Annotated in this window: 52 protein-coding genes (2 of these 52 running past the window's edge); 13 read left to right on the top strand and 39 right to left on the bottom strand. The window is 70.7% G+C overall.

Annotated features, from left to right (window positions below; genetic code table 11):
* From AB0M02_RS08245 to AB0M02_RS08215, 7 genes are all read right to left on the bottom strand, one after another.
* A protein-coding gene (locus AB0M02_RS08245; RefSeq protein ID WP_364223485.1) for a dipeptide ABC transporter ATP-binding protein crosses the window boundary here: on the bottom strand, window positions 1-176 show its start. Its footprint begins 832 nt before the window's first position; only the first 176 of its 1,008 coding nucleotides appear in the window; its start codon is at window positions 174-176; its stop codon lies off the left edge, out of view.
* On the bottom strand, window positions 169-1,179 hold the full coding sequence (locus AB0M02_RS08240) for an ABC transporter ATP-binding protein (RefSeq protein ID WP_364223483.1): 1,011 nt from the start codon (window positions 1,177-1,179) through the stop codon (window positions 169-171). Before AB0M02_RS08240 ends, AB0M02_RS08245 begins: the two co-directional genes overlap by 8 nt.
* A gap of 25 nt (window positions 1,180-1,204) precedes the next feature.
* The gene (locus AB0M02_RS08235; protein WP_364223481.1) at window positions 1,205-2,143 is read right to left on the bottom strand and encodes an ABC transporter permease; all 939 of its coding nucleotides are present in this window, start codon (window positions 2,141-2,143) and stop codon (window positions 1,205-1,207) included.
* Entirely contained in the window at window positions 2,136-3,062 is a 927-nt protein-coding gene (locus tag AB0M02_RS08230) for an ABC transporter permease (protein ID WP_364223479.1), read from the bottom strand. The genes AB0M02_RS08235 and AB0M02_RS08230 overlap by 8 nt, the downstream gene beginning before the upstream one ends.
* A gap of 127 nt (window positions 3,063-3,189) precedes the next feature.
* Window positions 3,190-4,827: an ABC transporter substrate-binding protein gene (locus AB0M02_RS08225; protein ID WP_364223477.1), complete on the bottom strand. Its 1,638-nt coding sequence runs from the start codon at window positions 4,825-4,827 to the stop codon at window positions 3,190-3,192.
* Window positions 4,828-5,069: 242 nt separating this feature from the next.
* Window positions 5,070-5,738 carry a response regulator transcription factor gene (locus AB0M02_RS08220; RefSeq protein ID WP_364223475.1) on the bottom strand — a complete coding sequence of 223 codons (669 nt, stop codon included), beginning with the start codon at window positions 5,736-5,738 and terminating at the stop codon, window positions 5,070-5,072.
* Complete coding sequence (locus AB0M02_RS08215; protein ID WP_364223473.1) at window positions 5,735-6,964, bottom strand: PspC domain-containing protein; 1,230 nt, start codon at window positions 6,962-6,964, stop codon at window positions 5,735-5,737. The genes AB0M02_RS08220 and AB0M02_RS08215 overlap by 4 nt, the downstream gene beginning before the upstream one ends.
* Window positions 6,965-7,150: 186 nt before the next feature.
* Here AB0M02_RS08215 and AB0M02_RS08210 point away from each other — a divergent pair, with 186 nt between their 5' ends.
* From AB0M02_RS08210 to AB0M02_RS08200, 3 genes are read left to right on the top strand one after another with little or no spacing between them, the layout of a single operon-like run.
* Window positions 7,151-8,533, top strand: a complete 1,383-nt coding sequence (locus AB0M02_RS08210) for a PspC domain-containing protein (protein WP_364223471.1) — start codon at window positions 7,151-7,153, stop codon at window positions 8,531-8,533.
* Window positions 8,530-8,853, top strand: a complete 324-nt coding sequence (locus tag AB0M02_RS08205) for a hypothetical protein (RefSeq protein WP_364223469.1) — start codon at window positions 8,530-8,532, stop codon at window positions 8,851-8,853. Before AB0M02_RS08210 ends, AB0M02_RS08205 begins: the two co-directional genes overlap by 4 nt.
* 60 nt (window positions 8,854-8,913) lie before the next feature.
* Window positions 8,914-10,149, top strand: coding sequence for a phosphatidylserine decarboxylase (locus AB0M02_RS08200; protein WP_364223467.1), 1,236 nt, complete (start codon window positions 8,914-8,916; stop codon window positions 10,147-10,149).
* A 58-nt stretch (window positions 10,150-10,207) separates the two neighbouring features.
* Here AB0M02_RS08200 and AB0M02_RS08195 read toward each other — a convergent pair whose 3' ends face one another.
* From AB0M02_RS08195 to AB0M02_RS08175, 5 genes are all read right to left on the bottom strand, one after another.
* On the bottom strand, window positions 10,208-11,095 hold the full coding sequence (locus tag AB0M02_RS08195) for a CDP-alcohol phosphatidyltransferase family protein (protein WP_364224495.1): 888 nt from the start codon (window positions 11,093-11,095) through the stop codon (window positions 10,208-10,210).
* 267 nt (window positions 11,096-11,362) lie between these two features.
* The gene (locus AB0M02_RS08190) at window positions 11,363-12,265 is read right to left on the bottom strand and encodes an NUDIX domain-containing protein (protein WP_364223465.1); all 903 of its coding nucleotides are present in this window, start codon (window positions 12,263-12,265) and stop codon (window positions 11,363-11,365) included.
* A gap of 5 nt (window positions 12,266-12,270) precedes the next feature.
* Window positions 12,271-13,218: an NUDIX hydrolase gene (locus AB0M02_RS08185; protein WP_364223463.1), complete on the bottom strand. Its 948-nt coding sequence runs from the start codon at window positions 13,216-13,218 to the stop codon at window positions 12,271-12,273.
* 130 nt (window positions 13,219-13,348) lie between these two features.
* Complete coding sequence (gene guaA, locus AB0M02_RS08180) at window positions 13,349-14,896, bottom strand: glutamine-hydrolyzing GMP synthase (protein WP_364223461.1); 1,548 nt, start codon at window positions 14,894-14,896, stop codon at window positions 13,349-13,351.
* A gap of 32 nt (window positions 14,897-14,928) precedes the next feature.
* Window positions 14,929-16,740: a S8 family serine peptidase gene (locus AB0M02_RS08175; RefSeq protein ID WP_364223459.1), complete on the bottom strand. Its 1,812-nt coding sequence runs from the start codon at window positions 16,738-16,740 to the stop codon at window positions 14,929-14,931.
* A 126-nt stretch (window positions 16,741-16,866) separates the two neighbouring features.
* Between AB0M02_RS08175 and AB0M02_RS08170 the strand changes: the two genes are divergently transcribed.
* On the top strand, window positions 16,867-17,973 hold the full coding sequence (locus AB0M02_RS08170) for an LCP family protein (RefSeq protein ID WP_364223457.1): 1,107 nt from the start codon (window positions 16,867-16,869) through the stop codon (window positions 17,971-17,973).
* 15 nt (window positions 17,974-17,988) lie between these two features.
* A complete protein-coding gene (locus tag AB0M02_RS08165) occupies window positions 17,989-19,410 on the top strand; it encodes a M1 family metallopeptidase (protein WP_364223455.1) in 1,422 nt (473 codons plus the stop codon).
* Window positions 19,411-19,412: 2 nt separating this feature from the next.
* Here the strand turns inward: AB0M02_RS08165 and AB0M02_RS08160 are convergent, their stop codons facing one another.
* Together AB0M02_RS08160 and guaB are read right to left on the bottom strand one after the other, a co-directional pair.
* Entirely contained in the window at window positions 19,413-20,531 is a 1,119-nt protein-coding gene (locus tag AB0M02_RS08160) for a GuaB3 family IMP dehydrogenase-related protein (protein WP_364223453.1), read from the bottom strand.
* A gap of 19 nt (window positions 20,532-20,550) precedes the next feature.
* Window positions 20,551-22,038, bottom strand: a complete 1,488-nt coding sequence (gene guaB, locus AB0M02_RS08155) for an IMP dehydrogenase (RefSeq protein WP_364223451.1) — start codon at window positions 22,036-22,038, stop codon at window positions 20,551-20,553.
* Between the two features lie 119 nt (window positions 22,039-22,157).
* Here guaB and AB0M02_RS08150 point away from each other — a divergent pair, with 119 nt between their 5' ends.
* Complete coding sequence (locus AB0M02_RS08150; protein ID WP_364224493.1) at window positions 22,158-22,553, top strand: DUF5319 domain-containing protein; 396 nt, start codon at window positions 22,158-22,160, stop codon at window positions 22,551-22,553.
* Between the two features lie 29 nt (window positions 22,554-22,582).
* Here AB0M02_RS08150 and AB0M02_RS08145 read toward each other — a convergent pair whose 3' ends face one another.
* Complete coding sequence (locus AB0M02_RS08145) at window positions 22,583-23,431, bottom strand: helix-turn-helix transcriptional regulator (RefSeq protein WP_364223449.1); 849 nt, start codon at window positions 23,429-23,431, stop codon at window positions 22,583-22,585.
* A 231-nt stretch (window positions 23,432-23,662) separates the two neighbouring features.
* Here AB0M02_RS08145 and AB0M02_RS08140 point away from each other — a divergent pair, with 231 nt between their 5' ends.
* A complete protein-coding gene (locus AB0M02_RS08140) occupies window positions 23,663-24,049 on the top strand; it encodes a WhiB family transcriptional regulator (protein ID WP_364223447.1) in 387 nt (128 codons plus the stop codon).
* Between the two features lie 159 nt (window positions 24,050-24,208).
* Here AB0M02_RS08140 and AB0M02_RS08135 read toward each other — a convergent pair whose 3' ends face one another.
* The 11 genes from AB0M02_RS08135 to AB0M02_RS08085 all read right to left on the bottom strand — a co-directional run bounded on the left by AB0M02_RS08135 (window position 24,209) and on the right by AB0M02_RS08085 (window position 37,488).
* Window positions 24,209-25,714: a molybdopterin-dependent oxidoreductase gene (locus AB0M02_RS08135; RefSeq protein ID WP_364223445.1), complete on the bottom strand. Its 1,506-nt coding sequence runs from the start codon at window positions 25,712-25,714 to the stop codon at window positions 24,209-24,211.
* A 57-nt stretch (window positions 25,715-25,771) separates the two neighbouring features.
* On the bottom strand, window positions 25,772-27,502 hold the full coding sequence (locus tag AB0M02_RS08130) for an insulinase family protein (protein ID WP_364223443.1): 1,731 nt from the start codon (window positions 27,500-27,502) through the stop codon (window positions 25,772-25,774).
* Window positions 27,499-28,440, bottom strand: coding sequence for a hypothetical protein (locus AB0M02_RS08125; protein WP_364223441.1), 942 nt, complete (start codon window positions 28,438-28,440; stop codon window positions 27,499-27,501). The genes AB0M02_RS08130 and AB0M02_RS08125 overlap by 4 nt, the downstream gene beginning before the upstream one ends.
* 25 nt (window positions 28,441-28,465) lie before the next feature.
* A complete protein-coding gene (locus tag AB0M02_RS08120; RefSeq protein WP_364223439.1) occupies window positions 28,466-29,875 on the bottom strand; it encodes an insulinase family protein in 1,410 nt (469 codons plus the stop codon).
* Complete coding sequence (locus AB0M02_RS08115) at window positions 29,872-30,819, bottom strand: hypothetical protein (RefSeq protein WP_364223437.1); 948 nt, start codon at window positions 30,817-30,819, stop codon at window positions 29,872-29,874. Before AB0M02_RS08115 ends, AB0M02_RS08120 begins: the two co-directional genes overlap by 4 nt.
* 49 nt (window positions 30,820-30,868) lie before the next feature.
* A complete protein-coding gene (locus AB0M02_RS08110; RefSeq protein WP_364223435.1) occupies window positions 30,869-32,047 on the bottom strand; it encodes an ROK family transcriptional regulator in 1,179 nt (392 codons plus the stop codon).
* A gap of 31 nt (window positions 32,048-32,078) precedes the next feature.
* Entirely contained in the window at window positions 32,079-33,338 is a 1,260-nt protein-coding gene (locus tag AB0M02_RS08105) for an ABC transporter permease (protein WP_364223433.1), read from the bottom strand.
* Complete coding sequence (locus tag AB0M02_RS08100) at window positions 33,335-34,138, bottom strand: ATP-binding cassette domain-containing protein (RefSeq protein WP_364223431.1); 804 nt, start codon at window positions 34,136-34,138, stop codon at window positions 33,335-33,337. The genes AB0M02_RS08105 and AB0M02_RS08100 overlap by 4 nt, the downstream gene beginning before the upstream one ends.
* 165 nt (window positions 34,139-34,303) lie before the next feature.
* Complete coding sequence (locus tag AB0M02_RS08095) at window positions 34,304-35,407, bottom strand: substrate-binding domain-containing protein (RefSeq protein WP_364223429.1); 1,104 nt, start codon at window positions 35,405-35,407, stop codon at window positions 34,304-34,306.
* 355 nt (window positions 35,408-35,762) lie between these two features.
* A complete protein-coding gene (gene ybaK / locus AB0M02_RS08090; protein WP_364223427.1) occupies window positions 35,763-36,245 on the bottom strand; it encodes a Cys-tRNA(Pro) deacylase in 483 nt (160 codons plus the stop codon).
* A gap of 52 nt (window positions 36,246-36,297) precedes the next feature.
* Complete coding sequence (locus AB0M02_RS08085) at window positions 36,298-37,488, bottom strand: class I SAM-dependent methyltransferase (protein WP_364223425.1); 1,191 nt, start codon at window positions 37,486-37,488, stop codon at window positions 36,298-36,300.
* Window positions 37,489-37,868: 380 nt separating this feature from the next.
* On the opposite strand from AB0M02_RS08085, the gene groES reads away from it, so the two are divergent.
* Window positions 37,869-38,183, top strand: a complete 315-nt coding sequence (gene groES / locus AB0M02_RS08080; RefSeq protein ID WP_014440794.1) for a co-chaperone GroES — start codon at window positions 37,869-37,871, stop codon at window positions 38,181-38,183.
* 72 nt (window positions 38,184-38,255) lie between these two features.
* Window positions 38,256-39,908, top strand: a complete 1,653-nt coding sequence (gene groL / locus AB0M02_RS08075; protein WP_364223423.1) for a chaperonin GroEL — start codon at window positions 38,256-38,258, stop codon at window positions 39,906-39,908.
* Window positions 39,909-39,954: 46 nt separating this feature from the next.
* Here the strand turns inward: groL and AB0M02_RS08070 are convergent, their stop codons facing one another.
* The 12 genes from AB0M02_RS08070 to AB0M02_RS08015 form a co-directional block, all read right to left on the bottom strand.
* Window positions 39,955-41,721, bottom strand: a complete 1,767-nt coding sequence (locus tag AB0M02_RS08070; protein WP_364223421.1) for an ABC transporter ATP-binding protein — start codon at window positions 41,719-41,721, stop codon at window positions 39,955-39,957.
* Complete coding sequence (locus tag AB0M02_RS08065; protein WP_364223419.1) at window positions 41,718-43,403, bottom strand: ABC transporter ATP-binding protein; 1,686 nt, start codon at window positions 43,401-43,403, stop codon at window positions 41,718-41,720. The genes AB0M02_RS08070 and AB0M02_RS08065 overlap by 4 nt, the downstream gene beginning before the upstream one ends.
* Before the next feature lie 42 nt (window positions 43,404-43,445).
* The gene (locus AB0M02_RS08060; protein ID WP_364223417.1) at window positions 43,446-43,700 is read right to left on the bottom strand and encodes a hypothetical protein; all 255 of its coding nucleotides are present in this window, start codon (window positions 43,698-43,700) and stop codon (window positions 43,446-43,448) included.
* 9 nt (window positions 43,701-43,709) lie between these two features.
* Window positions 43,710-44,762 (bottom strand): tRNA (adenosine(37)-N6)-threonylcarbamoyltransferase complex transferase subunit TsaD, encoded by a 1,053-nt coding sequence (gene tsaD, locus AB0M02_RS08055; RefSeq protein WP_364223415.1) that lies wholly within the window; start codon window positions 44,760-44,762, stop codon window positions 43,710-43,712.
* Window positions 44,755-45,198, bottom strand: coding sequence for a ribosomal protein S18-alanine N-acetyltransferase (gene rimI, locus AB0M02_RS08050; RefSeq protein ID WP_364223413.1), 444 nt, complete (start codon window positions 45,196-45,198; stop codon window positions 44,755-44,757). The genes tsaD and rimI overlap by 8 nt, the downstream gene beginning before the upstream one ends.
* Complete coding sequence (gene tsaB, locus AB0M02_RS08045) at window positions 45,198-45,896, bottom strand: tRNA (adenosine(37)-N6)-threonylcarbamoyltransferase complex dimerization subunit type 1 TsaB (RefSeq protein WP_364223411.1); 699 nt, start codon at window positions 45,894-45,896, stop codon at window positions 45,198-45,200. The genes rimI and tsaB overlap by 1 nt, the downstream gene beginning before the upstream one ends.
* Before the next feature lie 9 nt (window positions 45,897-45,905).
* A complete protein-coding gene (ung, locus tag AB0M02_RS08040) occupies window positions 45,906-46,589 on the bottom strand; it encodes a uracil-DNA glycosylase (protein WP_364223409.1) in 684 nt (227 codons plus the stop codon).
* The gene (tsaE, locus tag AB0M02_RS08035) at window positions 46,586-47,035 is read right to left on the bottom strand and encodes a tRNA (adenosine(37)-N6)-threonylcarbamoyltransferase complex ATPase subunit type 1 TsaE (RefSeq protein ID WP_364223407.1); all 450 of its coding nucleotides are present in this window, start codon (window positions 47,033-47,035) and stop codon (window positions 46,586-46,588) included. The genes ung and tsaE overlap by 4 nt, the downstream gene beginning before the upstream one ends.
* Window positions 47,032-48,102, bottom strand: a complete 1,071-nt coding sequence (locus AB0M02_RS08030; protein ID WP_364223405.1) for an alpha/beta hydrolase — start codon at window positions 48,100-48,102, stop codon at window positions 47,032-47,034. The genes tsaE and AB0M02_RS08030 overlap by 4 nt, the downstream gene beginning before the upstream one ends.
* The gene (gene alr, locus AB0M02_RS08025; protein ID WP_364223403.1) at window positions 48,096-49,217 is read right to left on the bottom strand and encodes an alanine racemase; all 1,122 of its coding nucleotides are present in this window, start codon (window positions 49,215-49,217) and stop codon (window positions 48,096-48,098) included. The genes AB0M02_RS08030 and alr overlap by 7 nt, the downstream gene beginning before the upstream one ends.
* An 86-nt stretch (window positions 49,218-49,303) precedes the next feature.
* On the bottom strand, window positions 49,304-50,755 hold the full coding sequence (locus AB0M02_RS08020; RefSeq protein ID WP_364223401.1) for an NAD(P)H-hydrate dehydratase: 1,452 nt from the start codon (window positions 50,753-50,755) through the stop codon (window positions 49,304-49,306).
* A 19-nt stretch (window positions 50,756-50,774) separates the two neighbouring features.
* Entirely contained in the window at window positions 50,775-51,143 is a 369-nt protein-coding gene (locus tag AB0M02_RS08015) for a holo-ACP synthase (RefSeq protein ID WP_364223399.1), read from the bottom strand.
* A 161-nt stretch (window positions 51,144-51,304) separates the two neighbouring features.
* Between AB0M02_RS08015 and AB0M02_RS08010 the strand changes: the two genes are divergently transcribed.
* Both AB0M02_RS08010 and AB0M02_RS08005 read left to right on the top strand, forming a co-directional pair.
* Window positions 51,305-51,592, top strand: a complete 288-nt coding sequence (locus tag AB0M02_RS08010) for a hypothetical protein (protein ID WP_364223397.1) — start codon at window positions 51,305-51,307, stop codon at window positions 51,590-51,592.
* Complete coding sequence (locus tag AB0M02_RS08005; RefSeq protein WP_364223395.1) at window positions 51,589-52,977, top strand: alpha/beta hydrolase; 1,389 nt, start codon at window positions 51,589-51,591, stop codon at window positions 52,975-52,977. Before AB0M02_RS08010 ends, AB0M02_RS08005 begins: the two co-directional genes overlap by 4 nt.
* Here AB0M02_RS08005 and glmS read toward each other — a convergent pair.
* Complete coding sequence (gene glmS / locus AB0M02_RS08000) at window positions 52,964-54,847, bottom strand: glutamine--fructose-6-phosphate transaminase (isomerizing) (RefSeq protein WP_364223393.1); 1,884 nt, start codon at window positions 54,845-54,847, stop codon at window positions 52,964-52,966. The genes AB0M02_RS08005 and glmS overlap by 14 nt on opposite strands.
* Window positions 54,848-55,007: 160 nt before the next feature.
* Here glmS and AB0M02_RS07995 point away from each other — a divergent pair, with 160 nt between their 5' ends.
* Together AB0M02_RS07995 and AB0M02_RS07990 are read left to right on the top strand one after the other, a co-directional pair.
* On the top strand, window positions 55,008-55,769 hold the full coding sequence (locus AB0M02_RS07995) for an MmpS family transport accessory protein (protein WP_364223391.1): 762 nt from the start codon (window positions 55,008-55,010) through the stop codon (window positions 55,767-55,769).
* A gap of 9 nt (window positions 55,770-55,778) precedes the next feature.
* Window positions 55,779-56,851, top strand: partial view of a pyridoxal phosphate-dependent aminotransferase gene (locus tag AB0M02_RS07990; RefSeq protein ID WP_364223389.1) — the 5' portion only. The gene runs 100 nt beyond the window's last position; the window shows 1,073 of its 1,173 coding nt (coding positions 1-1,073); its start codon is at window positions 55,779-55,781; its stop codon lies beyond the right edge, outside the window.

Here is a 56,851-nt window from a genome sequence, read left to right as displayed (position 1 = left end):
AGCGTCGACTTGCCGCAACCGGACTCGCCGACCACACCGAGGGTCTCGCCCCGGCGCAGCTGGAGGTCGACACCGTCGACCGCCTGGACGGCACCGACCTTGGTCTTGAAGACGATGCCCTGAGTGATCGGGAAGTGCTTGACGAGACCCTTGGTCTCCAGGACTACGTCACTCACCGAGGACCTCCCGGAAGAAGTGGCAACGGGCGGTACGGTGCGGCGCGACGGCATAGGCCGGCGGCGCCGGATCCTGACGGCACGGATCCTTCGCGTACCGGCAGCGAGGGTTGAACGCGCAACCCTTCGGGATGTCGGTCAGCGCCGGCGGCAGGCCGCGGATGACGTTGAGCTCCTGGCCCTTCTGGTCGAGCCGGGGAATCGACTCGAGCAGCGCCTTGGTGTACGGGTGCGCCGGCCGCGCGTAGATGTCGTAGACCGGCGCCTCCTCGACGACCTTGCCCGCGTACATCACGGAGATCCGGTCGGCGACGTCCGCGACCACGCCCATGTCGTGCGTGATCAGGATGAGGCCCATGTTCCGCTGCCGCTGGAGCTCCGCCAGCAGGCCCATGATCTGCGCCTGCACGGTGACGTCGAGCGCCGTGGTGGGCTCGTCCGCGATCAGCACCTCGGGGTCGAGCGCCAGCGCCATGGCGATCATGACGCGCTGACGCATACCGCCGGAGAACTGGTGCGGGTAGTCGTTCACCCGGGTCTTGGCGGCCGGGATCTTGACCTGCTCCAGGAGGTCGACGGACCGCTTGCGCGCGTCCGCCCGGGACATGCCGCGGTGGATCCGGAAGAGCTCGCCGAGCTGGAACCCGACGGTGTAGACCGGGTTCAGCGCGGAGAGCGCGTCCTGGAAGATCATCGCGATCCGGTTGGCCCGCACCTTGCGGCGCTGCTGTTCCGAAAGACCGAGCAGGTCGACACCGCGGTACTTGACCTGGCCCTTGGTGATGAACCCGGGAGGGCTGTCCAGGATGCCCATGATGGCCTGGGCGGTGACTGACTTGCCGCAGCCCGACTCGCCCAGGATGGCGAGGGTCTCGCCGGGGGTGAGCCAGAAGTTCGCGCCGTTGACGGCCTTGGCGACGCCGTACTGGGTGCGGAACTCGACGTGCAGGTCGTTGACCTCGAGCAATGGCGCGCGGGGATCGACGCCGGGTAGGACGTCCATTTCCGCCTTGATATCAGTCACAGGTTCACCGCAACTTCGGGTCGAAGGCGTCGCGGATGGCGTCGCCCAACATGATGAAGGCCAGCACCGTCAGGCCGAGGAAGGTCGCCGGCCAGACCAGCGGGGCGGCCGCCACGCGCGCGTACGGCGTGGCCTCGGAGATCGCGATACCCCAGCTGATGGCGTCGCCCTTGAGGCCGACACCGAGGAACGACAGCGTCGCCTCGACACCGATGTTGATGCCCAGCAGGATCGTCAGCACGACGATGAACGACGCGATCGAGTTCGGGAGGATGTGCCGCAGCATGAGCCGGCCGGGGCCGGCGCCGAGCATGCGGCCGGCGGCCACGTAGTCCTGGTTCTTCGCCGAGATCACCGCGGACCGCATGACACGGGCACCGGAGGTCCAGGTCAGCAGGCCCAGGGTCAGGATCACCGCGAGGACGCCGTTGTCGTTCGGGTCCGCGGAGAGCCGGGTGGAGAGCACGATGCCGCCGAGCAGGAACGGGATCGCCAGCATCACGTCGATGAAGCGGGACAGCAGCGCGTCCACCCAACCGCCGAAGAAGCCGGAGGAGAGGCCGACGATGATGCCGATGAGGCCCGCGATCACGGTCGACACGACACCCACGATGATCGAGTTGCGAGCACCGTAGATGGTCCTCGCGAACACGTCACAGCCCTGGAAGTCGTATCCGAAGTACGCCTCGCCGGTAGCGCCCTTGTGCTGGTTGGACAGCGAGCAGGCCCGCGGGTCGGCCGAGGTGAACAGCGTCGGCCAGACCGCCATCAGCACGACGATCGCCACGAGAACGACCGCGACCCAGAAGATCTTGCTCTTGCGCAGGTCGATCCAGGCGTCGCCGGCCAGGCTGCGTGGCTTGTCCTGCTTGCGGCCGGGCCGGGGCTGCACCTGTACCGGCTCGGGCACCTCAGCGGCGGCGATCGAATTCAAGTCACTCATAGCGGATCCTGGGGTCAAGGGCGGCGTACAGGAGGTCGACGATCAGGTTGACGACCAGGAAGACGATCACCAGCGCGCTGACGAAGCCGACCACGAGTGGGCCGTCCTCCGTACGGATGCCCTTGGCGAGGTTGTAGCCGACACCGGGGATGTTGAAGACGCCCTCGGTCACGATCGCGCCCGACATCAGGTTGCCCAGGTCGACGCCGATCAGCGTGATGACCGGGATCAGCGAGTTGCGGAGCACGTGCACCGAGGTGACCCGCCGGGAGGAGAGGCCCTTGGCCCGGGCGGTGCGGACGTAGTCGGCACGAAGGTTCTCGGCGACCGAGGTCCGGGTGACCCGTAGCTGCGTGGCGAGCACCGATGTCGCCAGCACGATCGCCGGCAGCAACAGCTGATAGAACGTCGCCTTCGCGCTGGCCGTCGGCGGGAACCAGCCCAGCTGGATACCGAAGAGCAGCTGGGCCAGCGGCGCGATGACCACGATCGGCATCGACAGCAGGACCAGGGTGACGATCAGGGTGGTGTTGTCGAAGATGCCGCCACGCTTGATGGCCGAGTAGACGCCGGCGCTGATCGCGATGATCGCGGCGATCACGATCGCCATGGTGGCGAGCTTCAGAGTGATGGGCCAGGCCGTCTCGAGCGTGTCGGCGATCTTGCGTCCGGTGAGGGACGTGCCGAAATCGCCGGTGAGAAGGCCCTTCATGTAGTACCAGTACTGGGTGAGGAAAGGCTCATCCAGGTGGTAACGCTCGGTCAGCGCGATGCGCTGACTCTCAGTGATGGGTCGTTCGCCCGCCAACGCCTGGAGGGGGTCGTCCTGGTTGGCGAACATCAGCGCGAAAACTACGAAGGTGGCCCCGAAGAACGTCAGGACCATCTGTAGTAGGCGCCGCACGATGTAGCGGAACATACGGCTTTACTTCTTCCGCGGAAGAGCGCCGGCCTCGTGAGCACGGCGACGAGGAGGTTGGGTCAACAAAGTGGTGGCGCCACGGTCGCACAATCTCCGTGACGCCACCACCGTTCGAGCGGTTAGATCAGCTCACTACTTCGATCTCGTAGAGGTTGACCTTCTGGAAGAGGTCCACCGTCACGTTGGTGACCTTCTCCGAGTAGCCGAACACGTTCTGGCCGACACGCAGCGGGATGACCGGCATGTCCTTGGCCAGGATGTCCTCAGCCTCCTGCCACTTCTTGATCGACTCCTCCGGCGTCGCGGCCGAGGAGCCCTCCTTCACCAGGTTGTCGAAGGTGGTGTTGGAGTACCCGTAGTAGTTGGAGGAACCGCCGGTCGCGTACAGCGGGCCGAGGTAGTTCTCCATCAGCGGGTAGTCCATGATCCAGCCGAGGCGGATCAGACCGACGTTCTCCTTCTTCTCGACCTTGGTGAGAAGGTCGGCGAACTTCGGCTCACCAACACCGGTGCAGTTGACGCCCAGCGAGGCCTTGATCTGGTTACAGGTCGCGTCGACCCACGCCTTGTGCGGGCCGTCAGCGTTGTAGGTGATCTTCAGCTCGGACGGGCCCTTGGCCGCGTCGTACAGCTTCTTCGCCTCGGTCGGGTTGTACTCGCAGTTGGCACCACAGGTGTTCTCGCGGTAACCGGCCACCACCGGGGAGACGAACGACGTCGCCGGGGTCTGCGAACCGAGGAAGATCTGGTCGGTGATCTCCTGGCGGTTGATCGCCATCGAGATCGCCCGGCGGACGTCGACGTTCTGGAACTCCTTCAGGAACGTCGGGAAACCGACGAACTGGAAGACCGAGTTCGGGCTCTTCTGGAAGCGGTCGCCCAGGTCGGCCGAGGCCTTCGCGAGGCTCTCGATCGGGATCTGGGTCTGCACGTCAAGGTTGCCGGCGACCAGGTCCGCGTACTGCGCCGCGTCCTCCTGGTAGATCTTCCAGTTGATGCCGTCGATCTTCGGGACCTGGCCCTTGAAGTCGGCGACCTTCTCCACGACGATCTGCGAGTCGTGCTCCCACTTGCCCTTCATCTTGAAGGGGCCGTTGCCGATGACGGCGTCCTCGAAGCCCTCGGCGAGCACGCCGTCGGACGAGAACGCGGCCTTGGGCAGCGGGTAGAAGACGGTGTAGCCGAGCAGCGACTTGAAGGACGCGAACGGCGCCGACAGCTTGATGGTGAACGTGCTGTCGTCGACCACCACGAGACCGGTCAGCTTCTTGGCCTTGGGCTCGGGGGCCTTCTTCGGGCCTTCTTCGCCGTCCGGGTCCTCGGACTGAAGGGCCTCGTAGCCGTCGATCCGCGAGTAGAAGTAGGAGCCACCATTGCCGTTCGGGCCGTAGGCGCCGTGGTTCCAAGCGTCGACGTAGTTCTGCGCGACGACCGGCTCGCCGTTGTGGAAGGTGAAGCCGGGCTTCAACTTCACGGTCCAGGTGGTGTTGGTAGCGTCCGGCGTGATCGACTCCGCGGCGACCTCGACGGGCTGGTTCTGAGCGTCGAAGTCGACGAGCGGGTAGAAGAGCGACGCCAGGACCTCAGCACCGTTCGACTCCGTCGTGTTCGACGGAATCAGGTGCTGCGGCTCAGCGATACCGATAACCACAGTATTGGAAGTAGCTTCCGAGTCGTCTGACCCGCTGCTACCGCAACCGGCGGCCAACAAGACGATGGCGGTCGCACCGACCGCCATCTTCCATGGGCTTTTCCCAGGCATGGGAGTGCCTCCTTCAGGGGCGCTCACGAGGGGTTGTGTGAGTAGCTGACACTGTGACACAGGGGCACGGAAACCGATGAGCGCCGTTATCAAGAAGATATTAGCCGTTTACGTCCTGACGCAGACCCAAAGATCGTTCTTTCGACGGATCTGACCGGCCTGAGCTGCGAGTACTCCGGCTCGTGGCCCTTCGGACACTCTTCGCAGCCGAACGTACCACCGGGAAAGTCGCTTGACGGATGCTAGACCAGCCGTCGGTCAGCGGCCCATCGTGACAGCTCGTAACGGTTGCTCATCTGGAGCTTGCGCAGCACGTTGGAGACGTGCGTCTCGACCGTCTTGATCGAGATGAACAGCTCCTTCGCGATCTCCTTGTACGCGTAACCCCGCGCGAGCAGGCGCAGGACCTCGCGCTCGCGGTTGGTCAGCTGGTCCAGCTCCGGATCGGCGACCGGCACGTCCGGACGGGAGGCGAAGGCGTCCAGCACGAAGCCGGCGAGCCGTGGGCTGAACACCGCGTCGCCGTCGGCCACCCGGCGCACGGCCGCGGCCAGCTCGTCCGGCGAGATCGTCTTGGTCACGTAGCCCCGGGCCCCGGCGCGGATCAGGCCGATCACGTCCTCGGCCGCGTCCGAGACGGAGAGCGCCAGGAACTTGACCTGTGGATGGCTGCGCCGGATCGACTCCAGCACGGCCCGGCCGCCGCCGTCGGGCATGTGCACGTCGAGCAGGACCACGTCGGGCTGCCCCGAGGCGATCTTGCTGATCGCCTCGGCGACCGTGCTGGCCTCGCCCACGACGTCGACGTGCGCGCCGAGCTCGGCGCGGACACCGGCGCGGAACATCGCGTGGTCGTCGACGAGGAAGACGGTCAGCCGCCGGGGGTCGGCGTCCGTCACGGGCTCGGTCATCGTGCTGTCTCCTTACCGGCGGTCACGCTCTCCCGGTAGAGGGGGAGCATTAGGCGCACCTCAGTACCGTCGCCGGGCGCGCTGCGGATCTCGGCTCGCCCTCCATGGCGCTGCATCCGCCCGATGATCGAGCCTCGGACGCCGTGCCGCGTCTCCGCCACGCCGCCGAGCTCGAAGCCCGCGCCGCGATCTCGCACGAAGACGCTGAGCTCATCCTCCTCCACCTCGGCATAGAGCGAAACCGTCTGCACGCCCGCGTGCCGGGCGGCGTTGACGAGCGCCTCACGGGCGGCGGCGACCAGCGCGGCCACGCGCTCGTCGCTCTGCGTGTCGCCGACCACGACCGTCTCCACGGTGATCGCGTAGGTGTCCTCCACCTCGGCGGCGACCTGCTCCAGCGCGGCGGCGAACCGCTCGGTCGGCGAACCCGTCGGCTTGTAGAGCCAGTTGCGCAGGCTGCGCTCCTGTCCCCGGGCGAGCCGCTGCACCTCTTTGATGTCGGCGGAGTTGCGCTGGATGAGTGCCAGCGTGTGCAGAACCTGGTCATGGATCATGGCGGCCAGCTCGGCGCGCTCCTGCTCCCGGATCCGGCCCTCGCGCTCGGCGCGCAGCTGCCCGAACGTGCGCCAGACCAGCGGCGCCACCACGACGCCGACGCCGAGCAGGCCGACGAAGGCGAAGATCACGCCGTTGAAGACCGCGGAGAGTGACTCGGTCGGGGTGTAGACGGCGATCACGCCGATGATCCCGACGGCCACCAGGATGCCGCCGCCGATGAAGCGGAAGACAAAGGAACGGCGATCGTTCTCGGACACGAATGCGGCGAACCACGGCGCCGCGGCGATGTTGTTGTCGGCGCCCTGGTCCCGGCGGCTCGGATCGGACTGGTGCCAGATCACGCCGGCGCCGACCGCGATCACCGCGATCATCCAGCCGGCCGTCGTGGCCACCTGGTCGTCGAAGACCAGCGCCTGGAGCAGGATCACGCCGAGACCGATGGCGGCGAACGGCATCAGGGCGGCGAAGTCGCGCCGGGGCGTCGGCTCGTCGCCGCGGGCCTCCTGCGGCAGCACGGCCCAGTAGGCGGCGTAGAGGAGCAGGCCCAGCGCGTTGAAGCCGAGCAGGACGACGAGTGCGATGCGCACCGCCAGCACCGGCACGCCCAGATGGCGGGCCAGACCGACGGCGACGCCCGCGACGATGCGATGATCGCGCGGCCGGTACAACCGGCGCGGCTGCGGCGGTGCGGCAGTGGTAGTGATCGCTGTTCCCCTTTCCTGCCCTCCGATCGTCACACGGCGCGCCGTGCCGGGCCACGGGGACTTCCCCGGTAATCCGGGCCAGGATCTCAGGGTGGGCTCAGGGTCGGCTCCGGAAGCGAATGGGGTACGCCGAGCCGCACGATCGAAGCTATGAACGACGAAGCTGCCGAACCCCGCGGCGCTGACACGCCCCCGAGTGGGCCGGCGCCGTCAACTCCGGGCGACAAGACCGACTCCGGATATCCGCCGAACGTCCCGCCGTGGCTCGCGAACGCGGGCGCGGCTTTCGCCCGCCAGCAACTGGTGCGCCCCCGCCACGGCCGGTACGTGGCCGGCGTCTGCGGCGCGCTGGCCCGGGCCACCAACACCGACCCGGTTCTCTGGCGGGTCCTGCTCGCCGTGCTCGGCCTGCTCGGCGGCACCGGCGTGCTGCTCTATCTGATCGGTTGGCTGATCATCCCGTCCGAGGGTGACACCGCCTCACCGATCGAGTCGCTGCTCGGCAAGGGCCAGTCCGGGATGCAGCCCATCTCGGTGGTGCTGCTCGGCGGCGCCGCGCTGCTGACCTTCGCCTTCATCGTGAACAGCGGCGCGCGGGCCAGCATGCTCGCCGCCGCGGTGATCATCGGCGCCTTCCTGCTGATCAAGCGGGGCGGCTCGGCCGGGAGGGACGCTGCCTCGTTTCCCCCCGCCGCGGCACCGCCCACGGCGCCGCCGCCTCCCCCGCCTACCGCCGAGGAGCCGACCATGGCGTTCACCACGCCGCCCGCGGCCGCACCGGCCGCGGAACCGCTGACCACACCGCCCCCGCCGCCGCCCTACGAGCCGCCGGCCACGGGGTACCGCCCGCCGTTCGCGCCGCACGGCCCGTTCGCGAGCGCGCCGCCCATGCCGCCGCAGCCGCCGGCGCCCAAGCCTCCGAAGGCTCCGAAGCCGCCGAAGGAGCGCTCGATCCTGGGCCGCCTGACCTTCTTCGCGCTCTTGCTGATGATGGGTCTGCTGGCCGTGCTGGACATGGCCGGTGTGAACGTCGCGGTCTCCGCCTACTTCGCCGCCGCGCTGGTCACCATCGCGCTCGGGCTGATCGTCGGCACCTGGTTCGGCCGGGCGCGCGGCCTGATCGCGCTCGCCCTGCTGGTCACGTTCGGCCTGGCCGTCTCGACCGGCGTCGAGCGCTTCGGCGAGGACTTCACGCCCAGCGTCTACCGCCCGGCCAGCATCGCCGAGGTTCCCGACCGGTACGACTTCACGTTCGGCAACGTCACGCTGGACCTGCGCCAGGTGGACTTCTCCCGGCAGGAGCAGAGCACCACGGTCACCATGAAGCTGGGCCAGCTGCGGGTGCTGCTCCCGCCGAACGTGGACACCACCACCGACGTACGGATCGACGGCGGGCGGGCCATGCTCTTCGGTGACGAGTACAACGACCCCGGCGACATCTCGGTGACCGACCAGGGCACCGACGGCGCCGGCGGCGGGACCCTGCTGCTCGACCTCAACCTGGAGGCCGGAAACCTGGAGGTGGCGCGATGAAGCCGCACCGCATGGACGCCGTCTCGCTCAGCTTCGGGCTGCTCTTCCTGGCGGTCGTGTTCTGGTGGGCGATCTCCCGGGTGGTCACGCTGCACCTGCCGGCCATCGGCTGGGTCGTGGCCGGCGGACTGATCTTCTTCGGGATGGTGGGGCTGCTCGGGGCGATCCGCTCCGGACGCCGCGAGGTGCCCGCGCCGGTCACCGCCCAGGCCGTGGTGGAGACTCCGGGCGACCTGCCGCCGGAGATGCACGCCTCGATCGTCCAGGAGCTTCTCGAGGACCCGGCGACGCGGTTCGACAAGGACCGGGAGAAGGACTGACCGCTCATATTGCCCCGCCCACAGGTCAGCGGCCTGTGTGCGGGGCAATATGCTCGCTGAATGACCCCGTATCCGACCACACCCGTACCCGGCGTGGGCGCTCGGGCCGCCCGTGCCCTGACCGCCGAGTTCGCCCGCCAGAACGCGGCCTCGTCCGCGCTGGTGGTCGGCGCCGACCACGCCTCGGCCGTGGTGGCGGCCGCCGTCGAGGCGCTGCTGCCCGGCGACACACTGACCCTGGTTCCCGGCCGTAACAGCAGCACCGACGTGCTGCGCGACCACATCACCGGGCTGGGCAGCTGGGTCGCCGACCGGGTCAAGGTCGTCGAGTCGCTCGACGAGGCGCAGCCCGCCGACGTCGTGATCGCCGGCGAGCCGCTGACCGGCACGGCCGACGAGACCCGCGCCCTGCTGGACCGGCTCGGCAAGTACCTGGCCGACGGGGCGGTGCTCGTCGTCGCCGTCCCGGCCGCGCCCGGCCGCACCGGCGGCGCCGCGGCGGAACTGTTCCGCCAGGCCGCGCTCTTCGGTGTCGGCTCCGACCTGGTGGTCCGCAACCAGCCGCCGCTGCGCGTGCACAAGCTGCGCTACAGCCCGGCCGACGTGGCGAGCGCCGCCACCCTCGCCCCGGCGTACCGGACGTCGAGCGTCCCGGTCACCCGGACCATGCACCTCGACTCCAACGGCGTCGCGGCCGCCGGCATCGCGCTCGGCCTGGCCGTGCTCGCTCGCCGGGCCCGGCCGAAGTCGAAGCTCTGGCTGCTGCCGGCGATCGCCGCCGCGCCGGTGGCCGCGTTCTTCCGCGACCCGGAGCGCGACGTGCCCGGCGACCCGTCGGCCGTGGTGGCCGCCGCGGACGGCAAGGTCCTCTCGATCGAGCGGATGCACGACGAGCGCTTCGGGCCCGGCGAGTTCCTCCGGATCGCGGTCTTCCTCTCGGTGCTCGACGTGCATGTCAACCGCTCGCCGGTGGCCGGCCGGGTGGCGGACTACTTCGTCGAGGAGGGCGGCTACGCGAACGCGATGACCGCGGCGGCCGAGCACAACGTCGCGGCCTACACGGTCCTCGACACCGAGCACGGGACCGTCGCGATCGCGCAGCGGACCGGCCTGATCGCCCGGCGCATCGTGCAGCGGACCCCGGTCGGCACGCTGCTGGCCAAGGGCGAGCGCTTCGGCCTGATCCGCTTCGGCTCGCGGACCGACGTCTACCTGCCCGCCGACAAGGCGGAGGCCCTGGTGAGCGTCAACGAGAAGGTTGTCGGCGGCAGCACGGTGATCGCCCGCTGGAAGTAGAGCTTCACGAAAAGGGCCGCCTCCCGAGGGAGGCGGCCCTTTTGTTGTCCGTTCGGGATCAGGCCCGCTTGGTGCGCATCCAGAGGATCGGCCCGCTCACCAGGTAGGTGGCGACGATCAGGACGAACGTCATCCGCGGCTGCAGCAGCGCGCCGACGACCGGGAGCAGCCAGAGCCACGGCGGCAGGCGCAGCAGGCGGGCCAGCTTCGCGTACGGGAAGCTGGAGACCATCGCGAACGCGAGCAGGGTCACACCGCCCAGCAGGGCCATGCCGGGCAGCGGCAGCCCGATCAGCACGGTGAGCGCCAGCACCGCGGCGGCCATGGTGGTGGGCACGCCGCAGAAGAAGCGGCCGTCCTTGGGCGAGACGTTGAACCGGGCCAGCCGGATGGCGGCACAGCCGGCGACGAGCGCGCAGGCGATCGCGGCGGCGGCCTGCGGGACCGAGTCGGCCAGCGAGGCGTAGACGACAACGGGCGCGGCAAGACCGAAAGAGCACATGTCGGCGAGCGAGTCCATCTGGGCGCCGAACGGGCTCGCCACACCGAGCTTGCGCGCCAACGCGCCGTCCAGGCCGTCGAAGATCACGCAGGCGACCAGGCAGGCGGCCGCGGTGCGCGGGCTGCCGTCCATGGCCAGGAAGATCGCCAGCAGGCCGAGGCCGAGGCTGGCCAGCGTGCACGCGTTGACCAGGGCGAAGCTGACACGGCGGGACATGGTGCGCTCACCCGGAAGCAGAGGGATCGAGGCCGGGACCGTCTCCTCGGCGGGAACGGACACGTCCACGGGCACACCCGGAGCGGGGATCATCAGCGTCCGCGCCGGCTCGGGGCCGGTGTAGAGCACCTCGGCGCGGGTCGCGGTGGCAGCCCGCCCGGCCTCGGCGGAACGGCGGCCCACCCGAACCAACAGGGCCTGCCGGGCGAGAGTCCCGCCGCGGCGCAGCCGGCCAGCCCAACGACGCCCGGCGGGACGGGGACTATCCGTCGTACGACGCCGGCGCCAAGGGGTACTCGGCACGTGCTTCCTCCATGGAGTTCGGTTGTCCCGCCGGTAACTGCAAAGAGACCGGCGAAATTGCGGGTTACACCATCGCACAGCCGGACGGCCTTGGCGAGAGGGCGAACGATCCTGGAGTGCAACGACGCGAACCGACGGTTTCATCCCTCGGGCGGACCGATGGACGCTCACTCAGCCTTCCGGATACCGATTTTAGCCCGTCCGGCCCAACGCTTCCCGTGACAGCTCGGTGAGGGGCAGGTTGCCGGCCTCGTCAGGGGTGAACCAGGCCGCCTCAGCGGTCGAGCCGCCGGCCGCCTCGGTGACCGCCGCGACGGTCGGTTCATCGACCTTGACCTGGTACAACACCCGGATCACGTGCCAGTCGAGCGGCACTCCCTCGGGACCCATCGCGGCCGGGTCGTACCGGTGGCCGACGCCGAGCAGGCCGACGATCCGGCCGCGTTGTGACGTCTCTTCGTGCAGCTCACGGGCCAGGGCGCGCTCCGGTGTCTCGCCGAAGTCGGTGCCGCCGCCGGGAAGGTGCCACCGGCCGCCGCCCGGGTAGCCGTCCGAGATCAGGGTCAGCAGCACCCGCCCGGACGGGTCGGTGGCCAGCGCGTACGCACCGAAACGCTGCACCTTTGCGGGCGGCGGGACGAGCCCGTCCTCCGGCAGGTCGGCGGCGAGGTCGGCCGGGTCGTCGAACCGGGCGCCGAGGACACGGGCCGTGAACGGCAGCAACGGGCGTGCCGCCACGTCGGCGGGTTCGACCCATTCGGCCAGGTCGGAGGTGCCGGAGACCTCCGGGCGGAGTGTTCCGCCGGTGTGCTCGACGTCGTAGACGATGCGGTCGGTGTGCTCGAGGGTGCCGTCGGGGAGGCGGGCGAGGTCGGCGAGCACGGTTCGCGGGGCGGTCACGCGTACGGTCAAGCCGGTCTCCTCGGCGAACTCCCGGACGATCGTGTCGTCCGGGTGCTCACCGTGATCAATGCCACCACCGGGCAGGGACCAGACTCCGGGGAACGCGCCGAGGTCGGAGCCACGGGTCAGCAGCACCCGGCCGCCGGCCGAGCGGCACACCCCATACGCCGCGGCCCTTCTCCTGATCTTCACCGCCTCTAGATTAGCCGGGCCGCCCGCAGCGCCTCGGCCGTCACCTCGGTCAGCCGGTCGGCGGCCAGCTCGGCGACCTCCTTGAGCGGCATCCACCGGGCCTCGTCGGTCGAGCCGCCCACGTCGTGGATGGTGACCTCGGTCGGCTCGTCGACGACCACCCGGTAGAAGGCGCGCACGCCGTGCCAGTCGATCGGGTAGCCCTCCGGCCCGAGCGAGGCGGCGTCGCGGTGGCTGGCCACGCCGAGCAGTTCGATCAGCCGGCCCGCCTGCCCGGTCTCCTCGACCAGTTCCCGGATCAGCGCGGTGCCCGGCTGCTCGCCGTAGTCGGTGCCGCCGCCCGGCAGATGCCAGCAGCCCGCGCCCGGATATCCGGGCGAGATGCGCGTGAGCAGCAGGTTCTCGTAAGGGTCGGTCGCGATCGCGTACGCCGCGAACCGCTGTGCCCGGTGCAGCCCGTCCGGCCCCCGGTACGCGTAGAACGACGGGAACTCCGGGACGCCCTCCGGCCGCAGGTCGGCGGTCGCGTCCGGCAACCCGAGGGCGGCCGCGGTGAACGGGCGCAGCCGCAGCCGCTGCGCCTCCTCGAGGGTGTGCCAGCGGGCCAGGTCGGTGGGATGCCCGACGCGGTCCAGCAGGGTTCCGCCACGGATCGACACCGAGTAGATGAGCCGGTCGGTGTGGATGGTGACACCGCGGTGCGGCAGTGCACGCATGTCGGCGAGCACGTCACGCAGCCCGGAGACGGCCACGGAGAGGCCGGTCTCGGCCGCGGTCTCGCGGACGACGGTGTGATTGGGATCTTCGCCGTGGTCGACGGCGCCGCCGGGCAGCGACCAGACTCCGGGAGTGCCGGAGCGGGACGATGCCCGGACCAGAAGAACGCGGCCGGCGTCGTCGCGGGCGACGGCGTAGGCGGCGATCTTGCGGAGCGGTTCCAGTGCGGGGGTCACGGGCGGCATTCTGCCCGGATTATGTTACCTCTCAAGAACTTCTGTCGGGTTCCTGACAGTGGGATCGCACTGAGTAACCGCAGCTCAGGGCGATTTTGCCCGCCCTGAGCTATTGATCCACTACTGAGAGTCACTCCCACTCGATGGTGCCCGGGGGCTTGCTCGTGACGTCCAGCACGACCCGGTTGATCTCCCGGACCTCGTTGGTGATGCGGTTAGAGATCTTGGCAATCACGTCGTACGGCAGGCGGGACCAGTCGGCGGTCATCGCGTCCTCGCTGGAGACCGGCCGCAGCACCACCGGGTGGCCGTAGGTGCGGCCGTCGCCCTGCACACCGACGCTGCGCACGTCGGCGAGCAGCACCACCGGGAACTGCCAGACGTCGCGGTCCAGCCCGGCGGCGGTGAGCTCCTCGCGGGCGATCAGGTCGGCCTGGCGCAGGATGTCCAGCCGGTCCCGGTCCACCGCGCCGATGATCCGGATCGCCAGGCCGGGGCCCGGGAACGGGTGACGCTGCACCATCGCCTCGGGCAGGCCGAGCTCGGCGCCGAGCGCGCGGACCTCGTCCTTGAACAGCGTGCGCAGCGGCTCGATCAGCGCGAACTGGAGGTCGTCGGGCAGCCCGCCGACGTTGTGGTGCGACTTGATGTTCGCCGTGCCGGTGCCGCCGCCCGACTCCACCACGTCCGGGTAGAGCGTGCCCTGCACCAGGAACTCGATGTGCCGCTCGGCGTCCAGCTTGCGGGCGGTCGCCTCGAACGTCCGGATGAACTCCCGGCCGATGATCTTCCGCTTCTGCTCCGGGTCGGTGACGCCGGCCAGGTGACCGAGGAACTGCTCCTCGGCGTCGACCACGACGAGCCGGATGCCGGTGGCCGCCACGTAGTCCTTCTCCACCTGCTCGGCCTCGCCGGAGCGCAGCAGACCGTGGTCGACGAACACGCAGGTGAGCTGATCGCCGATGGCCCTGTGCACCAGCGCCGCGGCGACCGCCGAGTCGACGCCGCCGGAGAGCGCGCAGAGCACCTGCTTGTCGCCGACCTGCGCGCGGATCGCGGCGACCTGGTCCTCGATGATGTTGCCGGGGGTCCAGGTCGGCTCGATGCCGGCGATCTCGTAGAGGAAGCGCTTGAGCATCTCCTGGCCCTGCTCGGTGTGCGCCACCTCGGGGTGGAACTGCACACCGGCCCGCTTGGCGGTGAGGTCCTCGAACGCGGCGACCGGCGCACCCGGCGTGGAGGCGGTGACCGCGAAGCCCTCGGGCGCGACCGCGACGCTGTCGCCGTGGCTCATCCAGACCGGCAGGTCGGCGGGGAGGTCGCGGAGCAGGCTGCCACCCTGTGCGGCGAGCAGCGTCCGCCCGTATTCCCTGGAGCCGGTGTGTGCGACGGTGCCGCCGAGTGCCTGCGCCATCGCCTGGAAGCCGTAGCAGATGCCGAAGACCGGCACGTCGCTGTCGAAGAGACCGGCGTCGAGCACCGGTGCGCCCGGCTCGTAGACGCTGGACGGCCCTCCGGACAGGATGATCGCTGCCGGGTTCTTCGCCAGCATCTCGGCCACCGGCATCGAGTGCGGGACGATCTCGGAGTAGACACGGGCCTCACGGACCCGGCGGGCGATCAACTGGGCGTACTGTGCGCCGAAGTCGACGACGAGGACGGGTCGCGGGGTACTCACCCGGCGAGTTTACCGGCGGCCGCCGACGAGGCTCAGGCGCGGTAGTAGACCCTCGTCGTCAGGTAACGGACGTTGCCCGCTTTGTCGTACACCCGGATTCTGACCTTCATGGTCTTCTTCTGTTTCGCCACCTTGAAGCCGAGCTTGTAGGCCGCGGTGGTGTCGGTGGCCACCACCTTGCCGTTGACCAGCAGCTGGACCTTGGCGATCCCGGACCTGTCGGAGGCCTTGACCGCGACGTTGACCGTGCCGCTCACCCGCGCCTTGTTCTTCGGCGCGCTGGTGATGCTCGCGGTGGGCAGGATGTTGTCGGCGACCAGCGTGCGAACAGCGGTCCAGCGGAAGTTGCCGGCCTTGTCGACGATCTTCATCTGCACCTTCACGGTGCCGTTGCGGCCCCGGGTGTAGAGCGTGGGGCCCCAGGGGTACGTGTAGTCCCAGCTGTGCCACTTGCCGTCGACGTAGAGGTCGATCGCGCGGATCGAGGACCAGTCGTCGCTCAGGCCGGTCGGGGTGATCGTCACGTTGCCGCGCACCTTGGCGTTCTGCGCCGGGGAGATGCCGGACGCGGACGGCGCGACGGTGTCGGTACCCTTGGTCAGCGCCGCGTTCGCGTCGACCAGGCCCTTCTCCACCCACCACAGCTTGCTCGCCGACGCCCGGATCGCGTTGCCGATGCTCCACCCGCTGTAGCCGGGGTGCTTCGACGCGACCAGCGCGGCGACACCGGCGACCAGCGGCGCGGCGAACGACGTGCCCTCGACCTCGTATCCGTAGTCGTCGTCCCAGCAGGCGTCACCGCCGTCCCAGCAGTAGTCGCCGTTGTTGCGCATGCCGGCGGTGATGCCGGGCGCGGCCACGTCGACCCAGCTGCCGTACGAGGAGAACTCGGCACGCTCGGTGCCCTCGAGACGGGTGTCGGTCGCGCCGACGGCGAGCACGTCGCCGTACGCCGCCGGGTAGTGCTTCGCGGTGTCGCCCTCGTTGCCCGCGGCGGCGACGACCAGCGCGCCACGACCGGCCGCGTAGGCGACAGCGTTCTGCAGGACCGGCGACGGCTCGAGACCGCCGAGCGACATGTTGATGATCTTCGCGCCCTGCTGGACGGCGTAGATGATGCCTTCCGCGATCGTGGTGTACGGGCCCAAGCCGTTGCGGTCGAGGACCTTGACCGGCAGGATCTCGCACTCGGCGCAGACACCGGCCATGCCGGTCCCGTTGTCCGGGGTGGCGGCGATCAGCGACGCGACGATCGTGCCGTGCGGGAAGACGCCGTCGTCGGACGGGTCGTTGTCGGCGTTGACGAAGTCGTATCCGGAGAGCACCCGGCCGGAGAGGTCGCCGACCGCCGAGACGCCGGTGTCCAGCACCGCCACCTTGACCGGACCGCCACGGGTCGTCTCCCAGGCCGCCGGCACCCTGATCTGCTCCAGCTCGGGCTGGTCTCCGGCCGTGAAGACCGGGTCGTTCGGCGCCACGTCGTACGCCTTAGCCAGCGGGTCGACCTGGACGTACGCGACATCCGGGTCCCGGCGCAGCGCGGCGATCGTGGCGGACCTGCGGTCGGCGGGGACGTCCAGCGCCTTCGCACCCACCTCGGCGAGCAGCCCGCGCGCGTGGTGCGCGCCCCGGCCCTCGGCGTCGGACATGCCCAGCGCGGACAGGCTGCTCAGTCGCCCCTTGGCGTCGACACCGGCCTTGAGCCCGACGATCAGCCGGACCGCTCCGGCGGACGACTTCGGCTCCGGCTTGTCCCCCGCGTACGCCACACCGAGCGCGCCCAGTCCGGCGGTCAGCGTGACGGCGAGGAGGCCGGCGGCGGCCCGCCGATGGGACGACTTCATGCGGGCTCCAGACCTCCCCGTAGCGACGATCGCGTATCGACGCGTCGCGCGGGCAAGCGTACTGGTGATCTTGCTAGATATCCACCGCCATTGAGCAGCACACCGATGTCCTCTACGGTTCCGGGTATGCGGAACAGCAAGATCACCTGGGCGGTGGTAGCGGGTGTCCTGGTGGCGCTGCTCGCCGGCGTGGGCGTGGCCATCGCCGTCAGCCGCAACTCCTCGAAGCCCGACGCCGCCCCGGCGAACCCCGCTGCGGCCTCCGCCGGCCCGACGTCCGCGGCACCGTCCGCCTCGCCGTCGCCCTCGCCCGGCGCCGACATCGAGGGCCCGCTGGACCTGGTGCTGGTCGGGGTCGACACCCGGGTGTCCATTCCGGACTGGGAGCCGCACGCCGACGCGATCATGCTGTTGCACGTGGACGCCGGGCTGGAATCGGCGTACCTGTACTCGCTCCCCCGCGACCTGCGCGTCGAGATGCCCGCCTACAAGAAGGCCGGCTTCGGCGGCGGGCGCCACAAGATCACCGAGGCGATGAGCCGCGGATCGCGGATCCCCGGCTCGAACAAGCACAGCGTCGAGCAGGGATACGAGCTGCTCACCAAGACGCTCAGCCAGTACACCGGGATCAAGACGTTCCAGGGCGGCGCGATCCTCAACTTCGGCGGCCTCGACAAGCTCGTCGACCAGCTCGGCGGCATCGACATGACGATCGACCAGAAGGTCAAGTCACGGCACCGCAAGCCGGACGGCACGATGCGGCCGCTCGCCTCCGGCGGCGGCGACTACGTCGGGCCGCAGAAGGTCTACAACCCGGGAAAGCAGCGGCTCATCGGCTGGGAGGCGATCGACTACGCCCGCCAGCGGTACGGCCTGCCCAACGGCGACTACGACCGGCAGCGGCACCAGCGGCAACTGGTCGAGGCGATCCTCGCGAAAGGACTGTCGCAGGGTCTCACCGACCCGGACAGGCTGGGCGGCCTGATCAACGCGCTCGGGGAGTCGCTGATCTACGTGGGCGGGCGTACCCCGTTCGAGTACGCGTACGCCCTTCGTGACCTCACCCCCAACCGGATCACCACGGTGAGCCTGCCCGGCGCCGGCATCGGCCGCGGTGGCGGTTACCTGGGCGAACAGCTCAAGACCGAGGGAACCGGCTTCCTCAAGGCGCTCGCCAAGAATCAGCACAAGGCGTATCTGGCGCAACACCCCAAGCTCGTCGACAAGGGGTAGACGTAACCTCGTTCCATGATGCGACGGGGCGCCGGTTCGCTGGCTGTGGTGATGCTGCTCGCCGGATGTTCCGGCTCCTCGGACCCGGAACCGGCACCCTCCTCCGCGAGCCCGCCTGTTTTCAAGCCGGGCGCGGACGGTGCCGGCGACCCCTACTTCCCGAAGTACGGCAACGGCGGCTACGACGTGGCCGGATACGACCTGAACCTGAAGTACGAGCCGGACAGCGGCCGTCTCAGCGGCACCGCAACGATCACCGCGACCGCCACCCAGGACCTGTCCCGGTTCAACCTCGACCTGGCACACCTGAAGGCGAGTCAGGTCACTGTGGACGGTGCCGCCGCTACCAGCGCGGCGCAGGGCAACGAGCTCGTGATCACGCCGGCGGCGGGCATCTCCACCGGGCGCGAGTTCACGGTCGTGGTCACGTACGCGGGTGTGCCCGGTCAGCTGGAGAACGAGACGCTCGGTGAGGGCGGCTGGTTGCGTACCGCGGACGGCGCGATCGCACTGGGCCAGCCGGAATCGGCCAGCACGTGGTACCCGGTGAACGACCACCCGTCCGACAAGGCCGTCTTCAAGCTCGCGATGACCGTCCCGGACGGTGTCGAGGCGATCAGCAACGGGGTGCCCGGAGAACGGGAGACCGCCGGCGGCTGGACCACGTGGCGGTGGTCGGAGAACTCGCCGATGGCCAGCTATCTGTCCACCGTGGTGATCGGGCAGTACCGGATCACCACCGGCACCCACGCCGGCAAGCCGATGATCACGGCGGTGCCGGACTCGCTGCCCGCCGACGGCCCGGCCGCCAAGTCGATGGCCATGACCGGGGAGGTCACCGACTTCCTGGTGAGCCAGTTCGGGCCGTACCCGTTCGGCGCGAACGGCGGTGTCGTGGTCGACGAGGACAAGGTCCGGTACGCACTGGAGACGCAGGCTCGCCCGGTGTACGGCAACACGTTCTTCGGTGGTGGCGTCAACCCGTCGGTGGTGGCGCACGAACTCGCGCACCAGTGGTTCGGCGACAGCCTGGCTCTGGACCGCTGGCAGGACATCTGGCTCAACGAGGGCTTCGCGACGTACGCCGAGTGGCTCTGGTCCGAGCACGAGGGCGACGCGACCGCGCAGCAGATCTTCGACCGTACGTATCGGGCGTTCGACTGGTCGGAGCCGCCCGGCGACCCCGGACCCAACCGGATCTTCGGAACCGCCGTTTACCAGCGCGGCGGGATGACGGTGCACGCGCTGCGCCGGACGATCGGCGACGACGCGTTCTTCAAGCTGGTCAAATCCTGGGCCGCCGAACACCGCGACGGCAACGTCACCACCGACCAGTTCATCGCCGCCGCCGAGTCAGCCTCCGGCAAGAACCTCGACAAGTTCTTCCAGGACTGGCTCTTCGGGACCAAGCGTCCCCCGATCCCGAAGAGCGCCTGACATCACCTGTCGAGGACGAGGCCGACCTTCTGGAACTCCTTGACGTCGCGGTAGCCGCACTTGGCCATCGCGCGCCGGAGGCCGCCGAAGAGGTTGAGCTGGCCGTCCGGGCGGTCGGCCGGGCCGTACAGCACCTCCTCGAGGGTGCCGTCGGGCTCGCCGGCGATGCAGAAGCCGCCGCGCGGCAGGGCCGGGTGGCTGGCCGCGGAGTGCCACCACGCGCCGCCGGCCGGTGCGCCCTCGGCGAGCGAGAGCGGCTCGCCGAGCATCACCGCGTCGGCGCCGCAGCCGATCGCCTTGGCGATGTCGCCGGAGGTGGCGATGCCGCCGTCGGCGATCAGGTGCACGTAACGTCCGCCGGTCTCGTCCAGGTAGTCCCGGCGGGCGGCCGCGGCGTCGGCGATGGCGGTGGCCATCGGGACCCGGATGCCGAGCACGGTGTCCGTCGTGGACCACTCGTCGGCGCCGACACCGACGATCACACCGGCCGCGCCGGTCCGCATGAGGTGCAGGGCGGTCTTGTAGTCCGTGCAGCCGCCGACGATGACCGGCAGGTCGAGGTCGGCGATGAACTCCTTGAGGTTCAGCGGCTCGTCGGTGGTCGAGACGTGCTCGGCCGACACCAGGGTGCCCTGGATGACCAGCAGGTCGACGCCGGCATCCAGTATCACCGGGGCGAGCGCCAGGGTGTGCTGCGGCGACACCCGGACGGCCGCGGTCACGCCGCCCTCGCGGATCTGCCGGACCCGCTCGGCGATCAACTCGGGCCTGATCGGCTCCGCGTACACCTCCTGCAGCCGCTTGGTGGCGTCCGCGTCCTCGTCGAGCGAGGCGAGCTCTTCGAGGATCTTGGTGGGGTTCTCGTACCGGGTCCAGAGACCCTCGGCGTTGAGCACGCCCAGGCCGCCGAGGCGGCCCAGGGCGATCGCCGACTCCGGGCTCATGGTGGCGTCCGACGGGTGCGCGACGCAGGGGATCTTGAAGGGGTACGCGTCGAGCCGCCACTCGGTCGACACGTCGTCCACGTCGCGAGTACGGCGACTCGGAACGACCGCGATGTCATCCAGGTGGTACCCGCGCTGAGCGGTCTTGCCTAGGCCGATCTCCACGACGTCACGCATGGCCGGAAAGTCCTCTAATTTAGCGGGAGTGGTAGTTCGGAGCCTCGACAGTCATCTGGATGTCGTGCGGGTGGCTCTCCTTGAGCCCGGCCGCGGTGATCCTGATCAGCTGTCCCCGCTCCTGCAGGTCGGGGATGGTCTCCGCGCCCACGTAGCCCATGGCCGCGCGCAACCCGCCGATGAGCTGGTGCGCCACCCTGGACAGAGGACCACGATAGGGCACCTGACCCTCGACGCCCTCGGGGACCAGCTTGTCCTCGTTCACATCCTGCTGGAAATAGCGGTCCTTGGAGTAGGACTTGGCCTGACCGCGTGACTGCATCGCGCCGAGCGAACCCATCCCCCGGTACGACTTGTACTGCTTGCCGTTCACGAAGATCAGCTCGCCGGGGCTCTCCTCGGAGCCCGCCAGCAGGCTGCCCAGCATCACCGTGCTGGCGCCGGCCACGATCGCCTTGGCGATGTCACCGCTGTATTGAATACCGCCGTCGGCGATCACCGGCACGCCGGCCGGGGCGCACGCCCGGGACGCCTCCATGATCGCGGTGATCTGCGGCACGCCCACGCCCGCGACGATCCGGGTGGTGCAGATCGCGCCCGGCCCGACACCGACCTTGACCGCGTCCGCGCCCGCCTCGACCAGCGCCCGCGCACCGGCGAACGTGGCGACGTTTCCGCCGACGATGTCGATCGAGACGTCCTTCTTCAGCCGGGCGACCATCTCCAGCACCGCGCGCTGGTGCCCGTGCGCGGTGTCGACGATGACCACGTCGACACCCGCGTCGACCAGCTCGCGCGCCCGCTTGTAGGAGTCGTCGCCGACACCGACCGCGGCCGCCACCCGGAGCCGGCCCTGCGGGTCCTTGGCGGCGTTCGGGTACTGCTCCGACTTGGTGAAGTCCTTGACCGTGATCAGCCCGCGCAGGTGACCCGCCTCGTCCACCAGCGGCAGCTTCTCCACCTTGTGCCGGCTCAGCAGGGTCAGCGCGTCGTCCTTGCTCACGCCGACCGGCGCGGTGATCAGCGGCGCCTTGGTCATCACGTCGCGGACCTTGACGTCGAAGTCGCTGACGAACCGCATGTCCCGGTTGGTCACGATGCCGACCAGCACGCCCTCACTGTCCACCACCGGGGCGCCGGAGATCCGATACCGCCCGCAGAGGGCGTCGACCTGGCGCAGGGTGTCGTCCGGTGAACAGGTGACCGGGTTGGTGATCATGCCGGACTCGGACCGCTTCACCAGATCGACCTGGGTTGCCTGGTCCTCGACGGAGAGATTGCGGTGCAGCACACCGATGCCGCCCTGCCGCGCCATGGCGATCGCCATGCGCGCCTCGGTCACCGTGTCCATCGCGCTGGACAGCAACGGGATGGAGAGCTCGACGTTGCGAGTCAGTCTGGTGATCGTGTTGACCCGGCTGGGGACGACGTCCGACTCACCGGGCTGCAGCAGCACGTCGTCGAAGGTCAGACCGAGAGGAACGGTGCGGGCGCTGTCTGTTTCCACAAATCATCCCTAGAGAAGAGGCGGAGTCCATCATCCTACCCATCCCGGACGGGGCACCCGGGCGGCGGACAGAACGTGCGGGCCAGCACACAAGCGCGGGAGGTGAGTACGGTATGAGGGTGCAAGATGAGCCGATCGACCCGTTCAACGGCGACCCGACCGACCCGGCCGCCGGTCTCGACGACCTCAACGAGGACGCCGAGGCCGATCCGCTGTCCGAGGACGAGCGCCAGGACGTCCTGGAGGACCTCTCCGACCTGGAGATCTACCAGGCACTTCTGAGTCCGACGGGCATTCGCGGGCTGGTCATCGAGTGCGAGGACTGCCACGAGCCGCACTACTTCGACTGGGATCTGCTCCGGGGCAATCTGCGCCACCTGCTGAGCAGCGGGCGTCCGAGGGTGCACGAGCCGGCCTACGACCCGGACCCGGACCACTACGTCACGTGGGAGTACGCCCGCGGTTACGCGGACGGTGTGCACGACACGCTCACAGAGGGCACCGACGACGAATAGGAAGTCGGTGCCCTCTGCCAGAGCTGGTTCTAGGCCACCAGCCCTGCGCGGAAGCCAGCGGCCACCGCGTGAGCGCGGTCTCGGGCGCCCAGCTTGCGGAACAAGCGGCGGGCGTGGGTCTTGACGGTGTCCTCGGATACGAACAGTTCGCGGCCGATTTCCGCGTTGCTCTTGCCGTCGGCCATTCCCCTCAGCACCTGCAACTCCCGCTCGGTGAGCGTGAGCCGGCGCCCGGCCGGCGCCGCGTCGGCCATTCCCACCCCGGCCTCGTTGCCGGGCCACGCAACCATCGGTCGCCCGGTCGCCGGGTCGATCGGTGCGTCACCGCGCTGCGCCGGGACCATCGGCGAGTTGGGCAGCATCGCCGGCACCGCGGCCGCGTTCGGCACGCCCATGCCGGGGCCGGCGTGATACTGGCCACGAGCCGCCGGTGAGTTGTTGTTCCGGGCGCCGCCGGCCACCGTGGCCGGTTGCGCGTTGGCGCCGTTGATCGGCATGCCCTGCGGGCGTACCGGCAACAGGAGCAGGAGCAGCGCCTTGGCGACGACGCTCACGAGGTCGTGCTCCACGCCGCGGATCACGCCACGGGCGCCGGCTGCCACCGCCGCCGCGGCCACCCGCGGATCTTCAGCTCCGAAGAGCACCACTTGTGCCTGAGGCGCGCGGGCCAGTACGCGCCGGGTGAAGCCGACGCTGTCGGGTCGGGTCACGGCGGTGTCGGCCAGTACGACTTCGGCAGGCCGTTCCGCCAGTCGGATCATGGCCTCGGTCTCGCTGACCGCGGTCCTGACGACGCCGGTCATGCCGAGCCGGGCCGCGGTGGACGCGACGGTCTGGGCCGCCAGCGGGGTTCGGACGCACACGAGGACGGTACGCACAGTGATCCTCCTTCTCTCTCAGAGGAGATCACGCGAGGGCCGCAGCATTACGCGCTTTAGATGGAAAAAACGGGAAAGAAAGGTATGACTTGCCACCCCTTTGCCATACCGCTCACGAAGACATCGACATGTTGCGTGTGAGCCGGGGTTAGCCGGGGTACACCCGCGAAAGGCCTGAGCCAGGCCCCTCACGACGAACACTCCGCGGTGCCGCGCGGGAGGAGGGTGTTGATGTCGAACGTTCGCAGGTTGCCCGGGCCCATCGCCGATCTCTGGGATTGGCAGCGCCTGGGACTGTGCCGGGGCCGGGACAGTGCGCAGTTCTTCCACCCCGACGGCGAGCGCGGGTCGTCCCGCAATCGCCGCGAGGCCAAGGCCAAGTCGATGTGCGGCGCCTGCCCGGTTCGGGCCGAGTGCGCCGCGCACGCCCTGGCGGTCCGCGAGCCGTACGGCGTCTGGGGAGGTTTCAGCGAATCGGAGCGGCTGCGGCTGCTCGCGGTCGGCTGGGAGGATCTGGCCGATCGTCACGGACGGGTCGACCTTGTCCGGCTCGAGGCACGCCTCGGCCGGCCCCACAAGTCGGCAGTGCCCGCACAACGGCAGGCACCGGCGGCCTGAGGCCGCCCGGCGCGCGGCATCACCACACGGCTGGCGACACGGTCCTCGCGCGAGGGCCGTGTCGAGTGGTTCAGCGGTTCTTCAACCGCATCGGTGGACATGCAACCCACCGTATGAGCGACTTGCGTTTCCGAGTCGGACCAAAAGTGCGGCTTCGACCTACTCGACGTCGACCGTGACGGCGTGCCATCCGGTTGCGCCGTCGGGCTCCGGCGGCGCACCCACGGAGGTCTGAGTCACCCCATCGAGATCGGTCGCACGTACCCGTAAGGTGTGTCGTCCGGCGGAGGCGGTCCAGGTCAGGCTCCATTGGCGCCAGGTGTCCGAGAAGACCGCGGGCGCGAGCGTCGCCTCCTGCCACGGCCCGTCGCCGGCCTGCACCTCGACCTTGGCGATGCCGCGGTGTTGCGCCCACGCCACGCCGGCCACCGTGACCGCTCCAGCCTTGCGGGAGGCGCCGTCGCGCGGGGTGTCGATCCGCGACTGCGTCTTGATCGGCGCCTGGGCCGACCATCCGCGCGGAACCCAGTACGCGTCGAAGTCCGCGAACCGGGTCAGCTCGATCTCAGTGATCCACTTGCACGCGGAGACGTAGCCGTACAGTCCGGGAACGACCATCCGGACCGGGAAGCCGTGGTCGACCGGGAGCGGCTCGCCGTTCATGCCGACCGCCAGCAGCGCGTCCCGGCCGTCGCGCAGGACCGCGGTCGGCGCACCGCACGTCCAGCCGTCGACCGAGCGCTGCACCGCCTGATCCGCGTCGGGCAGCGGGTCCGCCTCGTCGAGCAGGTCCTTGATCGGTGTGCCGAGCCAGAGGGCGTTGCCGATCAGATCACCGCCCACCGGGTTGGAGACGCAGGCCAGCGTCACGTACCGCTCGACCATCGGCCTGCGCAGCAGGTCCGCCCAGGTCAGCGTGATCGGGTTGCGCACCATGCCATGGATCCGCAGCTGCCAGGCGTTCGGGTCGACCCGGGGCGTGACCAGGGCGGTGTCGATCCGGTAGAAGTCCCGGTTCGGCGTGACGTAGGGGACGGCACCGGGAGCCTGGGCTCCGGCGGGCACGGTCGGCGGCGCGCCGGCGGCGGTGGGCAGCGCCACGGCCTCGCGGGCCGCGTTCACCTCGCGCCGGGATGTCAGCATGCGCCCCGCGACCCCGCCCGCTGCCGCAACCGCGGCCACGATCCCCAGATCACGAAGGAATCGCCGCCGGTCCGGCGAGAGGGATGACTCCCGCGAAGGAGAGGATTCCCGCAGCAGGTGGCGGAGCACGAACGCCGCGACGACGGCCCCGATCAGGGACGGGAGCACCGACGCGAACCCGGCACCTTCACGAGTGATCGCCGCCGCCGCACCGACGAGGCCGAAGAGCACGATCCCGATGACCGCGATCGCCCACCGCCGCAGCGCGAGCACACCGACCCCGAAGGCATAGCCGGCCAGCAGGATCGAGGTGCCGACCAGCAGCGCGGTCTTGTCGTGGACCCCGAAGACCCGGATGCCGAAGTCCTTGATCGGCCCCGGCACGTGATCGACCACCACGCCGCCCACCGCGATCAGGGGCGCCGACCGAGCCCCGGTCACCACCGCGACCAGCTCGGCCACGCCGATCGCCGCCGCGGCCGCCGCAACGCCGGCGAGCCCGGCACGAAGGGAAGTCCTCACTCCACCATCGTCCCTCGCCAGGCTCGGTTCGCGCCCGGCACAGATCTTGCGGATTCCTTACCGGTTGCGCAGCCGTTTGATCGCCCGGTAGACGCCGTACCCGCAGGCCGCGGCGATCGACAGCATCGTCAGCCCGAAGATGATCTCGAAGCCGGTGTCCTCGCTGTCCAGCACCGTGGCGAGCAGCAAGATCAGGCCGAGGAAGCCGGTGAACAGCAGAATCGGCGAGAGCACCACCAGCATGATCACCGCACCCGCGGTGCTTCCGCCGCCGTCCGAAGCGTTCGACGACGGCCCCAGGTAGGGCGGCGGGACCTGGCCCTGCTGCTGGTCGGGCGGGCGCGGCACCGGGATCCGCGACGCGTCGCGCGGCGGCATCGGCGTACGCAGATCCGGCCGCACCCGGGCGTCGAGCGCCGGCACCAGGGCGTGCCCGTTGGCGAACAGCGAGGGCTCGAAGCTCACCTGAATGCCGTCGTGGCCGACGAATCGCCGGGCCCCGTCCGGCCACGCCAGCATCGCGGCGCACTGGTTGAACCACACTGTCGCCGCGGAGTCCTCGCCCACCATGCTGACACCGGCCTCGCCGGCCACCAGACGCAGCGACGGATCCTCCAGCGAGGGGTACGCGGTCCCCTGCACCACCTGCTCGGAGGAGTTCGGCGCGTCCGTGTACCCGGCCCAGTCCGCGTCGGTGCGACCGGGTGTCATCAGCAGCCCGTCCCGGTACGCCGCCGCGGCGACCGCCACGACGTCGTCGTGCGTGACCGCGCGCAGCTCGGCCAGCGCCTCCTCGATGCTCAGCACCGGCCGGCCGGCCAGCAGGTTGAACGCCTGCCCCGGCAGCCGCGCGCCGCTCTCCTCGGCGTGCGTCATCTCCTCGCACCGCTGGTTGACGACCGTGGTCACGTCGGCCTGGTCGATCAGGCCGAGCCGGACCGTCGCCAGCACGTCGACGAAGCCGCCCAGCACCGCGCCCTGCTTCTCGGGCAGCGCGTCGGCGAAGGCGGAGATCACCGCGGAGCCGTCGGCACGGGGCTCGTAGTTGGAGGCGACCGTGTAGGAAAGGCCGCTCTCCTGCCGCAGCGACCGGAACAGCGCCCGCTCCAGGACACCGGAGAAGACCGAGGCCCGGGTCTCCCGGTTGACCACCGAGTTCCACGCGACCACATTGGACGGGCCGTGGAAGAACGCCGGGCGTACCGGAAGGGCGGACGACGCCACCGGGACCGGCTGCCGGTAGCCGGACGGCAGGGTGAGCTTGAGCCCGGCCGGCACGGCCGGGCCGGCGATCCAGAGCGCCGCGTTCTGCTGGGTGAAGTACCGGCCCACCCAGGCCCGCAGGTCGTCCGGGGTGATCCCGGTCAAACCCCACTCCGGGTACGTGACCACGCCGTAGTCACGGGCACCGTGCCGCCAGAGCGCCAGCGCCTCGGTCGGCCCCTCACTGCGCCCGTTCTCCTCAGTGCGCAGGATCTCCTTCTCCGTGCTGAGCCGGTGCATCGGCAGATCGTTCAGCGCGGTGCAGACGCCGTTGAGGAACGCGACGATGTCCGCCTCGGCGCCCTGCATGTGGAAGAACGTGTACTCGACGCTGGTGGCGCCGTTGTAGTGGTAGTCGGCGACGCCGAAGGAGTGCAGCGCCAGGTGCTCGACCAGGTGCGTGATGCCGCGCTTGGCGAGCGGCTCGTCCGCGAACCCGACCCGGAACACCAGCCCGGCGTGCATCGGCCCGTTGGTGGGCGCGAGGACCGTTGGTATCCCGTCGACGTCCAGCTGAGTGATCATCTCTTACCTCCGAACGCCCACGTCCGGGCCTGCCGGATCTGGGTGACGACGTCCTCGTTCACGTACGACCACGGCATCTCGGTGCCCAGGTTCCCCATCGCCGTGAAGGTCGCCGCCGCCGCGCGCTGATCATCCAGCAGCGTGAACAGCAGGGCGAATGTACTCAGCGCCTCCAACCAGCCGTAACCTCGGCCGAACGACGGGTGCCAGATCGACCGCTGCGCGGCGTCGTAGATCTCGGCACGCACCTGGTCGTTGGCCAGGTAGCTGACGATCTCCTGGCTGCTGCCGTCGAAGGCGTGCTCGATGTGCGCCTCGGCGACCAGCAGCCCGTGCGCCCCGCCGGGCGGCGCCGCCTGGATCGCCTCGCGCGCGAACTGGTGCAGCTGCTCCCAGGTGCCGCTCCACTTGGGACAGAGCATCTGCAGCAGCTGGAGTTGTCCGGGCAGGTGGTGCGGGTCGGCGGCCATCAGCCGGTCGTGCCGCCGGCGGCTCTCGGCGAGGCCCAGTTGCAGGCCGCGTGCCGAGGTCATCCGCGCGGTCCAGATCGCCGGGTCCTTGGGGCAGTACGCCGCGCCGTCCATCAGCACCAGCTCGGCCTTGCGCAGCCAGTCGTGGAACGCGGCGAACTGCTCGCGGCTCACGTACTGCGCACGGGCCGAGGTCCGGATCTTCCAGCCGACGTCGGTGAGATGCATGCCGAGCAGCGCCGAGGCGGCTCCGTCCTTCGGATCGGCGGCCAGCACCCCGCGCAGGAACTCCTCCAGGCCCTGCTCCTCGCAGACGGCGCGGAGCAGCCCGGTCCGGTCCATCGGGGCAGCCGAGTCCAGCAGGGCACGGCACGCCGGCCAGTCACGGCGAGCCAGCACGGCCTTCAGCGCAGTGATAGCCGGGTACGCGGCGGCACGATCAAGCACCACGTCGGTGGGTTGGGACATGGCGCGCAGCATAAGGGTCGATCAGTTACCGCGCATCGGTGATATCGGCCTCAGATTCCGCCGACCGCAGATCGACGCGGACGCGCGCCGGAACGCGGGCGTCGATCTGCTCGATCAGCGCCGCACCGCCACGGAACGCGGCCGGGTCGACGCGGACCGCGGCACCGTCCTCCCCCACCAGTTCCCGGCTTCCGTCCGGGCCGACCAGGAGAGCCGCGCATGTGTCGTAAAGCACCGTCCCGCCGCCCACAACGGTGACGCCCTCGTCCGAGTACACCAGCCGGAGACTCCGGTTGCCGCGCGCCCGCAGGGTCCGGCCGGAGATCGGCGACGAGGGAAGTGACGCCGCCGGATAGCCGCCCCAGTCCGCGCTCGTCCCGGCCGGTGTCATCAGCAGTCCCGCCTCGTAGGCGGTGGCGGCGACCGCGGCCACCTCGGCGACGGTGACCGCGCTGGCCTCGGTGACCGCGTCGTCCAGGCTGCGCACGCTCAGGCCGGCCAGCACGTTGAACGCCTGCCCGGGCAGGCGGCCACCCTTGCGCTCGGCCTCGCGCAGGCCCCGGCAGGTCAGCTCGACCACGGTGGCCACGTCGTCCGGCTCGATCCGCCCGGCGCGCATCTCGGCCAGCGCGTCGATCGTCCCGCCGAGCGCCGCCCCGGCCCGTTCGGGCAGCGGTTCGGCGACGGCGGTGATCCGCGCGGTCCGCCCGGCACGCGGTTGATACTCGGTGCCGACGCGCGCGGCGATCTCGCTGCGCAGGCACAGGTCGCGGTGCAGGCGGCGCTCCAGGACGTTGGCGAAGACCGCAGCGCGCGCTTCCCGGCGTACCACTGTGTCCCAAGCCACCTCCTCACCCGGACCGGCGAACCAGGCCGGTGTGGCCGCCAAGGCCGCCGACGGCGCTGGCGGCGGCTGTCGCTCGCCCTCCGCGAGATCCAGTGCCAGACCTTGCGGCACCGCGTCGCCGGCCACCCAGAGCACGGCGTTCTCCCTGGTGAAATACCGGGCGATCCACTCGTTCAGATGCTCGGCGCCGAGCCCGGCCAGGCCCCACTCGGGGTATCCGGCCATGCCGAAGTCGCGGGCGCCGTGCCGTCGCGTCGGCAGCGGGCCGACCGGCTGGTCCTCGGACCGCAGCACCTTCTTCTCCGCGTCGATCCGGTCGGTGGGCAGCCGGCGCAGCGCCGCGCAGACGCCCGTGACGAACTCGGCGATCCGCTCGGCGGAGCCCTGCACATGGAAGTAGGTGTGCTCGGCGCCGACCCGGCCGTTGCGATGACCGTCCAGGACCAGGTGCTGGATCAGGTGGGTGATGCCGCGCCGGGCCGGCGGCTCGTCGGCGAGACCGACCCGGAACACCAGGCCGGCGTGCGTGGTCCCGGTGACCGGTGCCAGCAGGGCCGGGACACCGTCCACCTCCAGCTGCTTGATCATCGGTCTCCTCCGACGGGGGCACCGCGCGTGAACACCGTCCGGATGCGGTAGGAGCGGATCACCCCGGCGGCGCTGTCGCCGAGGTAGTGCCAGGGGTACTCGGTGCCGAGCCCGTCGAGCGCGTCGAACAGCGTTTTCGCCGTCCGCAGCTCGCCGGCCAGGCAGAACGTCATCGCGAACGTGTTCAGCACCTGCACCCATCCGGCGGTCCGGCGGAACTCGGGGTGCTGGACCGAGCGCGCGGCGGCCTCGCTCACCTCGGCGAGCACCGGCGTCGAGGCGAGGTGCCGCCGGGCGCCGGACGCGGTGCCGCCACCCTCGCCGAGTGCCTGTTCCAGATGGGCCTCGGCGATCAGGACGGCGTTGTGCGAACCGAGCGGCGCGGCGTCCGTCGCGGCTCGAGCGAACGTGTGCGCGTCCGGCCAGGTGCCACCCCAGCGCGGGGTGAGCTGCTGCAGGAGCTCACTCTGAGCGGGCAGATGGCATGCGTCGAGCTCGGCGAGCCGGTCATAGCGGCGGCGGGCCTCGGGGAGGCCGAGTTCCAGGCCGCGGGCCGAGGTGAGACGTGCGGTCCAGGCCGCAAGATCTTCAGGGGTACGCGAAACCGACGCCACCAGAATCGACTCGGCCTCCACCAGCTGCTCCCGGAACGGCGTGCCCCTCTTGCGCCGGACACGCGCGGCCCAGGAGACGGCCATCAGGCGCTGGGCGAGCAGGACGGCGGCGGCGCTGTCGGCCGGGTCGGCGGTCAGCACGCCCCGCAGGAACTCCTCGGTGCCCTCGCGGTCCGCGCAGGCCCGGAGCAGCAGCGTGCGCTCCACCGGCGCGGCGGTGTCGATCACCGCACGGGCCGCCGGCCAGTCCCCCGCGTCCAGGGCGGCACGCAGGGTCGCGATCGTCGGATAGGCGACGGCCGGATCCAGGACCGGTTGACGCGGAAGCATGGCGCGCAGCATAGATCTTCCCCAGTGGATCGCGCTGCGGGGAGGCGGCTCAGATCTCGAGAGGATCGTCGAGCAGATGCTCGAAGGCGAGCTCAGCGGCACCGATCAGGGCGGCGTCGGCGCCGAGTTCCGGGGTGCGCAGCCGCACGTGTTCCCGGCATGCGGGCAGGCCGACCGCGTTGAGGCGGCTGCGGATCTGCGCGGCGGCGCCCAGGTAGACGTCGCGGAGCGTCCCGCCGAAGATCACGACCTCGGGGTTGAAGATGTTGACCAGGTTGCCGACGCCGAACCCGAGCCAGTCGCCGACCTGTCGCAGCGCGTGCTGAGCCTGGCTGTCACCGCGCATCGCCGCGTCGACCACTTCGAGAACCGTGTCCCGGCCGGTGCCGTCCTCACGGGCGGCCAGCCGGAGCAGCGCGTGCTCGCCGATCTCGGTCTCCCAGCAGCCGCGCGAGCCGCAGGAGCAGGGCCGCCCGTACGGGTTGACGACCATGTGGCCGACCTCGCCGCCGTAGCCGCCGTGCCCGGTGACCCGGCGCCCACCGGCCACGATCCCGGCACCGACACCCACGTCGCCGTAGAGGTAGATGACGTTGTCGCAGTTCACCGCCGCGCCCCGGGCGTGCTCGGCGAGCGCGCAGACGTCGGCGTGGTTGCCCACCGAGAGCCGGCCGGACTCACCCAGCTCGGAACGCAGCGCGGCGCCGACCGGCTCCTCGACCCAGCCGATGGTCGGCGCGAGGCGCACCATGCCGTCCTCACGGCGGACCATCCCGGCCACGGCCAGGCCGCTGCCCACGCACTTGGCGTCGCCCGGCACCGTCTCGTGCATGCTCCGGACGAAGTCGGCGAGCGGCTGCACCGCGTCGTCGGCACTCATCCCGGGCGGCCGTTCGGTCTCGTACTGCTCCAGGATCCGGCCGCCGAGCCCGACTCGCGCCGCGCGCAGCCGGTCCACCTCGATGCTCAGCGCGTACGCGTAGACCCTGCCCGACTCGGGCCGGACGACCAGTGAGGGTCGCCCGGCCCGGCCGGTCTCCCGTGGTACCGCCTCGCTGACCAGACCTGCGCTGATCAGCTCGGCGGTGAGTGCCCCGATGGTGCTGCGGTTGAGGCCGAGCCGGCTGGTGAGCTCCGCCCGCGACGTCGCGCCGTGCGTGTGCACGTAGCGCAGAAGCGTCCCGAGGTTGTGCCGGCGCACCTCTTCCTGGCTGGGGCCGGCACGCATCAGCGCCCCGTCCCCGGCCCCGGAGCGTGCTTCATCGGTTGCCCGTGGATGCTGCCCTACGTCGGGCCAGCGCGTCGACGCTCGCGGCGGCGAGCAGGACCAGGCCGGTGAAGATGTACTTCTGACCGGAGCTGAAGCCCATCAGGCCCATGCCGTTGTCGATGACCGCGATCACCGCGCCACCGATCACCGCGTTGACGACCTTGCCCTTGCCGCCGAAGAGGCTGGTGCCGCCGATGACGGCCGCGCCCACCGAGTACAACAGGATGTTGCTACCACCGGTGTTCGGGTCGACCGAGCTGGCCCGGCTGACGATCAGGATGCCGCCGATCGACGCCATGAACGAGCCGATCACGAAGACCGAGATGCGGATCCGGTCGACCGGGATACCGGCGCGGCGGGCCGCCTCGGAGTTGCCGCCGACCGCGTAGACGTGCCGGCCGTACGTGGTGCGGCCGAGCACGAAGGTCCAGACGACCAGGGCCACCGCGATGATCGGAACGACGATCGGGACGCCCTTGAGCGAGTTGATCGCCGGGTTGATGGCGCGTTCCTGGGTGAGCACCAGGGTGGCCGCGATCAGCAGCACCGCGAGCCCGCCGATGCGCAGCAGGACGATGCCCAGCGGGTCGGTGATCAGCTTGCGGCTGGTGCGCCGCCGGTACCGGTTGAGCTGCACGACCGCGTAACCGACCACGGCGGCGATGGTGAAGATCCAGCTCCACAGCACCGACAGGTTGTCGTTGTTGAGGGCACGGACGAACTCGTCGGTGATCGAGACGTTCTTGCCGCCACCCAGCATGGTGAGCAGCACGCCCTGGAAGCCCAGGAACGCCGCGAGGGTGACGACGAACGACGGGATGCCCAGCTTGGCCACGAGCAGGCCGATGGAGAACCCGATGATGATGCCAGTGATCATCGCGGCCGGGATCGCGACGTACCACTCCATGCCCTTGTTGGTGAGCAGGATGGCCATCACAGCGCCGCACACGCCGCTGGCGTAGCCGGCGGAGAGGTCGATCTCGCCGAGCAGCAGCACGAACACCAGGCCCATGGCGATGAAGGTGACCTGGGCGCCCTGGTTGAAGAGGTTGGCGAAGTTCAGCGCGCTGAGGAACGTGTCGGTCCGCGCGGTACTGAAGATCAGGAACAGGACGAGGAGTCCCAGGACCGCGGGGAGGGAGCCGAGGTCGCCACCCCGGACCCGGGCCCAGTAGTCACGGAGGTGGCTGCTCACCGTCGGCTTGACGGCCTGGATGCCGCCCGCCGTTGTCGTGGTGGTCGTGGTCACTGTGCGTCTCCCGGCGTGATGTCGACGAAGTCGGAAGGCTTCTCGGGAGGCAGGCCGAGGTTGCCGCTGCGGCCACCGGTGATCAGCTCGACAACCTGCGAGTGGGTGACGTCGGAGGCCTTCACCTGGGCCGCCATCCGGCCGAGGTAGAGCGCCGCGATCCGGTCCGAGACCGCGAACACGTCGTTCATGTTGTGCGAGATCAGCACGACGCCGAGACCGTTGTCGGCGAGCCGGCGGACCAGCTCGAGGACCTGCGCGGTCTGCGCGACACCGAGGGCCGCGGTCGGCTCGTCGAGGATCACGATCCGGCTGTTCCAGAGCACGGCCTTGGCGATCGCCACGGTCTGCCGCTGGCCGCCGGAGAGGCTGGAGACCAGCTGGCGCAGCGACTTGACGGTCCGCACCGACAGGCTGCGCAGAGTCTCGCCGGCCATCTCCTCCATGGTGTCCTCGTCGAGGACGATGCCCGACTTCTTCTCCCGGCCGAGGAACATGTTCTGAACGATGTCCAGGTTGTCGCAAAGTGCGAGATCCTGGTACACGACCTCGATGCCGAGGGCGGAGGCGTCCCGGGGACTGTGGATCGCCACTTCCTTACCGTCGAAGGTGACGGTGCCCGAGTCGATGGTGTAGATGCCGCTGATGCACTTGACCAGCGTGGACTTGCCTGCGCCGTTGTCGCCCACGAGGGCGGTGACCTCGCCCGGGTAGACGTTGAGTCCGACGTCGTGGAGCACCTGTACGGGACCGAAACTCTTGTCGATCCCGCGAAGCTCCAGAAGGGGTGTCGCGGCCACGGATGGTTCTCCTTTATCTGGTGACCGGTTTCGTCGTGGCGCCACCACTTCTTCGTGGCTCGCCGACTGCGGAGGGCTGTCGCAACCGACCCGGCGCCGCCCACGGAAATCGTGGGCGGCGCCGTCCTCAGCCGTTACGGTGCGGGCTGATCAAACAGCTGGAGGTCAGCTGATGCCGGCCTCGGTGCACTTGGCCGCGAAGTCCGCGGTGCACAGCTCATCCTTGGTGACGAAGCCGTCCGCGACGACGTCCTTCACGCTGTCGAACTTGATCGACTGCGGCTCGAGCAGGACGGACTTGACGTCCTTCTTCGACTCCGGGTCGGTCACGGTGCTGGTGGCGGTGGTCGGCGCCTCGCCCTTGGCCAGCGCGATCGCCAGCCCGGCGGCCGCGTCGGCCTCCTTCTTGATCGCCTTGTAGACGGTCATGCACTGGTCGCCCACGAGGATGTTCTGCAGGCCCTGCACGGTGGCGTCCTGGCCGGTCACCGGGACCTGGCCGTTCAGCTTGTTCTTCTTCAGAACCTGGATGGCCGCGTTGCCGAGGCCGTCGTTCGCCGCGAGAACACCCTTGATGTTCTTGTTCGAGGTCAGGTCCTGCTCGAAGAGCGTGCCGCCCTGGGCGTTGTCCCAGTCCGGAACGTCGGTGTCCGGGCCCTTGGTGTACTCCTTGGAGTCGAACTTGGGCTTGAGCACCGAGTCGTAGCCCTGCTTGAACAGCGTGGCGTTGTTGTCGGTGGGCGAGCCGTTCAGGTACGACACGACCGGGTTGGTGACCTTCTTCTCGGTCAGGCAGTCGACCAGACCCTGGCCCTGCAGCTCGCCGACCTTCACGTTGTCGAACGACACGTAGTAGTCCGCGCCGCCGTTGAGGGTCAGACGGTCGTAGTCGATCGTGGCGATACCGGTCTGCTTGGCCTTGTCGAGCACGGCCTTGCCGGTGCCGGAGTCCAGGTTGACGATCATCAGAACCTTGACGCCGCTGGCGATCATGCCGTCCGCGAGCGTCTGGAACTGGGCCTTGTCGCCCTGCGCGTTCTGGATGTCGGCCTCCACACCGGCCGCCTTGAAGGCGTCGGTGAGGTACTTGAGGTCAGCGGTCGCCCAACGAGCGGAGCTCTTGGTGTCGGGCAGGATCACGCCGACCTTGCCAACCGACGAGCCGGAGTCGCTGCCCGTGTCGGAGTTGCCGCTGTCGTCGCCGCACGCGGCCATGCTTCCGGTCGCCATGAGGCCGACCGCGGCAAGGGCGAACAGTCCCTTACGCATTCCTTATGTCCTTTCGGGGGGTAAATCCGGGGCCTTGGTTCGGATTTGTCAGGGGTTGTGCGCTGCCTGGGAGTGTCGCTCCCCTGTGACGCCGATGGATCAGGAACCGGTTTGTTGTGCCCGGCAACGTATTCCTCCCGTGGCCGAGAACACAAGCCGCAACGGAGGTCTATCTCGTAACGAGGGATAACAATCCGGCAACACGCCAGTTCGACAAGCCCTCGCCAGGCCAGGGAAAGCGCCCCTTTGTAACCGCACAACGTAACGCTAAGTAAGACTTGGGCCTTAGGGGGCCGGAAACCCTAAGGACAGACCTTTCGTCGCCGAGTTGTACGATTTTCGGCCCGCGCGCGGATCAAGTCCGAATCGGTGCGACGGTCGCCTCGGTGAGCCGAATCAGATCAGCGGGAGCCAGCGAGACCTGCAGCCCGCGGCGGCCCGCCGAGACGTACATCACATCGAGGCCCGGTGCCGAGTCGTCGATCACGGTGGGCAGGCGCTTGCGCTGCCCGAGCGGGCTGATCCCGCCCCGCACGTACCCACTCGTGCGCTCGGCGGCGCCCCGGTCGGCCAGCACCGCCCGCTTGCCACCGGCCGCGACCGCCAGCGCTTTCAGGTCCAGATCGCCGGTGACCGGCACGACGCCGACCACGAGCCGGCCGTCGACCTCGGCGATCAGGGTCTTGAAGAGCCGCTCCGGCTCGACGGCCAGCGCCTGCGCCACCAGCGCGCCGTAGTTCGGCGCGTCGGGGGACACCTCATACGGATGGAGGGTGTGTTCGACCCGTTCCGCGGACAGCAGGACAGTGGCCGGCGTACCGGCCGCTTTCTTGGCCATGCGGGCACGCTACTCCCGGGGGAGATCAACATGCGCGCCCGATATGGACCCGTTACGCCACCGTTGTCAGCAGGGCCGCCGGCGCGCCGCCCACCCGGGTCAGCACCAGGCCGGCCTCGTTCGGGCCGGACAGCTTCAGATCCTTGCGGAGTTGGTCGGGCACCAGGGCGGACCCGCGTTTGCGGATCTCCAGCCGGCCCACGCCGCGCTCCCGCAACAGCGCCCGCAGCCGCTTCAGCGAGAACGGGAGGACGTCGGTGACACCGAGGCGCCGCGCGTACGGGGTGTCGGCCGGCTCGTCGCTGTAGACGTACGCGATCGACGGGTCGGCCAGCCGCCCGCCGACCGTCTCGGCGAACTCGGCGACCAGGTGCGAGCGGACCACCGCCGGATCCGGGTCGTAGATCCACGCGCCGACCGGCCCGACCGGCGCCGCCTCGACGCCCGAGCCGACCAGCTCCGCCACTCGCGAGCCCGCGCCGAGCAGCGTGGCCCGCCGCTGCGCCGCGGCGAGCGGCCCGCACCAGAACGCCGCCTCGACCAGGTCGCCGCCGACGCTCACCCACTCGCCCTCGGCACCGGGCGGCAGCAGGCCGTGGTCGATGCCGGGCGCGAGCTTGAGAACGGTCCGCGGCACCCGGGCGGCCAGTCCCACCACGAAGTCCCAGGGCGGCGAGTACGCCTTCGGGTCGAACACCCGGCCCCGCCCGGCCTGCCGCCGCGCCGGGTCGGCGAAGACCGCGTCGTAGCGCTCCACCTCGACCGTGGTCGCGTCGGCGCAGGCCACCGTGACCCGGTCGGCCACTCCGGCGGCCTCCGCGTTCACGGCCGCGACGGCCGCGGTGAGCGGGTCGGCGTCCACCGCGTACACCCGAATGCCGTGCCGGGCCGCCGCCAGAGCGTCGGAGCCCAGCCCGCACCCCAGATCAGCCAGGGTTCGCACCCCGGCGGCCGCGAGGCGCGCCGCGCGCCGGTCCGCCACCACGGACCGCGTCGCCTGCTCCAGACCGGCTCGGGTGAAGAACATCCGGGACGCGTCCGGGCCGAACTTCATCGCCGCGCGCCCGCGCAAACTAGCCTGGGTCAGGGCGGCCGCGGCGAGCTCCGCGCCGACACCTCGGGCCCGTACAGCCGAGGCGGCGGCGAGTGGCTCACCGTCGCCGACCTCGACCGCCACGGCCAGGGCTTCGGCCCCTTCCGGTGTTTGCAACAGGGCGAGCAACTCAGGTGTCACACCAGGCATTCTCCCTGGCGTGACAGGTTGGCACTCTGGTTGACGGAGTGCTAGTTCCGGCATAGTCTCCGGTTAGCACTCTCAACATGAGGGTGCCAGCCGCCCGGGTCCTCCGCGGCGGTTGGGCCTGTCCTGTCGAGCACCCGAGTGCGAGGCGAGGTCCAGGTGGTGGCTGGCGTCGGCCGCGCAAAGGTCGCATACCGGTGTTGTATGTGGCCTTTGCGCGGCCGCCGTCAGGCGCCGCCTGGGCCACGCCGCAGCCCCGGGTGGTCGACAGGACAGGCCCAAGGCACCAGGCGGACCGGCACCCGCGACGACGGCCCCGCCCGGTGGCATGAGGCATCAGACCGGCCTGGTTCATGGCCGGCGAAACCTGTACCCAGGAGGGTATGCCCGTGACTACCGCGACCAAGGTTGCGATCAAGCCGCTCGAGGACCGCATCGTGGTCCAGGCGAACGAGGCCGAGACCACCACGGCGTCGGGCATCGTGATCCCCGACACCGCGAAGGAGAAGCCGCAGGAGGGCACCGTCCTCGCTGTCGGCCCCGGCCGGATCGACGACAAGGGCAACCGCGTCCCGCTCGATGTCAAGGTCGGCGACGTGGTCCTCTACTCGAAGTACGGCGGCACCGAGGTCAAGTACGCCGGCGAGGAGTACCTGGTGCTCTCCGCCCGTGACGTCCTCGCGGTCATCGAGAAGTGACCTACTGACAGTGCTGACCGCCTCGGTCCGGGCTCACCCGGACCGGGGCGGTAGTGCGTGAAGGGACCATTCATGGCGAAGATCCTGAGTTTCTCCGACGACGCCCGGCACCTGCTGGAGCACGGCGTCAACACGCTCGCCGACACGGTCAAGGTCACCCTGGGCCCGCGCGGCCGCAACGTCGTCCTGGACAAGAAGTTCGGCGCTCCCACGATCACCAACGACGGCGTGACCATCGCCAAGGAGATCGAGCTCACCGACCCGTACGAGAACCTTGGCGCTCAGCTGGTCAAGGAGGTGGCGACGAAGACCAACGACGTCGCCGGTGACGGGACCACCACCGCGACCGTGCTCGCGCAGGCGCTGGTCCGCGAGGGCCTGCGCAACGTGACCGCGGGCGCCAACCCGATGGGCCTCAAGCGGGGCATGGACCAGGCCAGCGTGGCCGTGTCCAAGGCGCTGCTCGGCAAGGCCGTCGAGGTCGCCGACCACAAGGCGATCGCCAACGTGGCCACCATCTCGGCTCAGGACGCCACCATCGGCGAGCTCATCGCCGAGGCGATGGACCGGGTCGGCCGCGACGGTGTCATCACCGTCGAGGAGGGCTCGGCACTGCAGACCGAGCTCGAGGTCACCGAGGGTCTCCAGTTCGACAAGGGCTTCATCTCGCCGAACTTCGTGACCGACGCCGAGTCGCAGGAGGCGGTGCTGGAGGACGCGCACATCCTCCTCACCACGCAGAAGATCTCCAGCATCGAGGAGCTGCTCCCGCTGCTGGAGAAGGTGCTGCAGACCGGCAAGCCGCTGCTCATCGTGGCGGAGGACGTCGAGGGCCAGGCCCTTTCCACCCTGGTGGTCAACGCGCTGCGGAAGACCGTCAAGGTCGCCGCGGTGAAGGCGCCCGGCTTCGGTGACCGCCGCAAGGCGATCCTGCAGGACCTGGCGATCGCCACCGGTGGCGAGCTGATCGCCCCCGAGCTCGGCTACAAGCTCGACCAGGTCGGCCTCGAGTCCCTGGGCAGCGCCCGGCGGATCGTCGTCGACAAGGAGAACACCACGATCGTCGACGGTGGCGGCAAGTCCGCCGAGGTCGCCGACCGGGTCGCGCAGATCCGCAAGGAGATCGAGGCCTCGGACTCCGACTGGGACCGCGAGAAGCTCTCGGAGCGGCTGGCCAAGCTCTCCGGCGGCATCGCAGTGATCAAGGTCGGCGCCGCGACCGAGGTCGAGATGAAGGAGCGCAAGCACCGCATCGAGGACGCCATCGCGGCGACCAAGGCGGCGGTCGAGGAGGGCACCGTCCCCGGCGGCGGCGCCGCTCTCGCCCAGGTCGCCAAGGAGCTCGACGGCAACCTCGGCCTGACCGGCGAGGAGGCCATCGGCGTCACCATCGTCCGCAAGGCGCTGGTGGAGCCGCTGCGCTGGATCGCGCAGAACGCCGGCCACGACGGTTACGTCGTGGTGGGCAAGGTCGACGAGCTGGGCTGGGGCCACGGCCTCAACGCGGCCACCGACGAGTACGTGGACCTGGCCGCGGCCGGCATCATCGACCCGGTGAAGGTGACCCGCAACGCGGTCTCCAACGCCGTCTCGATCGCCGGGCTGCTGCTGACCACGGAGAGCCTCGTCGTCGAGAAGCCGGCCGAGGCGGCCCCGGCTGCCGCCGGCGGCGGGCACGGCCACAGCCACGGCGGCCACGGCCACCAGCACGGCCCGGGCTTCTGACCGGTAGCAACAGCGAAGGGCGCACCGGGATGCCGGTGCGCCCTTTTCAATGGCTCAGTGGGGCGGCGGGCTCGTTGCCACCCTGCCAGGACTGCCACAGCGCGGCGTAGGCGCCGCCCGCCGCCACCAGCTCGTCGTGCGAACCCAGCTCGACGATTCGGCCGTCCTCCACGACCGCGACCCGGTCGGCGTCGTGGGCGGAGAAGAGCCGGTGCGCGATCGCCACCACGGTTCGCCCGCGCACCACCGCGGCCAGGGAGCGCTCCAGGTCCCGGGCCGCGCGCGGGTCCAGCAGCGCGGTGGCCTCGTCCAGCACCAGCGTGTGCGGGTCGGCGAGAATCAGCCGGGCCAGCGCGACCTGCTGCGACTGCGCCGGGGAGAGCTGCACACCGCCCGCTCCCACAGCGGTCTCCAGTCCCCGCGGCAACTCGTCCACCCAGTCCCAGGCGTGCACGGCCGCGAGCGCTGCCCGTACCTCCGCATCCGCGACGCCCGGACGCACCATCGCGACGTTCTCCCGCAGCGTGCCCATGAAGATGTGATGCTCCTGGGTGACCAGCGCGACCTCGGCGCGCATCCGCTCCGGCGGCAACGCCGCCAGCGGAACGCCGCCCACCGTGACGCTGCCGTCGGTGGGCTGATGCACCCCGGCCAGCAGCCTGCCCAGGGTCGACTTGCCGGCGCCGGACACGCCGACCACCGCGAGCCGCTCGCCCGGGTCGAGCAGCAGCTCCACGCCGTGCAGCACCTCGCGGCCCGGCTGGTACGCGAACCGCACCCCCCGCATCTCGATCCGGCTCCCGGCCGGCTCCGGGCCACCGGCCGTCACCGCACCGGTCAGCGCCGCTATACCCAGCAACCGGGCCAGCGACGCCGCGCCCACCTCCACCTCGTCCAGCCAGCCGGAGAGCCGGTCGAGCGGATCGACCAGCTGCTGCACGTAGATCACCGCCGCGGTCAGCTGGCCCAGGTTGACCAGACCCTCCAGATAGAGCCAGCCGCCGTAGAGCAGCGTCACCGCCACCGGAAGCACGTAGCTGATCTCGATCATCGGCCACCAGACGGTACGCAGGAACAGCGTGTACCGCTCGGCCAGCCAGGACCGGCGCAGGTCGGTGTCGGTCCGCTCGATCCGCTGCCGCTGCCGGCCCAGCGCCTCGACCGTGCGCGCGCCCTCCACCGTCTCGGTGAGGCCCTCGGTGACGTCCGAGTACGCCGCGTTCTGCCGCAGATATCCGCTCGGCGCCCGCTTCAGGTACCAGCGCGTGCCCACCACCATGAACGGCACACCGACCAGCAGCGGCACCGCGAACAGCGGGCTGACCAGCACCAGCGCGATCACCACGAGGCACAGGGTGATCAGTGCGATCATCGTCTCCGGCACGGCGAACCGTACGCATTTCGACAGCGCGTCCACGTCCCGGGTGGTGCGGGTCAGCAGGTCCCCGGTGCCGGCGGCCTCCACAGTGGCCAGCGGGAGATCCAGTACTCGGTACAGGAACTCCTCGCGCAACCGGGCCAGCACTCGTTCGCCGAGACGGGCCGAGGCCAGGTACGCGAACCGGATCAGGATGCCCTGCAGCAGCACGAATCCCGCGATCGCGACGGTCAGCCGGTCGAGTGTGTACAGCGGTGCGCCGGCCCGGATCTGCTCGACCAGGTCACCGAGCAGCCGGGGGCCGGCCAGCGCGGCCAGGGCGGCGGCCACGTGCAGGCAGACGGTCGCCCGGAACAGGCCCGGGTAGCGGCGGGTGAGGTCGCGGGCGTACCGGCGGGCCTGCGCGGCGTCCGCCACCGGGAGCGGGCGGTTCACGGCTTGTCCTCGCGCTGCACGATCCGGGCGTATCCGGGGCGGGACCGGATCAGGTCGCGATGGGTGCCGGCGGCCACGAGAACACCGGACTCCAGGTAGCAGACGTGGTCGGCGCGGCTCGCCACCAGTGGGCTGGAGGTGCAGATGACGGTGGTGCGGCCGGTGCGTGCGGCGCGTACCCCGTCCGCGATCCGCGCCTCGGTGTGCGGGTCCACCGCGTTCGTCGGCTCGACCAGGATCAGCACCTCGGGGTCGGCGACCAGCGCGCGGGCCAGACGCAACCGCTGCTGCTGCCCGCCGGAGAACGACCGGCCGCGCTCGGCGACCACGGTCTTCACACCCTCGGGCAGTTCTTCGACGATGCCCGTGGCGGCGGCCGCTTCCAGGGCCGCGGCGAGGGTTCCCCGGTTGTACGGGTCGAGGTCGGCGCGCAGGCGGCCGGAGAAGAGGCTCGCGTCGTTCTCGGCCACCAGGATCATGTCGCGGACGTCCCGCAGTGCCAGATCGGACAGGGGCACTCCGGCGAGGGTGCCACCTTCGGCGTACCGGCCGAGACGGTCGGCGACGCGAGCGGCGTCCGTGGGCTCGGCGGCCACGATCGCGGTGAACAGTCCCGTGGGTATCGTCACGCCGGACTCGGGGTCGGCCAGATCACCGGAGGGCAGGGGCGGCGGCGAGGATGGGTCCGGCAGGTCGCTGCGTACCCGCAGCATCGCCACCACCCGGCGCGCCGAGACGTGCCCGCGGGTCAGCTTGTCGATCGCGTCGGTGAGCTGCCGCAGCGGCGCCACCAGGAACGCCGCGTACGCGTAGAACGAGACGAACTGCCCGACCGTGATCCGCCCGGCCGAGGCGAACCGGGAACCGAGCCAGGTGACCAGCACCAGCAGCACACCGGGTAGCAGCACCTGCGCCGCCTCCAGCAGAGCCTCCACCCGGGCGGTGTAGACACCGGCGGCCCGCAGCGCCTGCGACTCGCGGCGATACCGGGCCGCCATGAACTGCTCGCCGCCGACGCCACGCACCACCCGCAATCCGGCGACCAGGTCGGCGGCCCGCCCGGTCAGCCGCCCCTGTCTTTCCCGGTACGCCTGCTGCCGCCGGTGCAGCGGCCGGATCAGCAGTCCGGCGACCAGCATCAGCAGGGGCACGCCGAGCAGCACGATCAGCCCGAGCGGTACCGACGTCCGCAGCAGCAGGACGGTGACGGTGATGACGGCGAGCAGGGCGCCGGCTCCGCGGGAGACGATGTCGACGGCGGCGCCGATGTGCGTGATGTCCGAGGTGCCGATGGCAACGACCTCACCGGCGTCGAGCCGGCGGGGCAGGGTGGAGCCGAGACGGTTCGCCTGGCGTACGGCCACCTGCACCGTGCGGAACGAGGCGCTGAGCCAGTTGACCACCGCGAACCGGTGCCGGCTGATGCCCGCGATCGCCTGCACGGCTCCGGCACCGAGCAGGAGCAGCACCCAGCCCACCAGAGCCCGGGCGTCCCGGACCGCCGCGGCGTCGACGGCCAGTCCGACCACCGCGGGCGCCAGCGACTGGCACCCCATCCAGAGGACCGCGAGCAGCGCCGCAGCCGTCACCGTCACACGGGAACGCCGGACCAACCAGAACAGGTAACGCACGGCGGACCGGGACTCGGGCAGGCCGGGATCCGGCTGGGGCAACTTGAGCATCAGGCCCCGACGGTAAGGCCGGGGTGCGACTCCTGCGACCGATCAGCGATCGACGGGGGTGAAATCCCAGACGTGCGGAGTACGTGCTACCAGGTGGTCCGGCGGCGTCGGCATGCTCTGCGGAGTATTGCGCCATTTGGTGATGACGACGATGCGATGATCGGTGGACGAATAGACGTCACTCGACACATGTTGTGGCAGGACCTCCAACCCGGGCACCGCCGTGTCACAGACCCAGGCCAGCAGCTCGTCGAAGCCACTGCGCGAGGCCCGCACCTCCCACATCCGAGCGATCATGATGGCTTCCTACCCCGGCACGCTGACCGCGGTCAAACTCATCGCGGAATCCGCCGGCAGATCAAGTCGACTCGGTGCCACGCCGGCGGCGACGAGGTGCGAGCCGAGTGCCGCGACCATCGCGCCGTTGTCGGTGCACAACTGCGGGCGGGGTACGCGTACCGCGATCCCGTGCCGACCCGCGCGCTCCTCGGCGAGCAGCCGCAGCCGCGAGTTCGCCGCGACACCGCCACCGATCACCAGCGTGCGCACGCCGTTGGTCAGGCACGCGTCGATCGCCTTCGCGGTGAGCACGTCGCACACCGCCTCCTGGAAACTCGCCGACACATCCGCCACCGGCACGGGTTCACCGGCCCGCTCCCGCGCCTCCACCCAGCGCGCCACGGCGGTCTTGAGCCCGGAGAACGAGAAGTCGAACCGGTGTGCCGCCTGGTCCTTGGGCGCGGTCAGTCCCCGCGGGAACGCGATCGAGGCGGCGTCGCCGTCCCGCGCTGTCCGGTCGATGATCGGCCCGCCCGGGAAGCCGAGCCCGAGCAGCCGGGCCACCTTGTCGAAGGCCTCTCCCGCGGCGTCGTCGATGGTCGCGCCGAGCGGGGTGACGCCGGCGGTCAGATCGTCCACCAGCAGCAGCGAGGAGTGGCCGCCGGAGACCAGCATCGCCACCGCGGGTTCGGGCAGCGGGCCATGCTCCAAAGTGTCCACCGCCACGTGCGCGGCCAGGTGGTTCACGCCGTAGACGGGTTTCTCGGCGGCCAGCGCGTACCCTTTCGCCGCCGCGACGCCGACCAGCAGCGCGCCGGCCAGGCCGGGCCCGCTGGTGACCGCGATCGCGTCCACGTCGGCGAGCGTCACACCGGCCTCGTCGAGCGCCCGCTGCATGGTCGGCACCAGCGCCTCGAGGTGCGCGCGGCTCGCCACCTCGGGCACCACGCCGCCGAACCGGGCGTGCTGGTCCACACTCGACGCCAGCGCGTCGGCGAGCAGCGTGTGCCCGCGGACGATGCCGACACCGGTCTCGTCGCAGGAGGTCTCGATCCCGAGGACCAGGGGTTCGTCAGGCATCGCGCATCATCACCAGGGCGTCCGTGTTGCTGGGTTGGTAGTAACCGCGCCGGATTCCGACCGGCTCGAAGTCGTGGGTGGCGTAGAGCTTCTGCGCGGGCGCGTTGTCGACGGCGACCTCCAGCAGCGTCTTGCGCACCCCGCGCCGCTCCGCCTCGGCCAGCAGCGCCTCCAGCAACAGCCGGCCGATGCCGCGGCGCTGGGCGTCACGTCGCACCGCGATGTTCTGCACCCAGGACTCCTGCTCGTCCACCACCGACATCCCGGCGTAACCGAGCACCGGCCCGCCCGGCTCGTCGGTGGCGATCACGTAGAAGTGGCCCTGCGCCAATTCGTTCCAGAACATCGCGCTGGACCACTTCTCCACACCGAAGAGGTCCTCCTCGAGCGGCATCACCTCGTCGATGTGCCACCACCGCATGCGTTCGACGTACATCAGGTCAGCACCGGCTTGCGCCCGGCCGGTTCGACAGCGTCGGGCCGGCGCAGATACAGCGGTGTCAGCGCCTCGCTCGGCGCGCCTTCACGGATCCGAGCGGCGGCGAGAGCTACGAGGGCGGCGCCGGGTGGGTGCAGGAGATGCTCTTCAACGGGTACGCCGAAAACGTCACCGTATTTGAGCGCGCCCTCCCCCGCGGCCTTGTCCACGAGCCCGGCAAGGGTGGTCGCCGCGCCGTCGTCGCCGGCCAGCGACGCCACCACGTCCGCCGGTCGCGCGACCTCGGGCCCGGCCACCCGCTCACCGTCCAGATAGGTCGCGTAGTAGACCTCGCGCCGCCGCGCGTCCGTCGCCACCAGCACCCGCCCCGGACCGGCCGCCCGGCCCAGAGCGTCGAGCGAGCACACGCCATAGGTCGGAATCCCGAGCGCCTGGCCCATGCTCGCGGCCGTCGCGAGTCCCACCCGCAGCCCGGTGAACGGCCCCGGCCCGAGTCCCGCAACGATCGCTCCCAGGTCGCGCGGGCGCACACCCGCCTCGGCGAGGGCGGCCGCGATCTCGGGCGCGAGTTTCTCACCGTGCGCGCGGGGGTCGACGGTCCGCTGCTCGACGATCCCGTAGAGACCGTCGGCGGTGACCTCGACCAGCGCCGCCGTCGAGGCGGGCGTAGCGGTGTCCAGAGCTAGAACCAGCACGAGAAAACCCTAGACGGTGGCCTTCGGGTCCCAGTCGATGACCGCCCGGCCGCCGTCGGCGAGTGCCTTGTTCGCCGCGCTGAACGGGCGGCTGCCGAGGAAGCCGACCCGGTTGAGCGGGCTCGGGTGCCCGGCCTCCAGCACCGCGTGCGCCGGGTTGGTGATCAGCGACGCCTTCTTGCGCGCGTAGGCGCCCCAGAGCAGGAAGACGATCCGCTCGTCACGCGCGTTCAGGGCCTGGATGGTGGCGTCGGTGAACGCCTCCCAGCCCTTGTTGCCGTGCGAGCCGGCCTTGCCCGCCCGGACCGTCAGCACCGCGTTGAGCAGCAGCACGCCCTGCCGCGCCCATCCGGTCAGGTCGCCACCCTTGGGCGGCACGACGTTGAGGTCCTCGTTGAGCTCCTTGAAGATGTTGCTCAGCGACGGCGGCCGCCGCACACCGTCGCGCACGCTGAAGCTGAGACCGTGTGCCTGGCCGGGACCGTGATAGGGGTCCTGGCCCAGGATCAGCACGCGGGTGTCGGCCGGGAGGCACAACCGGTACGCCGAGAAGAGGTCCTCGACCGGCGGGTAGACGGTCTGGGTCGCATACTCCTCGGCGACCCAGCTGCCCAGCGCGGCGGTGGCGGTCTCATCGAGGTACGGGGAGAGCTCGGCGCGCCACTCGGCCGGCAGCTGCTCGGTCAGGTTCACATGGTCTCCAGTCGGTGTGCCCAGTCGCCGCCGTGCGGCACCAGGTCGATCACTCGGGTGTCGTCGTCCAGCCGGTCCATCCGGACCTGCAGATATTCGTCGTTCAGTTGCTCGACCAGACCGGTGCCCCACTCGACGACGGTCACCGCGTCGTCGGCCGAGGCGTCCAGGTCCAGGTCGTCGATCTCAGCACGAGGGTCGGGGCGGTCGCCCAACCGGTAGGCATCCGCGTGCACCAGTGGCAGCGGGCCCCGGTGGACCCGCGCGATCACGAACGTCGGGGAGGTGATCGGGCCCTGTACGCCGAGCCCCGCGCCGATGCCCTGCACGAGCGCCGTCTTGCCCGCGCCCAGCGGGCCGGTGAGCAGCACCAGGTCGCCGGCCCGCAGCACGCCGGCCAGCCGGCGGCCGAACTCGCGGGTGTCGTCGACCGTCTTCAGTTTCACGTGAGTTTCTCCAGGAAGGGGATCAGCGCGGCGTTGACCTGCTCGGCCTTCTCCAGCATCACCACGTGACCGCTGTTCTCGATCTTGAGGAGCTCGGCCTCGGGCAGGTACCTCAGGATCTCCTCGGAGTGGGTGACCGGTGTCAGGTAGTCCCGGTCGCCAACCACGACCAGCACCGGGACGCCGCGCAGCGCGGTCAGCGCCGGGACCCGGCTGTGCGTGTAGAGGGTCTGCAGGTATTTGGTGAGTGTCTCGACAGAGGTCCGCGAATTCATGCTCTCCACGAACGTGACCAGCGAGGGGCTGGGCTTGGCCTCGCCGAACCCGTATCTCCGGGTCAGCAGCCAGGCCAGGTCGGAGGAGGCGACCCGGGCCCGGTCGATGGTGCCGCCGCCGAGCTGGGCCGCCCTGCCCCAGAGCGGGAAGAACGGGGCGCTCACCCTGGCCACCACGTTGGTGATGCCGAGCTTGGCCTTGTCGAACAGGCCGGCCGAGGTGGAGATCAGGACCACGCCGGTGACCCGGTTGCCGAACCACTCCGGATACTGCTCGGCGAAGGCCATGATGGTCATCCCGCCCATCGAGTGGCCGACCAGGATGATGTGCCCGTCGGGGACGGTCGACTCCAGCACTGCCGCCAGCGACTTGCCGAGGGCGGCCAGGTCGTAGTTGCCCGACTTGAGCTTGCCCGACCGGCCGTGGCCGGGCTGGTCGTAGAAGACCATCCGGTGCGAGCCGCGCTCGGCCAGCGCCTTGCGCTGGAAGTAGAAGGTGCCCATGTCGAGGGCGAACCCGTGCACGAAGACGATGGTCGGATCGGCGGTCGCGCCCCGCGGCTCGATGATCTCGACGTGCAGATCGGTGCCGTCGGCGGCGGTGACCGTGAGCTCCCGGTCGAAGGGCTGGTCGCCGAAGGGCTCCTCGACGTAGGGGTCGCCGGGCGCGTTGACCGAGCGGCGCACCAGGGCGCGCTCGACGGCGAAGGCGGTGGCCAGACCGGCCGCGGCGACACCCACCGCGGCCCCGAATATGCCCGCCGTCTTGGCGGCGCGGGACCTCCTCACCATGCGATCTCCCCGTCGTAGTGCCTCGGCACCCGGCTGCTGCCGAACCTCGTCACGATCTCGTAGTTGATCGTCCCGGTCGCCGCGGCCCAGTCGTCGGCGGTCGGCTCACCGTCGGTGCCGGGCCCGAAGAGCGTGGCGACGTCACCGGCGACCACCGGTTCGTCGCCCACGTCGACGACGATCTGGTCCATGCAGACGCGGCCGGCGATCGGGGCGACCGTCCCGCCGATCCGGACCGGACCGGCGTTGGAGGCGTGCCGGGGGACGCCGTCGCCGTAACCCAGTGGGACGACGGCGAGCGTGGTCTCGCGCGGTGTGACGTAGGTGAGCCCGTAGGAGACGCCCTGACCGGCGGGCACCCGCTTGGTCAGCATCACCCGGGCGTGGGCGGTCATCGCCGGGCGCAGCCCGAACGTGTCACCGGCGATCGGCGACAGCCCGTAGGCCGCGACACCGACCCGGACCAGGTCGAAGTGCGCGTCCGGCCGGGTCAGGGTGGCGGCCGAGTTGGCGATGTGCCGGTAGCGCGGGGTGATGCCGAACCGCTCGGCTGTCTCCAGGCCGTCGTGGAAGGCGGCCAGCTGCCGGTCCACCGACTCGTGGGAGGGATCGTCGGCGCAGGCGAAGTGGCTCCACACCCCGGTCACCTCGATCTCGCCGCCGGCCTGCGCCTTGGCCGCCGCCTCCAGCACCACCGGCCACTCGTCGGCGGTGGCGCCGCCGCGGGCCAGGCCGGTGTCGAGCTTCAGGTGCACCCGGGCCGGCCGGCCCGCGCGGTGACCGGCAGCGATCAGCTCGTCGAGCAGGGCCGGGGTGGCCGCGCTCAGCTCGACGCCGGCCGTGACGCCCTCGTGCAGGGGCAGGCCCGGGCTCAGCAACCAGGCCAGGACCGGCGCGTCGATGCCGGCCCGGCGCAGGGTGAGCGCCTCGTCGAGGGTGGCCACGCCGAGCCAGGTGGCGCCGCCGGCGAGCGCGGCGCGGGCGGACGGCACCATGCCGTGCCCGTAACCGTCGGCCTTGACCGCGACCAGGACCTCGGCTGAGGTCCGCGCCCGCAGCAACGCGACGTTGTCCCTGATCGCGCCCAGATCGACGCGCACTTCGGCCTGCCACATGCCTCCACCCTACTGAGGCGTACGACATTTCCTCCCCGGCGTCACCCGAGCAGACCGGCGAGGACCGGGCGCCACGTCCGGCGCCGTCAGCCGAGCAGGCCGGCGAGGACCGGGCGCAGGGCGGATGCCACGTCCGGCGCGGTCACCGGTCCGGCGGTCGCGGCGTGCCGGCCGGCGAGCCCGTGCACGTAGGCCGCCGCCACCGCCGCGCGGACCGGCGTGAGACCGGCCGCCAGCAGCGAGCCCAGCAGCCCGGCCAGCACGTCCCCGGTGCCGGCCGTGGCCAGCGCCGGGCTGCCGGTCGGGTTGGCCCAGATCTCGCCGCCCGGGCTCGCCACGATCGTCCGGTCACCCTTGAGCAGCACCACCGCGTTGGTCCAGGCGGCGAGGCGGGCCGCCGCTCCGGCCCGGTCGATGATCGGCGCCTCGCCGGCCAGCCGCTTGAACTCGCCGTCGTGCGGGCTGAGCACCACGGGTGCGTCACGGCGCAGGTCGTCGGCGTGCTCACCACCGACCAGCATGGTGATCGCGTCCGCGTCGAGCAGCACCGGGAGCGAGGTGGCCAGCACGCTGCGCAGCTCGGTCCGCGCCTCGTCGCCGGTGCCAAGACCGGAACCGCACACCCAGGCCTGCACCCGGCCGGCCTCGGCGACCCGGGGCGCGACGATGACGGACGGGTGCGCGCGGACCACCTCGGCGTGCGCGCTGCCCGCGTAACGGACCATGCCGGTGGGCCCGGCCAGGGCGCCGGAGCTGGACAGCAGGGCGGCCCCGGGATACCGAGCCGAGCCGGTGGCCAGGCCGACCACACCGCGGGTGTACTTGTCCGAGGTCGCGCCGGGACGCGGCCACCAAGCGGCGATGTCGGCGGACTCGGCCACCCGCACGGCCGGGTCGGTGACCAGCACCGGGCCGAGGCCGATGTCGACCAGCTCCACCTCGCCGCAGCGGGTCGCCGCCGGGCCGAGCAGGTGCGCCGGCTTGAGGCAGCCGAACGTCACTGTCACATCCGCGGTCACCGCCTCACCGGGGACGTCACCGGTGTCGACCGTGACGCCGGACGGCACGTCGACGGCTATTACCAGCGGTCGGTCACCCGTACGCCCTCGAAGTGAACCCAGGCCACGCACGACGGCCGCGGCTGGGGCACGCAGCCCGCCGCTCGCTCCGATCCCCACGATCCCGTCCACGACGAGGTCGGCGCGCAGCGGCGGCTCGGCGGTGGTGAAACCACCCGCCGCACGCAAGGCAGCCAGCCCGGCCAGATGCACCCGCTCCGGTGTGAGCAGGAGCGCACGCACCTGGGCACCCCGGCGGGCCAGGGTAGCGCCGGCGAACAGCGCGTCGCCACCGTTGTCACCGCTGCCGATCAGCAGCAGGACATGCGCGCCGTAGACACCTCCGGTCTCGTCCAGCAGCAGCGCGCAGCGCCGTGCCAGGCCGGCCGCGGCACGCCGCATCAGCGTCCCCTCGGGCAGCCGGTCCATCAGCGTCTTCTCCGCGGCCCGCACATCCGCGACCCGCCACGCCTGCCGCATGCTCGTCTCCGTTCCGCTCTCAGCCTTCGGCGACCACCATCGCGGAAGCTATCCCGCCGTCGTGGGAGAGCGAGAGGTGCCATCGATTGATGCCTCGCTCTGCCGCCGCGGCGGCGACCGTACCGGAAACGGTCAACCACGGCCGCCCGTCCGGATCGGTGACGATCTCGCAGTCGTGCCAGCGCAGTCCGTTGGGCGCGCCGAGTGCCTTGGCGACCGCCTCCTTGGCGGCGAACCGGGCGGCCAGCGACTCCGGCGAGCGCGGGCCCCCGGAACGGGTGACGCGCTCGTCCTCGGTGAAGAGCCGGTCCGCGAGCAGCGGGGTCCGCTCCAGCGCTCGGGCGAAGCGCTCCACCAGGACGACATCAATGCCGACAGACGCGATCACAGTGGTCACCCTAGTCGGCGTCACGGCGGCTTTCCCGGTATCAGAATCGTCGATCCTCCGCCAGCCCTGTGGACAGCCGCCGGCGTTGTCCACAGGCCGCCCACAACTCCCCGCCCGGCCCCTAACGTCGTCGCATCCCTTCGTCTCCCGGGAGGCAACGCATGAACCCCGATTTCCAGGCCGGCACCGATGAGCTGCGCCAGACCGCGTCGTCCCTGTCCGGCACGGCCGCTCGCGTCACCGGCGCGGCGGCCTCGGCACCGTTCCCCGCGCCCTCCCCACGCTGGGCCACGACCGCCGCCGCTCAACTCGCCGCCACGGCCGCCCGTGACCTGCTGGCACAGCTCGGCGCGGACACCGAGGAGACGGCCCGGCAGATCCGTGCCGCGGCGGAGGCCTACGAGGAGGCCGACGCCCGTGCCGCCGCCCGCCTCCGGCTCGGCCGATGACCGCTGACGCCGCGGTCCATCTGCGACTTCGCGGCACCGATCCGGCCCGCTGGCCGGCGACGGCGTCGGCCTGGCGTCGCTGGGCCGCGCTGGCCGGCGTGCTCCGGGCGGAGTTCGGCCCGCTCGCCGACCGGCTGCGGGCGGCGTGGTCCGGACCGGCCGGCGACGCGGCCAGGGCCCGGATCCTCGCAATGGGCCGTCGGCTGGCCGTCTTCCGTCTTCTCTGCTGGCGTGCCGATCAGGCGCTGAGTGAGTTCGGAGCCGCGGTGGCGCGGGCCCGCGCGCTGCTCGACCGGGCGCGCGGGCGTGCCGCGCGCTCCGGCCTGGTCATCGACGATCGGGGTACGGTGCACGGCCACGCTCCCGACGCGGAGGCGGTGGTGGCGGATCTCACCGCGGCCGTGTCGGTCGCCGCACGGGCCGACGAGGACGCCGCGGCCCGCCTGACCCGGCTGACCGGCGAGGCGACGCCGCCCCGCGGTCCCGCTCCACCGTCCTGCACTGCCGCATCGTCAGAGGTCCGGCGCTGGTGGGGCACCCTGACACCGCCCGAGCGCAACTGGGTGCTCGCCACGGCGCCCGGCTCGGTGGCCTTCACCGACGGCATCCCGGTCGCCGACCGGGACCTGGCCAACCGCCTCCTGCTCGCCGGCCCTCCCGAGTTGAGCGCGCGGTTGGAGGACGACTCGGGGCCGCGTGCCTACCTGGTGGGCCTCGACACCGCCGGTGACGGGCGGGCAGTGGTGGCGTTCGGTGATCCGGACCGGGCCGGGCACGTGCTCACCCACGTGCCCGGCATGACCTCCGACCTGGACTCGCTCGGCCGGGAGCTGAGGCGGGCCGAGCGGGTGGCGGTCCGGGCCGCCGAGCTGGACCCGGCGAGGTCGGCCGGCACGGTGGTCTGGCTGGACTACGACGCGCCCGACTTCCTCCACGAGGCGCTCTCGGACCGGCAGGCCCGCGACGGCGCGGCCGATCTGCGGCGCTTCCAGGAGGGTCTGCGGGCCGGGCACGAGGGTCCGCGCCCGGATCTCACCGTGCTCGGGCACAGCTACGGCTCGCTGGTGGTCGGGCGCGCGGCCACCGGTGGCCCGCTGGAGGCCGACCGGCTGATCTTCGTCGGCTCGCCGGGAGTCGGCGTCGACTCGGCCGCCGACCTGACCGTCCCGGCGGGCCAGGTCTGGGCGTCGACGGCCCGCAGTGACGTGATCCGCCATGTGACGTGGTTCGGCCGGGACCCGAGCGAGCCCGGTTTCGGCGGACGGGTCTTCCCCAGTCAGCCGGACGCCGGGCACTCGGGTTACTGGGACGCCGGCGGTCCCGCCCTGGACGCGCTGGCGACGCTCACCCTGGGCGGGACACCGCCGCCGGTCACTCCACCGTGACGGACTTGGCCAGGTTGCGGGGCTGGTCGACGTCGTGGCCGCGGGCGGCGGCGATCTCGCAGGCGAGGATCTGCAGGGGCACGGTGGTCACCAGGGGTGCGAGCAGCGTGGGGGTGTGCGGGACCGTGATGAGGTGGTCGGCGTACGCGCGGACGGCCTCGTCGCCCTCCTCGGCGATCACGATGGTGCGGGCACCGCGGGCGCGGACCTCCTGGATGTTGGAGACGACCTTGTCGCGGATGACGCCGCGGCCGGCCGGGGACGGCACCACGCAGACCACCGGGGTGCCCTCGTCGATCAGGGCGATCGGGCCGTGCTTGAGCTCGCCGGCGGCGAAGCCCTCGGCGTGCATGTAGGCGAGCTCCTTCAGCTTCAGGGCGCCCTCCAGGGCGACCGGGAAGCCGACGTGGCGGCCGATGAACAGGACCGTGGAGGCGGTCTTCAGGTCGCGGGCGAGCGCGCGGACGTCCTCCATCCCGGCGAGCAGGTCGCGCAGGTTGTCCGGGGTGCGGCGCAGGCGGGAGACCACGGCGGCGACCTCGTCGGCGTACATGACGCCGCGGATCTGGGCCAGGTGCAGGCCGATCAGGTAGCACGCGACCAGCTGGGTGATGAAGGCCTTGGTCGAGGCGACCGCGATCTCCGGGCCGCCGTGGGTGTAGAGCACGGCGTCCGACTCACGCGGGATGGTCGAGCCGTTGGTGTTGCAGATGGCCAGGACCCGGGCCTTTTGGTCCTTGGCGTGCCGGATCGCCATCAGCGTGTCCATCGTCTCGCCGGACTGGCTGATCGCGATCACCAGGGTGGACCGGTCGAGGATCGGGTCGCGGTACCGGAACTCGCTGGCGAGCTCGACCTCGCACGGGATGCGGACCCAGTGCTCGATCGCGTACTTCGCCACCATGCCGGCGTGGTACGCCGTGCCGCAGGCGACGATGAAGACCTTGTCGACGTCGCGCAGGTCCTGGTCGGTGAGGCGGACCTCGTCCAGCAGGATCTCGCCGCGCTCGGAGAGACGGCCCAGCAGCGTGTCCGCGATGGCCTGCGGCTGCTCGGCGATCTCCTTGAGCATGAAGTAGTCGTAACCGCCCTTCTCCGCGGCCGAGGCGTCCCAGTCGATGTGGAACTCCTTGCCGATGGCGGCAGCGCCGTCGAAGTCGGTGATCTCGATGCCGTCCGGGGTGATCAGGACGACCTGGTCCTGGCCCAGCTCGACCGCCTCGCGGGTGTGCTCGATGAACGCCGAGACGTCGCTGGCCAGGAAGTTCTCCCCGTTGCCTCGGCCGACCACGAGCGGCGAGTTGCGCCGGGCTGCGACCACGGCGTCCGGCACGGCCACGTCGACGGCGAGCAGCGTGAAGGCGCCCTCCAGACGGCGGACCACGCGGCGCATGCCCTCGGCGAGCAGGGCCGGGCTGTCCTGGCCGCCGGACTCGCGCAGCGCGCGCATCTCGGCCGCGAGCAGGTGGGCCGCGCACTCGGTGTCGGTGTCGCTGCGGAACTCGACGCCGGTCGCCTCGAGCTCGGCACGCAGCTTCGCGAAGTTCTCGATGATGCCGTTGTGGATGACGGCGACCTGGCCGTCGGCCGAGAGGTGCGGGTGGGCGTTGCGGTCGGTGGGCCCGCCGTGTGTGGCCCAGCGGGTGTGCCCGATACCGGTGGTGCCGGCGTCGATGCCGGTGCCCGTGCGCTCGGCGAGTGCCTTCTCGAGGTTGGCGAGCTTGCCGGCCTTCTTCTCGGTCTGAACCAGCTCGCTGTCGATGACGGCGACACCGGCGGAGTCATATCCGCGGTACTCCAAGCGGCGGAGCCCGTCGATGACGATGCTCAACGCCGGACGATTGCCTACGTAACCCACGATCCCACACATGCCGGGCAGCGTAGCCGACTTTCACTCAAAGCGCATGCGCAAGAGGTGCACTTTCGAGCAGCTCCCGTGATCGAAACAATAGCCCACCGCCGCCGCCCCCGTACGGTCGAGGTGCACCGCTGGCGTACCGTCGGCTACGGCGCCCCGATCTGGAGGAAAGATGAGCGAGCCGATGCCGCCGCGACCACCGGAGTTCAAGCCGGGGCAGGCCACCCCTCAGCCGTACGAGCCGGCACCGGAATACCCTCCGACCTCCCAGTTCCCGCCGGTCAACTACGCACCCCCGGGCTACGAGCCGGACTACGGCGAGGGTGGCTACCCGCCGCCCGGCTATCCGCCGCCGCACTACCCTGAGCAGCCCGGATACCCCGGATACCCGCCGTCTCCGCCGCCGCGCCGCAGCAACAAGCCACTGATCGCGGTCATCATCGCCGTCTCCGTGCTGCTCTGCGGCGGTGTCGTCACCTCCGGCGTGCTGCTCGTCCAGCGGGCCACCGACAAGGCGGAGCAGGTGGTCGCGCCGATCCTCGACCCGACGCTGCCGGCCTTCCCGACCGACGCGCCGGAGATCCCGCTGCCCAGCGACCTCCCGGAGTTTCCGACCGATCTGCCCGATCTTCCGAATCTCGGTGAAGGCCGGAAAATCACCGTGACGTATGAGGTGACCGGCGACGGTCCGGCCAGGATCCTCTACACCGAACAGCTGGGTAAGACGCCGAAGGTGATCGAGAACGTCGACCTGCCATGGAAGGCGACCACCACGATGGAGGGTGCCGCCCTGGTCTCGGTCACCGCGCAGCGGATGAATCCGGACGAGGGCTCGATCACCTGTCGTGCCACGGTCGACGGGGAGAAGGCCGACGAGAAGACCGCCGAGGGAGCCCTCGCCACGACCACGTGCAACAAGCTGGTCTTCAATTAGTGTGTCTGCGTGACCGATCCCCTGGTTGAGCGGATGCGCCCCTTCGGCACCACGATCTTCACCGAGATGTCGGCGCTCGCCGTGCGGACCGGTGCGGTCAACCTGGGACAGGGCTTCCCGGACACCGACGGGCCGCCGGAGATGCTCGCCGCGGCCGCCGAGGCGCTGGCCACCGGCGCGAATCAGTACCCGCCGCTCACCGGCATCCCGCCGCTGCGTGCCGCGATCGCCGCACACGAGCAGCGGTTCTGGGGCCTCGAGCGGGACCCGGACACCCAGGTCGCGGTCACGGCCGGCGCCACCGAGGCGGTCGCCGCCGCGATCCTGGCGCTGTGCGAGCCCGGCGACGAGGTGGTCTGCTTCGAGCCCTACTACGACTCGTACGCCGCCTCGATCACCCTCGCCGGCGCCGTCCGCAGGCCGGTCACGCTGCGCCCCGGCCCGTCCGGGCGATACGAGTTCGACGAGGCCGAGTTACGGGCGGCGTTCACCGGGCGCACCCGCCTGGTCCTGCTCAACTCACCACACAACCCCACCGGCAAGGTTTTCACGCCCGAAGAGCTGCGCCTGGTCGCCGGCCTTTGCCAGGAGCATGATGCGTACGCGGTGACCGACGAGGTCTACGAGCACCTGGTGTTCCCGGACGCCTCCGCGCCGCACGTGCCGCTGGCGACCCTGCCCGGCATGCTGGAGCGCACCCTGCGGATCTCCTCGGCCGGCAAGACCTTCTCCTGTACGGGGTGGAAGGTCGGATGGGCCACCGGACCGGCGCGGCTGGTGTCGGCGATGGTCCGCGTCAAGCAGTTCCTGACGTTCGTCAACGCCGCACCGCTGCAGCCCGCCGTGGCCGTGGCGCTCGGCCTGCCGGACAGCTACTTCACCGGCTTCACGGCCGGCCTGCGGGAACGCCGGGATCACCTGGTCGCCGGGCTCACCGACGCCGGCCTGGCCGTGCTGCCCTCCGAGGGCACCTACTTCGTGACCGCCGACATCCGGCCGCTCGGCGGCACCGACGGCGTCGAGTTCTGCCGTGAGCTTCCCCTGCGGTGCGGCGTGGTGGCCGTGCCCACCCAGGTCTTCTA

Source organism: Actinoplanes sp. NPDC051861, from assembly GCF_040681145.1.
GTDB lineage: Bacteria > Actinomycetota > Actinomycetes > Mycobacteriales > Micromonosporaceae > Actinoplanes.
Note: the sequence above shows the minus strand (reverse complement) of the source record. Positions and strands in the feature narration are given on the sequence as shown.

Excerpts from the sequence above, each read along its gene's own strand:
- AB0M02_RS08200 (WP_364223467.1), top strand. The coding sequence starts at position 8,914 with ATGACCCCGTATCCGACCACACCCGTACCCGGCGTGGGCGCTCGGGCC.
- AB0M02_RS08020 (WP_364223401.1), bottom strand. The coding sequence starts at position 50,755 with ATGCGGCAGGCGTGGCGGGTCGCGGATGTGCGGGCCGCGGAGAAGACG.
- AB0M02_RS08205 (WP_364223469.1), top strand. The coding sequence starts at position 8,530 with ATGAAGCCGCACCGCATGGACGCCGTCTCGCTCAGCTTCGGGCTGCTC.
- AB0M02_RS08065 (WP_364223419.1), bottom strand. The coding sequence starts at position 43,403 with ATGCTCAAGTTGCCCCAGCCGGATCCCGGCCTGCCCGAGTCCCGGTCC.
- AB0M02_RS08220 (WP_364223475.1), bottom strand. The coding sequence starts at position 5,738 with ATGACCGAGCCCGTGACGGACGCCGACCCCCGGCGGCTGACCGTCTTC.
- AB0M02_RS08110 (WP_364223435.1), bottom strand. The coding sequence starts at position 32,047 with ATGCGTGCCGGCCCCAGCCAGGAAGAGGTGCGCCGGCACAACCTCGGG.
- AB0M02_RS08235 (WP_364223481.1), bottom strand. The coding sequence starts at position 2,143 with ATGAGTGACTTGAATTCGATCGCCGCCGCTGAGGTGCCCGAGCCGGTA.
- AB0M02_RS08005 (WP_364223395.1), top strand. The coding sequence starts at position 51,589 with ATGACCGCTGACGCCGCGGTCCATCTGCGACTTCGCGGCACCGATCCG.
- AB0M02_RS08095 (WP_364223429.1), bottom strand. The coding sequence starts at position 35,407 with ATGCGTAAGGGACTGTTCGCCCTTGCCGCGGTCGGCCTCATGGCGACC.
- AB0M02_RS07995 (WP_364223391.1), top strand. The coding sequence starts at position 55,008 with ATGAGCGAGCCGATGCCGCCGCGACCACCGGAGTTCAAGCCGGGGCAG.
- AB0M02_RS08230 (WP_364223479.1), bottom strand. The coding sequence starts at position 3,062 with ATGTTCCGCTACATCGTGCGGCGCCTACTACAGATGGTCCTGACGTTC.
- AB0M02_RS08210 (WP_364223471.1), top strand. The coding sequence starts at position 7,151 with ATGAACGACGAAGCTGCCGAACCCCGCGGCGCTGACACGCCCCCGAGT.
- AB0M02_RS08120 (WP_364223439.1), bottom strand. The coding sequence starts at position 29,875 with ATGATCAAGCAGCTGGAGGTGGACGGTGTCCCGGCCCTGCTGGCACCG.
- groES (WP_014440794.1), top strand. The coding sequence starts at position 37,869 with ATGCCCGTGACTACCGCGACCAAGGTTGCGATCAAGCCGCTCGAGGAC.
- AB0M02_RS08160 (WP_364223453.1), bottom strand. The coding sequence starts at position 20,531 with ATGCGTGACGTCGTGGAGATCGGCCTAGGCAAGACCGCTCAGCGCGGG.
- AB0M02_RS08010 (WP_364223397.1), top strand. The coding sequence starts at position 51,305 with ATGAACCCCGATTTCCAGGCCGGCACCGATGAGCTGCGCCAGACCGCG.
- AB0M02_RS08175 (WP_364223459.1), bottom strand. The coding sequence starts at position 16,740 with ATGAAGTCGTCCCATCGGCGGGCCGCCGCCGGCCTCCTCGCCGTCACG.
- AB0M02_RS08060 (WP_364223417.1), bottom strand. The coding sequence starts at position 43,700 with ATGATCGCTCGGATGTGGGAGGTGCGGGCCTCGCGCAGTGGCTTCGAC.
- AB0M02_RS08085 (WP_364223425.1), bottom strand. The coding sequence starts at position 37,488 with ATGCCTGGTGTGACACCTGAGTTGCTCGCCCTGTTGCAAACACCGGAA.
- tsaD (WP_364223415.1), bottom strand. The coding sequence starts at position 44,762 with ATGCCTGACGAACCCCTGGTCCTCGGGATCGAGACCTCCTGCGACGAG.
- AB0M02_RS08225 (WP_364223477.1), bottom strand. The coding sequence starts at position 4,827 with ATGCCTGGGAAAAGCCCATGGAAGATGGCGGTCGGTGCGACCGCCATC.
- AB0M02_RS08130 (WP_364223443.1), bottom strand. The coding sequence starts at position 27,502 with ATGATCACTCAGCTGGACGTCGACGGGATACCAACGGTCCTCGCGCCC.
- AB0M02_RS08115 (WP_364223437.1), bottom strand. The coding sequence starts at position 30,819 with ATGCTTCCGCGTCAACCGGTCCTGGATCCGGCCGTCGCCTATCCGACG.
- AB0M02_RS08125 (WP_364223441.1), bottom strand. The coding sequence starts at position 28,440 with ATGTCCCAACCCACCGACGTGGTGCTTGATCGTGCCGCCGCGTACCCG.
- AB0M02_RS08170 (WP_364223457.1), top strand. The coding sequence starts at position 16,867 with ATGCGGAACAGCAAGATCACCTGGGCGGTGGTAGCGGGTGTCCTGGTG.
- AB0M02_RS08140 (WP_364223447.1), top strand. The coding sequence starts at position 23,663 with ATGTCGAACGTTCGCAGGTTGCCCGGGCCCATCGCCGATCTCTGGGAT.
- rimI (WP_364223413.1), bottom strand. The coding sequence starts at position 45,198 with ATGTACGTCGAACGCATGCGGTGGTGGCACATCGACGAGGTGATGCCG.
- groL (WP_364223423.1), top strand. The coding sequence starts at position 38,256 with ATGGCGAAGATCCTGAGTTTCTCCGACGACGCCCGGCACCTGCTGGAG.
- glmS (WP_364223393.1), bottom strand. The coding sequence starts at position 54,847 with ATGTGTGGGATCGTGGGTTACGTAGGCAATCGTCCGGCGTTGAGCATC.
- ybaK (WP_364223427.1), bottom strand. The coding sequence starts at position 36,245 with ATGGCCAAGAAAGCGGCCGGTACGCCGGCCACTGTCCTGCTGTCCGCG.
- AB0M02_RS08030 (WP_364223405.1), bottom strand. The coding sequence starts at position 48,102 with ATGGTGAGGAGGTCCCGCGCCGCCAAGACGGCGGGCATATTCGGGGCC.
- alr (WP_364223403.1), bottom strand. The coding sequence starts at position 49,217 with ATGTGGCAGGCCGAAGTGCGCGTCGATCTGGGCGCGATCAGGGACAAC.
- AB0M02_RS08165 (WP_364223455.1), top strand. The coding sequence starts at position 17,989 with ATGATGCGACGGGGCGCCGGTTCGCTGGCTGTGGTGATGCTGCTCGCC.
- AB0M02_RS08240 (WP_364223483.1), bottom strand. The coding sequence starts at position 1,179 with ATGGACGTCCTACCCGGCGTCGATCCCCGCGCGCCATTGCTCGAGGTC.